Here is a 43768-nt window from a genome sequence, read left to right as displayed (position 1 = left end):
TCTTGAGTCCACACAACCCGAGATCATCAAGCGGTGGCCGCCTCGCGTCCGGGACCGCCACACCGCCAGATCACGAACTACGGCTGTCGTACTAGGGTCATGCGTATGTCCGGAACCAGCCGGAGGCCGACCCTCAAGGACATCGCCGCCGAGACCGGGCTCTCGATGGCCGCCGTGTCGTACGCACTGCGCGGTCTGCACGGCACGCCGGAGACCCGGCAGCGGGTCCAGGACGCCGCCGACCGCCTCGGCTACCAGGCCGACCCGGTCGCCCGCGCGCTCGCCTCCGGCCGCAGCGGCTCCGTCGGCGTGCTCTGCGCCTCGCTCGAGGATCTCTGGCAGCAACGCGTCGCGGCCGCGCTCGGCCGCGAACTCCTCGCCCCGGACCGGAACGCCTGGATCATCGACTCGGCCGGCGACGCCGACCGCCAACTCGAGCTCGCCCAGCACCTGGTCGACCACCGCGCCGACGCGATCGTGGTGATCCCGATCGACCCGGCCGCGAAGGGCTGGGCCAAGATCGCCCAGCAGGCGCCGGTGATCGCGATCGGCGACGCGCTGCCCGGCGCGAAGGCGAAGTCCGAGGTGATCTTCGACAACGAGTCCGGCGTGAGTACGGCGCTGCGCCGCCTGTCGGACGCCGGCCACCGCGACATCGCCGTACTGAGTCCGACCCGCCGCCTCGAAGTCGAGCGCTCCGCCGAGGAGATCGCGCAGCGGGTGGCGGTCGACCTCGGCCTGAAGATCCGCCTGCTGCAATGCCCGCACGACCTGGCCGGCGCGACCGCCGTCGCCCGGACGCTGCTCTCCGGCACCGCCCGCCCGACCGGCATCCTCGCCCTGGCCGACTCGATGGCCTTCGGGGTGTACGCCGCCAGCCGCGAGCTCGGCCTGCGCATCCCGGAAGACCTGTCGCTGCTCGGGTACGACGACCAGCCGATGTCCCAGCTGCTCACGCCGCCGCTCTCGACGTTCCACTGGCCCCTCGACGACCTGGTCGGCCACGTGGTCTCCCGCGTGACGTCCGCCGTCGACACCAACCGCCGGGTCCGCCGGACCACGCTCACCCCGACCCTGATCGAACGCGACTCGGTCGCCGCCCCGCCCAGCAAGTAGGCGAAGCGGCGGCTGATGCGCGACAGGTTCCACACCCTCGAAACTAGACTAATCCACTACACTTACTTCCCGTTGTCCATGATCCGGACATTCGCGAGCTCCTCGGTCGCTGCCCATACCCGCCGCGCGAGCTCCTCGTCGTACGAGATCGGCGACGACCGCACCTGGCTGAACCGGTCGTAGTACCCCGTCGGCGGTTCTTCGCTGGTCGCCAGTTGGATGATCGGCTCGGCGCCCTTTCGCGCAGCCAGCGCGAACGCGGTGATCGCCGCGACCTGCCAGCGCGGGAACTGACGTCCAAGGTTCGTCCGGACGACGCCGGGGTGTACGGCGACCACGTTCCAGGCGGGGCGTCGGCGCTGCAGCTCGTACGTGAACAGGAGGTTGGCGAGCTTGCTCCTGCTGTAGGTGAGGAACGGGTCGAACGACTCCGGCCCGTCCGCCAACCGCTCCGGATCGATCCGCACCGCCCCACCGCGCATCGGCGAACGATGGCCCTCGGAGTTCACGTTCACGACCCGCCCGCCGGCCGGGATGAGCGACGCCAGCAACGCCAGCGTCGACCACGGCGCCAGATGATGTACGGCGAGATTGAGCTCGACCCCGTCCGCACTCTCCTGCCGCGTCGGCGTCATCACGCCCGCGTTGTTGATCAGTACGTCGATCCGCCCGACCCCCGCCAGCCCAGCCAGCCCGGCCGCGACCTGCTCGACCCCGGCCTTCGCCGACACGTCCGCCGCGACCACCGTTGCCTCTGGCAACCGCCTGCGAAGCGCCGCCACCCGCCCCGGATCGCGTCCCACCAAAACCAGCCGATGCCCACGCGACGCAAGCCCTTCAGCCACCCACCGGCCGATCCCCGAAGTCGCCCCCACCACCACAACCGTGCTCACGGGTTGATGCCGTTCAGTCCCACAGCACTGGTCAGCACGCGATCCCTCAACCCTGCTGGGAGTTTCGGGAGGATTCCACCGAGAGTACGAGCCTCGGCAACGGCGTACCGGCGCTTGGGGCGGCGGGCTTCTACCGCTCGGACGATGGTCTCGGCGACCTTCTCCACCGGCCCCGGCTTGAACCGGGCCATCGCCTTCTCGTAGGCGGCCAGGTGCGCTTCGTACAGCTGCACGCGCGACGGGTCGGTGTGCTGCATCGAGGAGTCCGCGGCGGCGCCGGCGCGCGCGAAGATCTCGGTCTCGGTCGTCCCGGGCTCGATCACCACGACCGGGATCTTCCACGCCGCCAGTTCCAGCCGGAGCGCGTTCGACATCGCCTCCAGCCCGGCCTTGCTGGCGGACAACGCCCCGAGCAACGGCATCGCAACCCGCCCGGTCGGCGCACTCACGTTCACAATTCGCCCATGCGCACTGCGAATCAGCGGCAGGAACTCGCGGATGACCGACGCCGGGCCCAGCGTGTTCACCTCCAACTGCCGTCGCCACTCGGCTGCCGGAATCAGTTCGAGCGGGCCCTGCACGATGACACCGGCGTTGTTGATCACCGCCCACAGCCCGTCGACCTCACCCGCGACCCGCTTGGCCGCCGCCGCGACACTCTCCGGATCCGTCACATCCAACGGCAGCACACGCACCTCCGGCCCGAAATCGGCCTGCCCGCGCGCCCCGGCGTACACCGTGAACCCCCGGCGTCGCAGCAGCCCGACCGTCGCCGTACCGATGCCACCGGTCGATCCGGTGACGAGAACCGCCCGTCCCTCTGCCATATCGACTCCCTCTGAGATGTTCTCTAGGACATGTCCCTAGGGACATATGCGAGCATGCACATGTCCGAGGGGACATGTCAAGATGGCGTACGACGTCAGCGAGGAGGCGGAATGTCGTTGCGGCACGGGCTGCTCGGGCTGCTCGCCGAAGGGCCGGCCAGCGGGTACGACCTGGCGGGGCGGTTCACCGAGGTGCTCGGTTCGATCTGGCCGGCGCAGCACCCGAAGATCTACGCCGAGCTGAACAAGCTCGCCGCCGAGGGCCTGGTCGAGGTGGAGAGCGAGGGACCGCGGCGGCGGAAGGCGTACCGGATCACCGACGCCGGCGTGACCGAGGTGAAGCGCTGGTTGACCGAGGTCGACGTCGACCACACCATGCGGCTGCAGCCGCTGCTGCGCTCGCTGTTCTTCTGGATGATGGACACCGACGAACTGCAGCGTCACCTCGAGTCGGAAGCGCAGTACTACCGCCAGTTGGCCGACCAGTACCGCGATTATGCCGAGCGCAAGGACCGCGGTGAATTCGGCTACAGCGAACAGACCCAGTCCATGCGCGTCACGATCGAAGCCGGCGTCCGCCTCTACACAGCCCTGGCCGACTGGGCCGACTGGGCCCAAACGGTCCCGCCGGCCAAACCCACCCCAACCCCCAACCCCTAACCCACCCCCACAACCAGCACACTCCACACGCCTCCACTCCGCTCGACTGCGGTTCCCCACAGACACCCACCACGCGCATCCCCCCGTACGCCACCCGCGCGCCTACGCCGCACCACCCACCCGCGCCCACCCACCACCCGGCCAACACACGAGCTGAAATCCCCTCGCGTGGTGGGTTCTCCCCTCGCACAACAGCAGAGAACCCACCACAACGGTGGATATCCCCTGGCGCGAACCACCCCGTGGTGCGGGTGGATGAGACGCGCGGGTGGAACGGTGGGTAGAACGCGCGGGCGAGTCGAGCGGTGGGGGTGGGGACAGGCGCTGGTGACTGGGGACAGGTAATACCAGGTCCCCACCCACCACTGCCTGTCCCATGACCCCGGATCAGGCTGATCACCACCACGCATCGGACAGGAGAGCCGGGATCCCCGCGCGCGGATCACCTCGCGAGTGGGCCGGTGCCGCGGGTGGGCCGGTGGGTAGGACGCGCAAGTGGGTCGGTGCCGCGGGTGAGTGGGTGGGTCGGTGGCGCGGGTGGTGGATGGCGCGGGTGGTGGGTGGGTGGCGCGGTTGGGGTGGGGTGGGAATGCCGGAAGGCCGGTCGAGCGGGGGCTCGGCCGGCCTTCTCGGGGGGTGCGGTTACTTGGTGCCGAAGACCTGGAGTTCGGTCATGTCGGTGAAGCTGCAGCCGCTGGTGGTGCTGCCGGGGCAGGTGGTGGAGAAGTCCGGGACCTGCGGGCTGAGCATCCAGAAGCGGACGTACTGCACGCCGGTCGCGTTGCCGCTCGGGGTGAGCAGGTTGTACTTGCCCTGGTTGGCGGTGGTGAAGGTGCCCTCCTGAGCGGTCGCCCAGGTGGTGCCGTCGGCCGAGGTCTCGATCTTGTACTGGCCGGTCGACGCCGTGCCCGAGTCACCGCAGGTGGCTGACGGGTCGACGTTGAAGGAGCTGATGTTGACCTTCGCCGGCAGCTTGATGTCGACGTGCTTCGGGACCATCGTGCCCGTCGGCGTGCCGTTGTCGTCGCCGGTGGTGCTGCCCCATCCGGTGCCCTGCGCATTGTCGATCGCACCGCCCGGGCCGCAACCGAAGTCGCTGTAGTCCGGACCGTTGAAGCCGACGACCGACCCGCCGCCGGAGGAGGCGGCCCAGTTGCGGCGCGGCACGAAGTTCGCCTGAGCGCCGGCGCTGACCTTGACGGGCTGGACGAGCAGCTCGTAGCCCGGAGCGGAGACGACGACCTTCGGGTACGTACCCGGCGCAACGCCGGTGATCGTGTACTTGCCGGTCGCGTCGGTCGAGCCCGCGTAGTCACCGGCGTAGCCGGACGAGTGACCGCCGACGTACACGAGCGCGCCGGCCACCGGAGCACCGGTGTCCTTGTCCTTCACGGTGCCGGTCAGCGAGGTGGTCGCGCCTGTCGGCGGCTTGTGGAAGTCCTCGGCCGGGTAGGCGTCGCCGCCGTCGACGACACCGGCGTACCAGCCCATGCCGCGGTTGGCGAACACGGTCCAGATGATGTCGGCGTTCTTGCCGCCGCTGGCGACCAGGTCGGCCTGGACGATCGCGTTGCGCATGTCGAGCATCGTCGGGTCGGCCGGCGACAGCTCCATCGCGCGGGTGATGATGCTCATCGCGTAGGCGCGACCGAACCGCTCACGCAGGTCCCACAGGGTCTGGGCCCAGACCTCGCCGGACGAGTGCACCTCCGGACCGCGGGATCCGATGGTCGGGAAGTCGCCGTACGTGTAGCCGCCCTTGGCACCGTTCGCCTTGACGCAGTTCGGGCTCACAGCCTTCACGCGGCAGTCGATCGCCTGGGTGCGGAACAGCTCGCCGTGCGCGACGTACTTGCCCTCGAGGACCTCCCCCGGAGCGGTGGTGTCCTTCTCGAGGCCGTGCGAGACCAGGTAGTCCATCGCGTAGAAGTCGCTCCAGGCCTCGCCCATCGAGCCGCCCTGGATGCTGTTCAGCGTCGAGTTGCCGGTGGCGTCGACGACCAGACGGTTCGACAGACCGTGCGTGTACTCGTGGTACAGGATGCTGGCGTCGTTGGCGCCGCTGGCCGGGACCCACTGCTCCTGCTCGTCGGACTTGCCCGGCGAGTGCCACAGGTACATCTGCATGGTCGGCGAGGTGCCGTCCGGCGGCGTCGACATGTTCGCGTTGTCGTCGTGGTTGGCGTCGGGTCCGCCGTCCGCACCGGTGGCGGCGCCGTCGAGGGCGTTCAGGTGCACCGGGTCGCCGCCCGCGGCGTCGAACGAACCGGCCGCCGGGGTGAAGCTGATCGGCGCCTTCGCCAGCCAGTCGTGGAAGTTGCTGGCCAGGTAGAACGCGTTGGTGACGTCCTGGTTCAGGTTGGTCTTCCAGGAATCCGGCTTCGCCGGGTCCCAGGTGCAGATGAACGAGGCCGAGCAGAACGACGACGCGTTCTGGAAGGTGGTCAGCTTGTACTCGGCGCCGGTCTTGGTGCCGGGCACCTTGACCGTCTCGCCGGCGTTCGGCTGGTTGTCGTCGTTGACGTCCGCGAAGGCGGCGACCGACGTACCTTCCAGGAGGGTCTTGGCGTTCTTCGGCAGCCACTTGTTGTAGATCAGGTTCTCGACCCGCTGCGTGCCGCCCTTGGGGGCGCCCGGGTAGTTGTCCTGCACCAGCGCGTCGCCGTTGCCCTCGCTGACCAGGTCCTTGCGGTACAGCGTGGCACCCGTCTGGGCGTCGACGACGTGGCTGTAGATCTTGGTGCCACCGGAGTTGGTGTAGGTCAGCCAGCCCTTGCGGAGCCCGTCGGCGGTGTGGAACCACACCTGCTTGGCGGTATCGCCGTTGCTCCACTTGGTGCTCACGCCGGACGTGGTCGCGGTCGCGGACTTCGTCGTACCGCCGGCGTCCTGGATCGCGGCGCTACGGGCGCCCGCCGCGGTGACCTTCGGCGACGCAGCGGCGGACCGGCTCTGCGCGGCGGTGGCGAGGCCGGAGACCGGCGAGCCCATCACCGAGATCAGCTGGCCGTTCTTGGTGACGTTGGCCTTCAGGCCGTTGCCGAACACCTCGACGCCGTCGACGACCTGCGACCAGAAGATGTGGTGCGTACCGAGGTCGTCGACGTAGTCCTTGCGCAGCTTCAGCGTGTCGAGGTCGGCGTCGGACAGCTTGAAGATCTCCGGGTGCACCTTGACATAGCCGAGGGCGACGTCCGTGGCCTTCTTCGCGCTCTTGCCGGTGAGGAAGCCGTTGAGCTTGGTGACCTGGGCCGGCGTGCCGGTGTTCGGGTCGACCTGGACGACGCCCTGGGTGCCGAGCGAGTCGCGGAACTTCTTCGCGGCGGCCGTTTCCTTGCCCTCGACCTTCGCCGCGCGCGCATAGGTGGTGCGGGCGTTCGGCGTCCGGGCGTCGTAGTTGCCCTTGCGGTCCTTGGCTGAACTCTGTTCGGTCTGCGCGGGTTTCTTGCCCTCGGCACCGGAGTTCTGAGCAGCGTTCGCGCCACCGCCGGCCGTCATGGCCAGCACGGTGGCAGCCGCGGAGACGGCTGAGACTGCTAAGAGCCCCCGCCCTCTGCGTGATGTTGTCACAGCGAATCTCCATCAAGTTCGTGTTCGCGGGTCGCCCTCCACGACCCGTCCCCGGGGGCTGACCTTAAGGCTGCCGACGGGTCCGGGGAAGAGAAATCACCGGAATGTCGCGGAGTCGAGGGTTGTCCTTCGTGTTCGGAACAGTACTAGGAGCGATCGGCCGGTTGCACCTAGCTACCGGTCGATCGCTCCTAGTGTCGGATCAGAAGGCTCCGGCGCCGTTCGGCGTACCGAGGCCGGTCGGACCGTCCCAACCGGTGCGGGCGTTGCACCACTGGGTTGTCGGGCAGGTGCCGTTGCTGCCGCTCGTCACGTCGAACAGCGAGCCCGGGTGGGCGTACGGCAACGCGTTGGCGTACCCGGCCGTGTTGCCGGACAGCGCGTAGACCGCCGCGATGATCGGCGCGGCCTCACTCGTACCGCCGAACTGTGCCCAGGTCGACGCCGTCTTGCTCGTCGGGTAGTAGATCGCCATGCCACCCTTCGACGGGTCGGCCGCCGCGGACACGTCGGCCATCGCACGCTTCGAACATCCGGTGTCGAACGAGGACGCGGCGCTCAGAGCCGTGTTGTACGTCGAGCAGCCCGAGCCGGCGCCGTCCCAGACGCTCTCGCTCCAACCGCGAGTGTTGCTAGCAGCAACCAACGACGTACCGCCGACAGCGGTCGTGTACGACGAGGATGCCGGGTAGCTGCCGCCCTGGTAGCCGTTGTCACCGGTGGAGGCGGTGACCGCGATACCCGGGTGGTTGTAGTAGCTGCCGTACGTCGCGTCCGACGCGTCGCCACCGCCGTAGCTGTTGGAGATGGCAACGACTCCTGGCTGCTTGGACGCCGTCACGACCGCGGCGCCGAGGTCGGCGAAGCTCGCCGACTTGGCCTGGACGACGACGATCTTCGCGTCCGGTGCGGCCGCCGACACGGCGTCGACGTCAAGCGCCTGCTCGCCGGCCCAGCCGACGTTGAACCGGGGCAGTGCCGTCCCGCCGTTCTGGTCGATGACCTTCAGGCAGCCGTTGGCCGTCGTACACGCCGACAGGCCGAACTGTGAGCGGTAGACGCCGAGGTCGCGCTCCAGGTTCGGGTAGCCGTAGGCGTCGACGATCGCGACCGTCCGGCCGCCGGCGCTGAGACCGTTCAGCTTGTAGGCGTCGCGCAGGCCGGTCGGGGTCAGACCGGTCGCCGGCGGTGCAGTGGACGCGGGTGCGACACCCTTGTCGTTCACCAGCTTGACCGCCATGCACGTCGCGGTGTGCGCGGCCGTCGTTGCCGAGCAGACCTTGGCGGCATGCTTCCCGGCCGTGTAGGGGGTGGGCGCCGCGACGGCTCCCGATGCGCTCGACACCGCTGCGGTCAGTCCGACGACGGCAAGTGCGCCGGCACCCAGGGCGGAGACGAGAATCCGTTGCCTCAACTGGACTCCTCGAGGTTGGGGCAGGCCTCCGCGGACGGTCCCGTTGGGCCGGTGGGGCGGAGGCCGGCTTGATTTGGGGGTGATCGCATCGTGCGTCCGCCGGAGCACCGGAAGCCAGCGATCGGACCACTGACAAATGTCATGGGTGATCCCGTGACAACCGCCCCGGCTGGACCGGACTTTGCGCGTGATCGCGGCGTCACGAGGGGTGCGCGAGCCGATGAAGGTTTCCCCCTGAGTTTCCGGAGCGCCGACCCTTGACACGGTTTCAGCCTCCGGGACTATGCTGCCGGGATCTCTGAGAAATCGATTTCCCTGCCTGGAGGTTTCGTCATGGACCAAGCCCTGCTCAGCAGACGACGTTTCCTCCAGGCCAGTGCCGGTACGGCGCTCGCCGCATCGCTGGCCGCCTGCGGAGGCGGCGGCAGCGGAGGCGGCGCGTCCACCAAGGAACTGTCGTTCGTCTACATGGGCACGGCCGAGCAGCAGGCGACCTGGAACAAGCTGTTCGCGAAGTTCACCGAGCAGCACCCGGAGATCAAGCTCAAGGCCGAGGGCATCCCGCTGTCGAACTGGGGCGACTTCTTCAACAAGCTCTCCACCCGGATCGCCGGCGGCCAGGTGCCGGATGTCATCCAGATCGCCACCGAGGGCCAGCGGCTGTTTGCGTCCAAGGGCCTGCTCGCGCCGCTCGACGACTACATCAAGAAGGACCAGTCGACGATCGACGAGTACTACGGCGACATGGACCCGAACCTGATCGAGTGGGACAAGAAGTATGCCTCCACCGACGGCAAGACGTACTACCTGCCGGGCGAGTTCAACACGATGTGCATGTGGTACTCGAAGGACCTGTTCGCGAAGGCCGGCGTACCCGAGCCGACCGCGAAATGGACGTGGGACGACTTCCGGCACGCGTGCGAGCAGATCAAGGCCAAGACCGGAGCCTTCGGGTACGCCGCCGACTCGGCATACTTCGCCGCGATCATGCCGTGGCTGCTCACCAACGGGACCAGCAGCTTCTCCGAGGACTGGTCGAAGCCGACATACGACGACCCTCGCGTGATCGAGGCTGCGGAATTCAACCGGAAGCTGGTCGCGGACAAGTTGTCGCCGCCGCCGGGTGGCACGTTCGACGCGTTCACCGCGGCCGCGCAGGGCAAGCTGGCGATGTTCGGCGGCGGCCGCTGGCCGATCATCAGCATCCGGAACCTGAAGGCGACGTCGAAGATGGGCATCGTGCCCTGGCCGGTGAAGGTGCAGCAGGGCTCGCCGGTCGGCTGGAACGGGTACCCGATCCTCAAGGCGTCGAAGAAGAAGGACGACGCCTGGACATTCATCAAGTTCCTGATCTCAAAGGAAGGCTCGTCGACGTTCGCCCAGCTCGGCGGCACCATCGTCCCGGCGCGGAAGTCGATCGCGAACAGCCAGTCGTTCCTCGATGACGCGCCGAAGGGGACGGAGTACCTCTACCAGGCGCTCAGCTACGCGACCCCGATCCCGTCGCCGGACAAGGGCGCCGCCGTACAGAAGGCGATCGAGGACGGCTGGAAGCAGGTGCTGACCGGCAACGCCGCACCGGCCGACGCACTCGGCAAGGCCCAGACCACGCTGGAGGGATTGGTCTGAAACCCCAACGTCGTGACTGGCTGCCGGGCTATCTGTTCATCAGCCCGGCCATCCTGCTCTTCGTCGTCTTCGTCGCCGGGCCTCTGGTCGCCGCCTTCGCGCTCAGCCTGTTCCACTGGGATTTGCTGAGTACGCCGGAATTCGCAGGTCTGGACAACTTCAGGCAACTCGTGACCGACGGCGCCACCGTGCGCGCCGTGATCAACACGTTCGTCTTCGCTCTCGCGTCGGTGGTCACCCATATCGGGATCGGGACGCTGCTCGCGCTCGGCGTCCACCGGACGATGACGCGCGGAACGAAGTACTTCGTCAGAACCGCCTATTTCTTCCCTTTCCTGGTGTCCTGGGCCGCGGTCGCGCTGATCTGGAAGTACGTCCTGGATCCGGCGTTCGGGCTGGCGAACTACTACCTCTCGGCGACGACGAACTGGCTGGCCTCGCCGACGCTCGCGTTGCCGACGCTGATCGTGGTCGACTGGTGGCACACGATCGGATACACGTTCATCATCCTGCTGGCCGGGCTGCAGACCGTGCCGGCGCAGCTGCACGAGGCGGCGCGGGTGGACGGCGCGAACGCGTGGTGGCGGTTCTGGAGCGTGACGCTGCCGGTGATGTCGCCGACGATCTTCTTCGCCACGGTGATCACGTTCATCGGCGCGTTCCAGATCTTCGACCCGATGGTGATCATGACGCAGGGCGGCCCGGACGGCGCGACCCGGAGCATCGTGCAGTACACGTACGAGAAGGGCTTCCAGTCCTTCGAGGTCGGGTACGCCGCCGCGCTGTCACTCGTCCTGTTCGTCGTGATCATGGTCGTCACGGGCCTGCAGTTCCGCCTGAGCCGAAGGTGGGTCCACCAGTGAGGGGCAAGCTGCTCGACCTCGTGCTGGTGCTCGGCGGGGTGGTGATGATCGCGCCGCTGGTGTGGCTGGTCGTGAACGCGCTGTCGGAGCCGATCGACGCGTTCCAGCTGCCGCCGCGGTGGATTCCGCGACCGCCTACGCTGCAGAACTTCCAGCAGGTGCCGGACCTGATCCCGTTCGCGCGGATGGCATGGAACAGTCTGCAGATCGCGGTGATCACGACGGCCGGCGCATTGCTGACGAGCGCGCTGGCGGCGTACGCGTTCAACCGGCTGCGGTTCCCGGGGCGGGACCAGATCTTCTCGGTTCTGCTAGCAGCGCTAGTTGTTCCGGTGCAGCTGACCGTGGTGCCGATCTTCATCATGATGCGCTGGCTGCATCTGGTGGACACGACGGTGGCGATCTGGTTGCCGGCGTTGGTGAACGTGTTCGGGATCTTCTTCCTGCGGCAGTACATCGCGTCGATCCCGCGGGAGCTGGACGAGGCGGCGATCATGGACGGCGCCGGGCATTTCTGGATCCTGTTCCGGGTGATCCTGCCGCTCGCGCGACCGGGGCTCACGGCACTCGGGATCTTCGTCTTCGAGGCGTCCTGGAACAACTTCTTCTGGCCGTACATCTTCCTGTCGTCGCCGGAGAAGATGACGCTGCCCGTCGGGCTGGTGTCGTTGCAGGGAGCGGTCGGCGGCGGTCCGGCCGTCGTACTGTTCGCCGCGATCACCCTGGTGGTGCTACCGATCCTCGTCCTGTTCCTGATCTTCCAGCGCTCCTTCATCGCCTCGATCGCGTCAACGGGCCTCCGCGTATGACCAACCACCCCCGCGCCACGCGCGACCACCTCCCGACCGCGCTCAAGGCGCTCTGGCACGAGCTCCCGCTCCTGGCCACCGCCGGAGCCCTCGTCGGCACAGCCGCCGCCTTTGCTCTTTTCCTCAGCCCAGGGCTATCACCACCTAGCGTCTTGCTCGCAACATTCGCAATCGCCCCGGTCTGGGCAGCTGTCATTGCCACCACGGATGCAGTAGTTCGCGAAGACCGCGGTGGCGTCGTCCTACTGCTGAAGAACCTGCGAAGGCATGCCCTAGCAGGGCTGGAGGTAGGTGCGGTCCCGGCGGTAGTGACCGCACTCGCTCTACTGAACTGGCAGCTGTACGCCGGACCGCTCTTTGCCCTCCCCCTGGCAGTCAGCGGCTGTGCCGGCGTGCTGCTAGTACTCGCCTCCTGCTACGCGTTCAGCCTGCGTGTCACCACAGGACTGCGCGGCAAGACACTCTGGTTCACCGCACTCCACCTGGTCGCCCGAGCTCCGCTGGTCCCACTCGGCGTACTCGCACTCGTTTTCGTAGCGTTGGTACTCGGGACCTCGGTTACCGCGTCACTACTCCTGCTCGCCCCCGGTCCGGTGGCGTTGTTCGCCTCTGCCGGCACCTGGACTTCTTATGGGACGGAGAAACATGCACTACACCGGTGAGAACCTTCGACACTTCGCACTGCCGTTGGGAGGTCTCGGCACCGGCACCGTCGCGCTGGCCGGCAACGGCGCGCTGCGGCAATGGCAGCTGCACAACATCGGCAACCACGAAGGACATGTGCCGGACAGCTTCTTCGCGATCCGCCTCTCCCAGATCGAGCCGCCCCTCGACGAGATCCGCCTCCTCCAAGGTCCACCACTGGACCCGTCAGACACTCCGCTCGTCACCGACGACGTCGTACCCACAGGTGAACGTCGGCTGCACGAGGTCATCCGCCCGATCGGCCCGACCAAGGTGACCGCCACTTATCCCCAGGCACATGTGGACTACGCGACCGACCTGCCGATCGAGATCAGCCTGGACGTGTTCAACCCGTTGGTGCCGTCGGACGCCGCCGCCAGCTCGCAGCCCGTCGTCGGGTTCACCTTCACGCTGCACAACCCAGGTGGCATCGCCATCCACGGCAAGCTCGCAACCGCGCTCCAGAACTCGGTCGGCTGGGACGGCGTCACACCGGTCGACGGCGTGACCTGCAGCCTGTACGGCGGCAACACGAACCGCACCCGTCGCGGCGCCGGCTGGACCTCACTCGTCCTCGAAAACACCACCCTGCCTCTCGATCACCCCGGTTCCGGGCAGCTGGTACTCGCGACCGACTCCGACGCGTTCACTCACCCGCAATGGTCCCGCCCGGACGAATTGGTTGCCTTCCTCAACGGTCCCGTGCACCAGGCGAGTGGTGCCAGCGCTCCGGGCACCACCTGGAACGGCGGCCTCGCGGTGCCGTTCAACCTCCGACCAGGTGAGACCGCCAAGGTCCGGTTCCTGATCGCGTGGCACTTCCCGAACCGATATGTCGACTTCAACCAGTTCGGACCGCACCCGGAGTACGGTCACACCCGCTTCTGGCTCGGCAACGCGTACACCCGTCGTACGCCGGACGCCGTCGCCGCGGCCGACCACTTCATCGAACACTGGTCCGAACTGGAAACACTGACGACCGCCTGGACAGAGGCGTTTGAGGAGAGCAGCCTGCCCGGCGAGGCCGGTGCACGGCTAGCAGCGCTAGCGGCCGACGTACGGAGTCCAACCGTCTTCCAGACCGCGGACGGCGACGTACTCGGGTTCGAAGGCGTTCTCGGCGCGTCCACCGCGATGTGGGGCGGCCGGTACGGCGGCTCGTGTCCACTCAACTGCACGCACGTGTGGAACTACGAGCAGACCCTGTCGCGCCTCTTCCCGGCGCTGGAGCAGAACATGCGTGACACGGAGTACGACGTCATGCAGGCACCGGAGGGGTACATCCCGCACCGGGTCCGCGCACCGCTCTACGTGAAGCAGTTGTGGGACGTGGTGATCGGTGGCCCGGAAGAGCCGGCCCTGGACGGCATGCTGGGCGCGGTACTCAAGACATATAGAGAGGTACTGCAGGGCGCCGGTCTGGACTGGTTGGGTCGACGTTGGCCTCAGGTGGTCCGATTGCTCGACCACATCCACGGCAAGTGGCTGCGGGACGGCGTACTGCGTGGCATCCAGCCCAGTACGCACGACATCGACCTGTGTGGTGTCAACTCGTTCATGGGCACGCTGTGGCTCGCTGCACTGCGTGCGGCGGAGGAGATGGCGCTACTGCTCGGTGAGGACGCCAAGGAGTACCGCAGCCTGTTCGACACGGGCAGCACGGCGTACGACGAACTGCTCTTCACCGGCGAGTACTACCGGCAGGTCCTGGACCCGGACGAGACCCGTGACTTCCAGTGGGGCGACGGCTGCCTGGCCGACCAGCTGATCGGGCAGTGGTGGGCGCACCAGCTGGACCTCGGTTACCTGCTCCCGGAGGACCACGTGCGTACGGCGCTGCGCAACGTCGTACGGCACAACCTGCGGACCGGTTTCCGCGACTTCGACCACCCGTACCGCGTCTTCGCCGACGGCGACGACACCGGACTCCTCATGTGCACCTGGCCACACGGCGGTCGCCCCGACATCCCCACGCGGTACTGCGACGAGGTCTGGACCGGCTCGGAGTACCAGGTCGCCGCCCACTGCCTCTACGAAGGCCTCACCGATGAGGGCTTGTCCATCCTGCAAGGCCTCTGGACCAGGTACGACGGAACCCGCCGCAACCCGTTCAACCCGATCGAATGCGGCGACCACTACATCCGCAACGCCGCGGGCTGGTCCGTCCTCGAAGCCCTCACCGGCTACCGCCACAACGCGATCACCAAGACCATCACCTTCGCGCCCCTCCCCCTGGCCCGATCAGGCAACACCTGGCAGTTCCCTTTCACCACCAACACCGGCTGGGCCACCACCACCCACGACGGCACCACCCTCACCATCACCTGCAAAGCCGGCCACCTCGACCTCCGAACCATCACGATCGACGGCACCACCTACTCGATCGACGCCCCGATCCACCCCGGAAAACCCTTGGTGATCGCAACAACCTGACGCCTACCGTCGAGGCATGTCCCTCGTCGAGCGCGCGCAGGCGTTGCAGGCCGAGGCCCAGGAGCTCTACCACCTCCTGGACCTCGGCACTGCGTTCCCATGGGAGCCGGTCCTGATCGGGAGCGCGCTGTCGGGGTTGATGGTCGATCGGGATCTCGACGTCATGTTCGACGCACCGAACGCGACAACCGCCGCCATCCTCAACGGCCTGATCACCCTGGCCGGCCGGGTGGAGTTGAACAGCCTCGACCTTCGGGATGAGCGGGGGGAACGACGGCCTACGCCGGCGGTGACCGATGAGCGGTTCTACGTCGTGCTGCATACCGACAACTGGAAGATCGACCTGACCTTCTGGCTGCACGTGGTGGAGCGGCCGCATGTGGCTGAGGCGTTGCGCCTGAAGGGAGCGAGCGACGGGCAGCGGCGACGGATTCTGGAGTTGAAGGATGCCGATGCCGACCGGGACAGTTCGGCGATCTACGCCGCCGTACTCGGGAAATAGAAGAGTGCCGGCCGTCCGGCAACGCCACCGGACGGTCGGCACTCGATCAGGGGAGTCCTAGTTCGGCGGACTCTGTGTCGGTGAAGAGGCGGGAGCGGATCAGGAAGCGGACGCCCTCGGGGGCCTCCACCGAGAAGCCGCTGCCTCGGCCTTTCACCACGTCGACGGTGAGTTGGGTGTGCTTCCAGTACTCGTACTGGTTCGCGGACATCCAGAAGCCGATCGGATCGTCTACCCCGTCGACGATGAGATCACCGAGATGCACGTCCGCCGACCCCGTGATGAATTCCCCGTCCGGGTAACACATCGGCGAGCTGCCGTCGCAGCAGCCACCGGACTGGTGGAACATCAGCGGACCGTGCATCCCGGTGAGGCGGCGCAGCCAGTGCGCCGCCTCGTCCGTGAGCGACACCCGTTCGACCATCAGAAGAAGCCGAGCTTCGACGGGCTGTAGCTGACCAGCAGGTTCTTGGTCTGCTGGTAGTGGTCGAGCATCATCTTGTGGTTCTCCCGGCCGATGCCGGAGTTCTTGTACCCGCCGAACGCCGCGTGCGCCGGGTACGCGTGGTAGTTGTTCGTCCAGACCCGCCCGGCCTGGATCTCCCGGCCGGCCCGGTACGCCGTGTTGATGTCCCGCGACCAGACGCCCGCCCCGAGTCCGTACAGCGTGTCGTTGGCGATCTTCATCGCGTCGGCGTAGTCGTCGAACTTGGTCACCGCGACGACCGGGCCGAAGATCTCCTCCTGGAAGATCCGCATCTTGTTGTCGCCCTCGAAGACCGTCGGCTGGATGTAGTACCCGCCGGCGAGGTCGCCTTCCAGTTCCGCGCGCGCTCCGCCGGTCACGACGCGGGCGCCCTCGGCGCGGCCGATCTCGATGTAGGCGAGGATCTTCTCGTACTGGTCGTTGCTGGCCTGCGCGCCCATCATCGTGTCGGTGTCGAGCGGGTTGCCGAGTTTGATGGCCTGCGTCCGGGCCACCGCGTCGTCCAGGAACGAGTCGTAGATGGACGACTGGATCAGCGCCCGCGACGGGCAGGTGCAGACCTCACCCTGGTTCAGCGCGAACATCGTGAAGCCCTCGAGCGCCTTGTCGTAGAAGTCGTCCCGGGACGACGCGACATCGGCGAAGAACACGTTCGGGCTCTTGCCGCCGAGCTCGAGGGTGACCGGGATGATGTTCTCGGACGCGTACTGCATGATCAGCCGGCCGGTCGTGGTCTCACCGGTGAACGCGACCTTGGCGACTCTGTTGCTCGAGGCAAGCGGTTTGCCGGCCTCGACCCCGAACCCGTTGACGACGTTGAGTACGCCGGGCGGCAGCAGGTCGTGGATCAGTTCGAGCAGCACGTGGATCGAGGCCGGGGTCTGCTCGGCCGGCTTGAGTACGACGGCGTTGCCGGCCGCGAGCGCCGGCGCCAGCTTCCAGACCGCCATCAGGATCGGGAAGTTCCACGGGATGATCTGCGCGACCACGCCGAGCGGCTCGTGGAAGTGGTAGGCGATCGTGTTGTCGTCGATCACCGACACAGATCCCTCCTGGGCCCGCAGCGCGCCGGCGAAGTACCGGAAGTGGTCGATGGCCAGCGGCAGGTCGGCGGCCAGCGTCTCGCGGACGGCCTTGCCGTTGTCCCAGGACTCGGCGACCGCGAGCAACTCGAGGTTGACCTCGATCCGGTCGGCGATCTTGTTCAGGACGTTGGCCCGCTCGGCCGGTGACGTCCGTCCCCAGCCCGGCGCGGCACCGTGGGCGGCGTCGAGGGCGCGCTCGACGTCCTCCGCCGTACCGCGAGCGATCTCGGTGAAGGTCTCACCGGTGACGGGAGTGGGGTTCTCGAAGTACCCGCCCTTGACCGGCGGCACCCATTCGCCGCCGATGTAGTGGTCGTAGCGCGACTTGAACGTGACCGGGCTGCCATCCTGCCCAGGAGCTGCGAAGATCGTCATTGGTTCTCCTTCGGATACCCGACGTTGAACCGAAGGTAGGAGAATGAACGTTGCACCGACGTTGCAGCGCGGAGTGAGGCGGCATGGACGCACCGGATCAGGCCCGCCGGTTGAGCGAGTTGTACGACGAGGTTCTCAGCGGCGGCCGGGCCACGGCCGACCCGCGACCGCTCGTCGCCGCCTCCTGGGAGCGCTCTCTGGCGGCCGCGGTGGACCCCGAGCTCGACGCGCCGCCGGTGATCGTCGACCCGGACGTGGTCGCGGCGCTCCGTGAGAACCACCCGCTGCAGGCCGTCCTCCCGGTGCTCCGGCAGACGCTGACCACGATCGCCGACGAAGCGTCGCACATCATGATCATCACCGACGCGCAGGGAACGATTCTGTGGCGCGAGGGATCGTCGGAGGTGAAACGCCAGGCCGACCGGATCGCGCTGTCCGAGGGCGCAGTCTGGTCGGAGGAGAAGATCGGGACGAACGGCATGGGTACGTCGCTCGCCGTCGGCCAACCGGTCCAGATCCACTCGGCCGAGCACCTGGTCCGCCGGATCCACGAATGGACCTGCGCCGCCGCGCCGGTCCACGATCCCGACACCGGCAAGCTGCTCGGGGCGGTCGACGTCTCCGGACCACTGCGCACGGTCCACCCGGCCATGGTCGCCCTGGTGACCGCGGCGGCTCAGCTCGCCGAAGGACAGCTGAAGGTCCGGATGGCCGCTGCCGACGAGATGCTGCGCGCCCGCAACATGCGGCACCTGATGGCGCTCGGCGACGCGCCCGGCGCCTTGCTGACCCCGACCGGCCGCGTGCTCGCCGTCCAGCCGCTCGAATGGTTGCCCGACCGCCTCGTCGTACCGGACGGCGCCGACCGCATCGACCTCGGCGACGGCCGGGAAGGTCTGGTGGAGCGCCTGGACGAGGGCTTCCTGCTCCGCATGCCCGGTACGCCGGTCCGCCGTACGCGACCGTCGTTGCGGTTGAAGCTGCTCGGTTCGGGGCAGCCGATCGCGGTCGTCGGCGGCCGCGAGATCGCGCTGACGTTGCGGCGCGCCGAAGTACTCGCACTGTTACTACTGCAGCCGACCGGCCTCACGGCCGAGCAGCTGATGCTCCAGTTGTACGGCGACGAGGGCAACCCGACGACGGTCCGCGCCGAGATGCACCGCCTCCGGAACCTGCTCGGCGGCGGAGTCCTCGACACCAAGCCGTACCGCATCATCGCCGACGTCACCGGCGACGTGACCGAAGTACAGAAAGCCCTCCGCCACGGCGACCTCACCAAGGCCCTCGACCTGTACGCCGGCCCACTGCTGGCCCGCTCGGACGCACCGGCACTGCGGGCCGAACGTGACGAACTCGACGCCACCCTCCGCCGCGCGGCCCTCGATGCGCGCAACCCCGACCTGCTGTGGCAGTTCGCGCAGACCGCCACCGGCGCCGAGGACCTGGAAATCTTCGAGGCCCTCGCCGCCGGCCTGCCGACGGACGATCCACGCCGCGCCGGCGTCGCCGCCCGCCTCACCCGACTGCTCGACTGAGATCTACTCCCGGCCGACGAGGATCCACAGGTAGTCGCGGTTCTTGGTGGGGAAGGTGGCGGTCTTGTTGCTGACTTCCTTGGTCTTCTTGCAGTCGCTGGTGGTGTACTTCCAGCGCACGACCTGGACCCGCCACGACTGCTTGAGCTGATGCAGGCGGCGTACCTTGTTGGCCGGCACTTCGGCGGTGTACGACCAGCTGTCGGTGACGGCGTGGGACTTGCCGACCGTTTTGGAGTACTTGTTCTGGATCTCGGCGATCACCAGCGGGATGCTCACCCCGAGGTCACCCGACCAGGACGAGTTCGACTCCGAGGTGGCGGTCTTCTGGTAGGTGATCCGGCCCGGGCCCTCCATCCAGTCGCTGTAGAGGTTCGTGCCGACGTACACCTCGTGCCCGCCGCGGGTGTACCAGTAGACGGTGTTCGTGTCGCACTTCTTGGCCACGGCCGGTGCCGCGCTCGCCGCGGCCGGCACCACCAGACCGGTCGCGATCAGTACTCCAGCAGCGATTCCCCGATGAAGACGCATGGTTCTCTCCCACCGAAACCGATTGACAGATACTGCGGTTGCAGTAGTTAGAAACTTACGGATCGGTTCATCTCGAGGGCAACGAATCTTCTGTAACGCTGTGTGTCGGTTCGATGACAGCCGAATTGGCGGCGTGACGAGCCCTACACAGACATGACTGACGGGTAACCGACCAATAACATCGCTGGTATGCAGATCCTCGCCATCGTCGTCTCGCTCGCGGTGACCCTCGTCGCCGTCGCGCTGTTCGGCAAGACGATCGGGCACATCGTGTCCGTGATCAAGCTCGGTCAGCCGGTCTCCCGGACCGATGAGCCGGGCAAGCGGACCGTCACCCTGATCAAGGAAAGCCTCGGCCACACCCGGATGCTGCAGTGGAGCCACATCGGGGTGATGCACTGGTTCGTCGCGTTCGGGTTCATCGGGCTGTTCCTCACGCTGGTGACAGCGTTCGGCCAGCTCTTCGACCCGCACTGGGCACTGCCGATCATCGGGCACTGGTTCGTGTTCGAGTGGGTCAGCGAGGCGCTCAGCTGGACCGGCCTGCTGTCGATCATCGGTCTGATCGCGATCCGGTTGCGCAACCTGCCGCGTCGCTCGGGCGGCGAGGAGGGCCGGTACTCGCGGTTCTACGGGTCGGTGTCCTGGCAGGCCTACTACGTCGAGTACACGATCCTCGGCGTACTGATCTGCATCCTGTTGCTGCGCGGTCTCGAGTACCAGCTCGGAGCGGGCGACAAGTTCCACTTCCCGATGACGTTCTTCCTGGGCAGCGGACTCTTCGGCGGGCTGAGCCAGCACGGTCTGGAGAACGCGGTCTACCTGGTCGCGATGGTCAAGATCCTGATCTCGTTCGCCTGGATGATCACGATCTCGCTGAACGCGACGATGGGCGTGGCGTGGCACCGGTTCACCGCCTGGCCGAACATCTGGTTCAAGCGCAAGGCCGACGGCGGTACGGCGCTCGGCGCGCTGCAGCCGATCTCGGTCAACGGCGCCCCGATCGACTTCGAGAACATCGACGAGCTGGACGAGGACGCGACGCTCGGTGTCGGCAAGGTCGAGGACTTCACCTGGAAGGGCCTGCTCGACTTCACCACCTGCACCGAGTGCGGGCGGTGCCAGTCGCAGTGCCCGGCGTGGAACACCGACAAGCCGTTGTCGCCGAAGCTGATCATGATGAACCTGCGCGAGCACGCGTACGCCAAGGCGCCGTACCTGCTGGCCGCCGATAACGACGCCCGCAAGTCGCTGCCTGAGCTGGTGCTCGCCGAGCAGGACAAGCCCTTGGTCGGGCCCGCGGACGTCGCGGTCATCGACGAGGATGCGCTGTGGGCGTGTACGTCGTGCGGTGCGTGCGTGCAGCAGTGCCCGGTCGACATCGAGCACGTCGACGCGATCATGGACATGCGCCGGTACCAGGTGCTGATCGAGTCGTCGTTCCCGTCCGAGCTCAACGGGCTGTTCAAGGGCCTGGAGAACAAGGGCAACCCGTGGAACATGAACCCGTCCGGCCGGATGGACTGGGCCAAGGACCTGCCGTTCGAGGTCAAGCAGGTCGGTTCGGACGTCGAGTCGCTGGACGAGGTCGAGTACCTGTTCTGGGTCGGCTGCGCCGGTGCGTTCGAGGACCGCGCGAAGAAGACCACGCAGGCGGTGGCCGAGCTGTTGAACATCGCCGGCGTTTCGTTCGCCGTACTGGGTGACGGCGAGACCTGCACCGGTGACCCGGCGCGGCGGTCCGGCAACGAGTTCGTGTTCCAGCAGCTGGCGATGCAGAACGCGGAGGTCTTCAAGGAGACGAATGTCAAGAAGGTCGTCTCGACCTGTGCGCACTGCTTCAACACCTTGAAGAACGAGTACTCCCAGCTGGGCGTCGAGCTCGACGTCATCCACCACACGCAACTGCTGAACCGGCTGGTCCGCGACGGCAAGCTGACCCCGGTCGCGCCGGCCGAGAGCTCGCTCAACGGCCAGAAGATCACCTACCACGACCCGTGCTACCTCGGCCGCCACAACCAGGTGTACGACGCACCGCGCGAGCTGCTCGACATCATCCCGGGCGCGGAGTACGCCGAGATGCCGCGGAACCAGACGAAGTCGTTCTGCTGCGGCGCCGGCGGCGCGCGGATGTGGATGGAGGAGAAGCTCGGCACCCGGATCAACCTGAACCGGACCACCGAGGCGGTCGAGACGGGCGCCGACAAGATCGCCACCGGCTGCCCGTTCTGCCGGGTGATGCTGTCCGACGGCCTCACTGCCAAGCAGGCCGACGGATCGGCCCGGGAGTCCGTCGAGGTCCAGGACGTCGCCCAGCTCCTGCTCGCTTCCGTAAAGCGTGGGGAAAGCTGATCTGCAACTAGCTGCAAAACACTTCCTCCCCGGGTGGTCCAGACCATAAGATCCACCGTCTGCATCATCTGGGAGGAAAACGCATCATGAAGTTCCGTGCCGTCGTGGCCACCGCGGCCGCCGTACCGCTCGCCCTCGGCCTCGCTGCCTGTGGCGGAGAGCCCAAGGCCACCGGCTACAAGCCGACGACTCCGGCCACCACGACGACCGCACCCAAGCCGGCCGCCACCACCACGACCGCACCGGCCAAGCCCGCAACGGTCGCCCGCCTGAACCGCGTGACATTCGTCCCCGCGATGACGACGGCGGTCAGCAAGCAGAAGGCCTGGCACACGGTCGGCACGGTCACCGCCAACGGCTCGCCCCTGATGACGATGGACGGCGTCCAGACCACGAACCCGGTCGCGATGTCCATGGAGATGTCCGGTGCGGCGTTCCAGGGCAAGACCGCGAAGATCGTCGTGATCGGGAAGACCGCCTACCTCTCGATCCCCGGACTCACGCCGGCCGGCAAGTACAAGAAGGTCGCGTCCGGCCTCAACGACCAGCTGACCGAGCTGATCGAAGGCGGTGACCCGACCAAGATCTACAAGTCCTTCGACAAGAGCATGGTCGACGCCAAGTTCGTCCGCACCGAGACGATCGGCGGGGAGCAGCTCGACCGGTACGCCGTGACGGTGAACACCGCGAAGGCGCTGGCCCTCCAGGGCAAGAAGGTCCCGGCCGGGCTGCCGAAGACACTGACCTACTCGATGTGGCTGGACAAGTCCCACCTGGTCCGGCGGATGACCTTCGACCTCAGCGGCGTGTCGATGGTGATGACCATGTCCGACTACAACAAGCCGGTGAACATCACCGCGCCGCCGGCTAGCAAGATCGTGAAGTAGGCCGGAATCGGTCATTTTCCCACCCTGTTGTGTGAACTTCTCGTAATCTCCCGTTACGGATGTGATCACCTCAGGATGATCGGGTGGGTGGGTGCCGATGCCGACTACACGACGCAACTTCCTTACCGTCAGCGGAGCAGCGGCGGCGCTCGCGCTGAGCGGCAGTCTTCCGGAGATCAAGACGGCCGCAGCGGGCTGGACCGGCCGGGTGGACCGGCGCGATCCATTCACGCTCGGCGTCGCGTCCGGCGATCCGTTGCCGGACGCGGTGGTGATCTGGACCCGGCTGGCCCCCGATCCACTCGCGCCGTTCGGCGGGATGGATCGGCGGCCGGTCGAGGTGCAGTGGCAGGTCGCGGAGGACGAGCAGTTCCGCCGGATCGTCCGCTCCGGCACGGCCAGGACCGGGCCCGAGGCGAGTCACTCGGTGCACGTCGACGTACGGGGTCTGCGGCCTTGGCGGCACTACTGGTACCGCTTCCGCGTGAACGGGCAGCTCAGCCCGGTCGGCCGGACCAAGACCGCACCGGCGTACGACGCTGTCGTTCCTGAGCTGTCGCTGGCGTTCGCGTCCTGCCAGGCGTGGTGGGAGGGCTGGTACACGGCGTACGCCGACATGGCGAAGCGCGACCACGACGTGGTGTTCTTCCTCGGCGACTACATCTACGAGTTCGGGATCGACCGCGGCATTCGCCCGCATTCGAACGAGCCGTACATCACCCAGCAGACCGTGACGCTGGACGAGTACCGGCAGCGGTATGCGGCGTACAAGCTGGATCCGGATCTGCAGAGCGCGCATGCGAACGCGCCGTGGATCGTGACGCTCGACGACCACGAGGTGGTCGACAACTGGGCCGACGAGGCGCATCCGAGTGCGCCGCCGGCCCAGTTCCGGGTACGCCGGGCCAACGCGTTCCGCGCGTACTGGGAACACATGCCGCTGCGGCTCGCGCAATTGCCGAAGGGGCCGGACATGCAGCTGTACCGGCGGATCAGGTACGGGCGGCTCGCGGAGTTCAACGTGCTCGACACGCGCCAGTACCGGTCGGACCAGGCGTACGGCGACGGCACGAAAGCCCCAGGACCCGAGACGGCCGACCCGGCGCGCACGATCACCGGTGACGCGCAGGAGAAGTGGCTGCTCGACGGGTGGGCGGCGTCGCAGACGCGCTGGAACGTGCTGGCGCACCAGACCGCGATCGCCCGGCTCGACACGAAGGACGGGCCGGAGGTGCTGGTGCCGATGGACACCTGGGATGGGTACGAGGCGTCCCGGAACCGAATCCTCGGCGGCGCGGTACAGCGCAAGGTTCGCAACCTGGTGTCGATCGCGGGCGACCTGCACCGCAGTGTGGCGTCGGACCTGAAGCTGGACTTCAACGACCCAGCGTCGGCGACGGTCGGTGCCGAGTTCGTCGGTACGTCGATCACGTCCGGGATCGACGGTGAGGACCTCGACGCCGGCGGCGCGACGTTGCTGCGGGAGAACCCGCACATGAAGTTCGGCAACTTCCAGCGCGGGTACGTCAGCTGCTCCATCACACCGCAGCGATGGGTCTCCGACTACCGCGTCGTCGACAAGGTGTCCGTCCAGGGCGGCACCGTGAGCACTCGGGCCAAACTCCTCGTCGAGGACGGCCGCCCCGGCATCGCGGAGGTGCAGAAATGAGGATCCCCCGACAGACCGTCGTCGCGGCCGGCACGCTGCTGGCGGCCGCCGTACTCGGCTCCAGTTCGATGCCTACGGCAACCTCCGACGTGGCAGCAACCTCCGACGTGGCAGCAACCTCCGACGTCGCGGTGAGCGTCGCTCCCGAGCAGCTGAGCGTGGTCGGGCTCCCGTGCCTGCCCAGCACGCTGAATCTGACGATGACCAACACCGGCAGCCAGGACCGGTACGCCGACCTGACGCTCGAGCCGACCGGCCCGCTGCAGCTGTCCCGCACACTCTTCTCCTCGTGGCTGCCCGCGGTCGATCCCGACCAGCCCGTCTCCGCACCGGTCGAGGTCCGGGTCCCGCGCGACACCAAGCCCGGCAGCTATCAGATCGGCGTCGAGGTCGACCGGTCACGGGTCACGGTGCCGGTGACGGTCGAACCGCTGCCCTCGAAGGGCCCCGGCGACAACCTCGCACTCGGCGAGCAGGCGACGGCGTCCTCCACCCACGGCAACTTCACCCTCTGCGGCGCCGTCGACGGCGACAAGGACCCAGAACACTGGGACACCCTGACCGGCTGGAACGACGGCACCCGCGCGGTCTTCCCCGACACGTACGACGTCGCACTGTCGGCGCCGGCCACCGTGAACCGGGTAGAGCTCTACACGCTCGACTCGGCGAAGTACCCGGCACGGCTCAACGGCCTACGCGATTGGGACGTTCAGGCGAAGGTCGGCGGCGTATGGCAGACCGTCACACAGGTCCGCGGCAACACCCTGGGTCACGTCACATCGACCTTCGACCCGGTCCAGGCGGAGGCTGTACGTATCCTCTGCCTCGACGGCAACGACCACACCTACTCCCGCATCGTCGAACTCGAGGTCTACGGAACCTAGGTCAACCATTTGAACCATGCCTAGTTCAGAAGAAATCGCGCTCGCCTTCGATCTGGGCACACCGGACGGCGACCTCATCCACGTCCGGCGCGGCGACGCCGATGCCTGGCGGCTGAACACCGCAACCGGGAGCTATTTCGTCAAGGGATACTTCACTGCCGCGGATGTGCGCCAACTGGAATTCGCGATGGCATTCGAGCGCCAGGCACTCGCGTCCGGCGTAGACATGCCAGAGCCGATCGCGCCAACCGATCCTCTTCTTGGCTGGGTGACCCGCATCGAGGATCGGCTGTTCCGCGTCTACCGCTGGATCGACCACCGAACGCCCGAGCCCGACATCTCGGCCTGGCTCGGCGGGACGATGGCGAAGGTCCATGAACTGCAGCCACTGGGTCGGGCGGGCTTGCCTCAGTGGTGGCGGCAATCGGTGCAGCCACCGGGAACTTGGGAGGGCTGGTTCGCCAAGGCCCGGCAGCGCGACGTTTTATGGGCAGGTCTTGTGGACAGCCTTCCACGCATTCTCGCGGTCACAGCACGCATCGCCGAACTCTGCGACGACGTACCGGATCTCGTGACGACGCATGGCGACTTCAAGACCCACAACATCGTCACGTCTCCATCCGGTCCAGTACTAGTGGACTGGGACAGCGTCCGGACCGACAGCGCAGCCCTTGAGGCAGGTCGGTCGGCGTACATCTTCGGAGGCGGTGAACCCCAGCAGATCAAGAGAATCCTCACCGCGTACGTCGCAGCAGGCGGCGATCTCGGGTGGGCCGACGCGGACCTCTTCCTCAGTGTCGCGAGAAATGTCATCCAGGTGCTCGGCGAGCGAATCCGCGTCTCACTCGCGGAGACCACAGCAGCTCGATGGATGGGCGACCTCCCGACGATCGAAACCGCCATCGGCAGGACTCTGCGGGACCTTCCCGGCAAGCTCGACGAACTGCACCGAGCAACGCAAACGATCGATTTACTCTGAGTTGTCGAGCAGACCGAAGTGGCGCAGCGTGCGCGCAGCCACCTCCTGCGGCTCGAGCGCGCTGGTGTCGATGACCAATTCGTCCAGATCCGCGGCGTCGAGGCGCGCGGCGATCTCGTCGCAGCGCTCCAGGTGCCACTCCAACGCCGACCTCTGACTCGCGGTGTACCGGCCGCGCAGTCGTTTCCTGGTGATGTCGGCATTCGCGGTAAGACGAACCATACGAAGAGGACTCTCGACCGCGGCCTCGTAGCGCTCTCGATCGGCTGCGGCACTGATCACCCCACACATAACCAACTGGCGCGGCCCCACCGACCGATAGGACTTCCAAACCGCAGCGATGTTGTGTGCCTCGATCAGAGCATTGTCCTGCTCAGCAGGCGGCCACGACCGGTGGAACCAGTCAACGTCCATCAGACTGAACGGCCGACCGGCACCCGCAAGCAGATCCCCAACATGCTCCAGCGCAGCCGACTTCCCAACCCCAAACCCCCCATTCAAAAAGATCCCGTAACCAGCCGACGGCATAGCGCATCTAGTCCGCGACAGCGCGCAGGAAATCATCCCGGCTATCGATTGCGTGGTATGCCTCGTAGAGCGAGTCGAACGATGCGGCCAGCGAGCCGTCCAGGGCGAATGCGATGGCCGCCACCGCACGTGCTTTGACGAACGCGCGGCGATACTCGTCCGCGCTGGCATCTCCAGCGTCAACCCGATCCTGGATCCCCCAAGCTATCTCGTCCAATTCACCCGTCAGGGCATCGAGCCGGCTCCGAAGATCCTGGATTCCGAAGCTTCTCGATCGGATCGCGTTCAGCGCCTCGGTGAGCGTCGGATCCGCCACGTCCGCGCACCGAACAGCCAGCACACAGACCCGCTCAACGAGCTGATGCCGCTGGTCGTCAGTGCTCTGCCTGAGCTTGTCGACCAGCGCAGGCGAGACTTGTGTCAGTCCGGGTTGGGTCATCTCGACAACCTTACGACGGACGGCGTCCGGCCTGCCGATCGTCGCTGGACCTTCCACCAGCTCACGACCGGTACGGCGACAAGGAGGCACCCGGGCATCCCGGTGAACATCCACCTGACCTGGACTTTTGCCCTGCTCAGAAATGGAGCGGGTGACGGGAATCGAACCCGCACTGTCAGCTTGGGAACAGAATTGTCACACCCGGACGGCTCACGCCTGGCGTCGCACACACGGTCCTCCGGGCTTGGGTGACCGCTGTTGACCGCAGTTGCGCGGCGTGTGCCGTCCGATCGGGCACGGATCGGGCACGGGTCGGGCACGGGTCGGGACTAGGGTTTGCTCGACGCAGTAGGGGCAGATGCCACAGCTCGATCACGAGCTGCGGACGAAGGGGACAGAGTGAGCCTGCAGCAAATCAGCCCGCAACTCCTGCAAGCAGTGCAGGAGCTGGACGCGGCGCGCAAGGGACTGACCGAGGTCACTCTCAGGGAGGTGGGAGTCAACCCCCCTGGCGCCGTCCGGCTTGGTGAGGCTGTAAGCAGGTTGTTGAAGATATTCACCATCGAGGGTGGCGATCTAGCACACGCTAGGGCGCAAGAGGTGGCGTTGTCGTTTGATGCTGGCGTCGTGTCTTCATTGGCCGCAAATGTGACCCTACTGGTCGCGAATCCTGAGTGGGATCCATTCAGAGCGTTCGACCTGGCTTACACCACCGATCGCTACACTGCCGATCGACTCGCGGAATACTTCGGCAGAGATGCCGCGAATCCTCCCGAATTTCAAAAGTTTGAGCGCATTCAAGTGCAAGCCAAGAACGCGGCGGAAGATGCGCGGCTTGAGATGCAACTCCGTAAGTCGGCGGCGAGCGTCGAGGAGATCGCCGAATCTGTAAAACAAGCTGCGGGCGTCGTCGCAGAAGGAAAACTGTCGGAGGCGTTTAAGGAGTACAGCGAAACGGAGATGTCCGGTGCGACCCGATATCGCGGTCTCGCGCTCGGAGTTCTAGGTGCAGTTGTGGCCTTCTCCATTTATACGGCAGCCTTCCTGCCAACCAGTCTCGGATCATCACTCGCACATCTGGGCATCGGCCTGTCCAGCCTCACCGCGTTCGGGTACCTCGCACGTGAATCTGCGCACCATAGGAAGGCGGCACGATGGGCATCTGTAATGTCAGTGCAATTGCGAACCTTCGACGCATATTCGGCTGACCTCACAACCGAGAAGCGTGAACTCCTGCGTGAGCACTTTGGGCGACGCGTATTCGCAGAGCCGGTTTATGCATTAGACGGCCACGAACCTAAGACCAGCGATCTTGCGCCGCTAATGCAGGCCGCAATCGATCTGGTCAAAGTCGCCCGAGCGAATTGAGGAGCGGGGAATGCCTTACCGGTTCATCCGAACAAATGAGCTGACAGGCCGATTCCAGGAGGATAACCCAGGAAACTCTAGTAGATTGTGGATCGACATTCTCAATGACGCCGTGAATCAGGCCGCCAGCAACGGCGGCAAGGTTGTCAGCGTGGGCTACGACCAGATGGGCGAGCCGATGAGCATCCTGTTTGATGTTGCGGCGGACGCACCGGTCGCATTCTGGAGCAAGCTGTGACCGGGGGCCGCCTACCGCTCCGCTTCGGCGATCAGGGTCAGCAGCTCTGCACCGATCGGAGCCGCGACCGCGACAGTCCCCCGCGAGTTGAACGTGTGCTGCGTTCCATCCACGTCTAAAACCTGGGCGCCAGCCTCCCGCGCAATCAGAACTCCCGCACTCGTGTCCCACGGTTTGTTGTTGAACATGATCGAGGCATCGAGGCTTCCGTCAGCCACCCAAGCGAGATCGGTCGCGGCGGTGCCGAGCATGCGCACCCTCTGCACCTTCGCCGCCAGCAGGGAAGTGAGCGTCAGCCTTGAAATGTTCCGCTCGGGGGCTCCATCACCCACTGCGTAATCTCCGATTGCGACAATGGCATCCTCTAGCCGATCGCATTTGCTGGCGCGAATTTCCTGACCATTGCAGTACGCCCCACTCCCACGGCTCGCGGAGTAGCGCCGCCCAAGGAACGGCATATCAATAACGCCCGCCAGAGACGAATCTCCCGCCACGAGGCCAAGCGATATCGCAACGAGCGGAATCCCGTGAACGAAATTTGCCGTGCCGTCGATCGGGTCAAGGACCCACAGAAGGTCACCGGAATCGTCGCCGGACCGCCCCTCTTCCTCACCTAGAAATTCGATCTCGGGCGTCACGCTCGCTAAATGCGACCTAATGGCCTGCTCGACGGCGAAATCTACCTCCGACGCCATGTCGCGATCACCCTTGGATGTGACCGTACCCAGCTCCTGAGTTACCGCCGCTTTGCGGCCGATATCTACCGCTTCGTTTGCGATGTTGAGGAGTCTCGACAGGTCCGTCATATGGTCTTACCCGACTCCCAGAGTGAGGCGAATATGTGGTGATAGACAGAGTACAGATCCGACGACTCGTTGCCGGTTCGCTCCATGACAAATGTTGGTGAATCTAGCCCCCGGAGCGCTGGCAGGTACGTCTGCATCACGCAGAGCCTCTGATCGATGAACATCAGGTTGAAGCGGATCGTTTCGTCATACATCCGCAGTTCCAGCTTGTCTGCTGCTTCCCCAAGATCATCTCGGAGCCTGCTCATGATGTTGATGTTTCCCCGCGACCAGGCCGAGAGATGCCCCTCCTCGTGGCCTTCCTCGCGGTTTCGGCGCTGGATCGATTCGCCGTCCGGGTCGAGGAACAGCAGGCGAACTGACGCCCGCCGTAGGAGCGCCCGCAACTTGAGGTCCGGGTACTGCTGGCAGATCAGGTTCAGCGACAGCCCGGCCGCCGCCACCTCGGAGGCGCTGTCGAACAACTTCGGGGTTGGGATCTCGTGCGAGAACTCCGTACGGCTGGTGTAGATCGCGGTCACGCCGGCCAATCCCGCCGCCGCTGTCGCACCGGTCAGATTCGCGGGCTGCTGGACAGGTGCGGGCGGTACCGGCGCGGCGGTCGGATCAGTGGGCGGTTCATCCGGCCACGGCAGGAACAGCGCCTCAGCCTTCCAACCGGGGAACATGTGTTCCAGGATTCGGCAGTGTCCGGGGTGGGGTAGGCCAGTCAGCGAACCAGACAGCCACCGGTAGAACGTCGCTTTGCTCGGATAGCCGCCAACCTGCTCCCGATCGACCACGCGTGCGACCTTATCGTACTCCCGGCAGAACGCCCGATGTTCCTGTAGGTGGCGCTCTCGCAGTAGCGCCTTCAGTGCTGTTCCAGCCAGCATCGCTGCTCCCCAGAGCTGGGTTTCGGTCTCGTCAAGCTATCAGTCTCATGAGACAGAGATGAGACTAGATGCGTCACGGACGGTCGAGATGAGATACACGCGGAGTTAGGGCGAGACTCGCGGTCTCCAAGACTTCTGGCATGCCCAAGACCACGCACTACTCCGCAGCCTTGGAGCTCGACGGCTTCCGGCCGCGCTCCGCTGGTGGTACGCCTCGCTCTCGCGCCGTCTTCCGGATGTACGCCGCCGTAAACGGGGACAACCGCTCAACCTCAGTTGGTGGAACACCTGCACGCAGCGCGTCGATTACGGCGTCTAGCAGCTCCTGGCGAGCCTGCTCATGGGTCGCTTCGGTCTGTCGATATCGGGCGGTCGCGGCCTCTAGAGCACTGCGTGGGTCAGTCACGTCACACAGGATATCGCCTCCCTGTTGCGATCAACGGACAGTAGGCGCTACTGTAAATCGCAGCTCGAAAGCGATTTCGAGAAGCGACGCCCCGGCGGGCGCAACCGCCGAGGCGTCCAGGTCGCACTAGTCGTCTTAAGAGGAGCGCAACCCATGAGCATCATCCATCTGTCTGCCGTCCGTGGCGAGGAACCGTCCGCCGCCGAGCTGGCCGCGATCGAGCAGGAATGGCCGCTGATCGAGGCCGAACTGGACCTGTTGAACGCACAGATCGCGTTCATCAACGCGGGTCCGAGCGCGTCGGTTCTGGACAGCCGCCGAGTGCGCCGCGCCGCCCACCGCGTCGTGGACGCTGCCCGCGTTCTGGCCGACCGCGCCCCGGAAGCGGAGGTCGTCGCATGACCGCGCTAATGACGGCCGGTACCGCCTTGCCAGACCTCGTACAGGTCGACCTGGGTTGGTGGAAGGTCGCGGGCTATGACCTCGTCCAGGTGGTCTCGCCGCGTACGGCGCTGGGGACGGCGTGGGTCGTCTGGCGCGGTGACCACGTCTTGCACACCACCGACACGCTGCCTGACGCGGGCGGCTGGGTCGCTCGCCAGCTCACCGGAGGTGAGACGCGATGAGTACTCCACTTCGTACGTCGTACCCGGTCCCGGTCGAGGACCTGATCCCAGCCGCACGCAGCCTCGCGGCCGAGCTGGGCGAGATCCCGTCGCAGAACCGGCTGATGAAGCACCTGCGGGTCGGCAAGGACAAGGCCAAGGCCGTGCACGCCGCCCTGATCGAGGAGCGCACTGCCGACCGCAGCGAGGACCGTACGGGGACCCGGCTGCACTCGGTGCCGGACGCGGACGAGACCGGCACCGAGCCCGACGCCACCGACACGGCCTCCGAGGACGCTGCGGAGGAGTTTGCGCAGGTCACGCAGCCCACAGCCCCGGTTTCGGTCCGCCAGACGGGCTGGCGGAGCTGGTTCCCGCGGCTGACCCGGCGCGGGGGCATCTCCCCGGCTCACGAGCCGACTCGCGACACCGAGGCTGAGACCGGGGACGAGATGCGCCCGGTTCGGTCGTGGCCGGTGCTGCTGCTGGCGCTGCCCGCGTTCGTCGCGGTCTGGTCCGGGTGGGTCGGACTCGGTGAGCTGACCGGATTCGGTGTCGTGCATCCGCTGCCGGGGATCGCGGACGGGTTCACCCTGAACTCTGCGATCACGCTGCCGATCGGTCTGGAGACCTATGCCGCGTTCGCGCTGCGGGTGTGGCTGTCCGGCCGGGTCCCGGCCAAGGCTCGGAGGTTCGCCATGATCTCCGCCCTGACCTCACTGGTTCTCGGTGCGTCGGGGCAGGTCGCCTACCACCTGCTGGAGGCCGCTGGCATCACCCGTGCGCCGTGGCAGATCACCACTGTCGTTGCCTGCCTGCCCGTCGCCGTGCTCGGCATGGGCGCCGCGCTGGCCCACCTGATCCACACCCGCGAGAACGGGGAGAAGTGACATGACAGAGCCGATGAGCAGCCAGAACAACGAGCTGCCTGACCCGATCGACCTGGACGCGCACCGCGCCCGCCGCGACGACGCACAGAACCCGGAGGATTTGGCCGGCGCGCTGGTGCCGGTGTCGCCTGCCGAGGTTGAGCGGATGGACACCGCCTACGAGATCGCGCTGGACGGCGACTCCGACGACGACCCGTCGACGGGCAACGTGCTGGTGCCGGTCGACAAGCCGTCGCTGCCGGTGCCGGTGCAGTCGGGGGAGCGGATGCCGATCGTGCCGGTGCATCTGCGGCCGAAGGCGCTCCCCGCGACGATGCGCCGCGCTGGCGGCCGGGCCGGGCACGTGACGGCGTTCCATACGGTCCGATCCCCCTGGTACGCAACGAAGTTCGCGTGGTTCGCGAGCCGTGGCCTGTCGCGGCTGATCGGCAAGCAGTTCCGGTGGTGGTGGGTCCCGAACTCGGTGCAGTTGGAGCAGAAGGCGGCCGACGCGGGCGAGTTGAAGGAGTGGGAGAAGATCCACCGCCAGCTCAAGGCAACCCGGCTGTGGCGCGGGGTGGTGCTGGCGTTGCAGAACCTGGGCCTGCTGATCGGGCTGCCGATCGCGTGGAACGCGGCCCCGGCTGCTGGGCTGGTGGCGGTGGGTGCGGCTGCGGTGGTGGGTCTGGCGCACTACGGCCGCCCGGCCGGTCAGACCCTGGTCGGTACGGCGGTGGTCGCGCCGAGGTTCCGCAAGCTGAACTCCGACATCATCCTGCGCGCCTACTACGCGGCCGGTCTGGGCAACCCGGACAAGACCGACAAGCAGGTCAACTTCGGCTCGACCATGTCCCGCGATGCCAGCAACACCGGCACCGAGGTCATCATCGATCTGCCGTGGGGTCTGGGCTGGACACAGGTCGTCGGGGCGAAAGAGAAGATCGCTTCCGGCCTGGACGTGCACATGCGGCAGGTGTTCCTGACCCCGGACGACTCGTCCAGCCGTCGCCACAAGCTGTTCGTGGCCGACACGGACCCGCTGGCCGAACCGGCCGGGCGTACCGACATGCTCGACGGCAAGCGCCGCTCGATCTGGCAGCCGGTCCGGTTCGGCCTGGACGAGCGTGGCCGACTCGTCGGGCTGTCGCTGCCGTGGTTCTCCCTGCTGGTCGGCGCTCAGCCCCGTAAGGGCAAGACGTTCTCCGCCCGCATGGTCGCACTGCATGCCGCGCTCGACCCGTTCGTGAAGCTGGTCATTGTCGATGGGAAGAACTCGCCGGACTGGCTCGGCTTCAAGAAGGTTGCCCACCGCATCGTTTTCGGTGACGTGCCCAACGTCAACGACCCCGACCCGATCGAGCACCTGCTCGCCGCGCTTGACGAGATCTTGACCCACATCGACAACGTCAACAGCCTGCTCACCACGCTGCCGGTCGAGGTGTGCGAGGAAGGGAAGCTGACCGAGGAACTGGCCCGTGATCCCCGCTACCCCGAGCTGCGGGTGTGGGTGCTGGTGATGGAGGAGTTCCAGAAGTACTTCGAGACCGAGGATCAGGAGATCAACAAGCAGATCGCCCGCAAGCTGTCGATGATTCAGGCGGTCGGCCCGAGCGCCGGTGTGTGGCTGGTGTCGGCGTCGCAGAAGCCGTCAGGTGTCGGCGCGGGTGACGTGGCGCGGCTGTTCAACCGGTTCCGTGACAACCACACGCTGCGGTTCGCGCTGCGCTGCGGCAACCGCGACGTGTCCATGGCCGTGCTCGGTGGCGACGCGTACCAGGAAGGCTTCGACGCGTCCACGCTGCCGGTCGGGGACAAGTTCCGGGGCGTGGGTTACCTGTACGGCGCGAGCGATGACACCCCGACCGTGCGGACCTTCCTGGCCGACGCCAAGGACGCCGACCACATCCTGACCGCCGCCCGCAAGCTGCGAGAGACGCTGAACCTGCTGACCGGCGACGCGGCCGGGGAACAGATCGAGCGGACCAGCCGCGACGTGCTGGCCGACATCCTCACCGTGCTCGGAGCCGACACCGCCGCGCACTGGGAGGCGATCGCCGGACGGCTCGCAGAGCAGATGCCCGAGCAGTACGACGGCACCACGCCAGACGCGATCTCGGCACAGGCCCGCGCCTTGAAGGTCCCCAGCCGCGACGTGAAACGCGACGGCGTGAACCGCAAGGGTGCCCGCGCCGACGACATCCGCGCCGCGATCGACCGCCGCAACAACACCAACGGCTGAGGAGGGTTGCGCTGATGGATCTCAACGCCCGCCGCCAGGCCCTCGCCGACCGGCACCAACGCAACCTCGCGGAGTACGGCTCGGCTGTGCAGGAGTTCGTCGAGCTGTCGCAGCCCGACCCGCTCACCGGCCGGGTGTGGCGAACGTCGAAGTGGCGAGCTGCCCGTTTCCGGGTGCGGCGCGCTGCCCGAGCGCTGCATCGCTCTCAACCCAAACGTTACACACGGTAACTGATCGCACTGGGGGTGCGGGACGGCTGAAGTAGCGGCCTCGACGCTACCGGTAGCGGCAACGCTACCCGTCCCGCTACCCCGCAATCCAGATCTGACCAGGCCGTATATCCGCAGGTAGCGGGTCGCGGCTCAGGCTCCGCACGCCCAAAAACAGCCCTCTGGAGGCTTCCCATGCTGTCCGCCGCCGCTACCTCTACCCTCAGCGCCGCTACCCACGGTAGCGGGCAGGGTAGCGCCTGGCTCACCCTCTCAACCGACCTCGCCGCGACCCTCCACACCGCTGGACAGGTCGCCACGGTCCTACTGATCGTGAGCATCGCCGTCGCGTTCTACCTGTTCACCTGTCTCGTGTGGCCGTTCGGCAAGTGCCGCCGCTGCAAGGGCGTCGGCAAGTTCAAATCCCCGTTCGGCAAGGCGTACCGCCACTGCGGGAAGTGCGACGGCTCCGGGCTGCGGGTCCGGCTCGGACGCCACGTCATCAACCACATGCGCGCCGTCCGAGGCGCGGGCGAGAACTCCACCACTGGCAAGGGGAAGCGCTGATGTGCAAGGCGCTGGACGGTGTCAGCCTGCACCCGGCGAAGTCGTGCTGGGTCGAGTTGTGGAACGGCAAACAGGCGCTCGGCTGGGACTACTACGGGACGCCGGTGTTCCGGTTCCGGTGGGCACCCGCAGGGCTCGCCACGCGCCGCCAACTCCGGGCGATGCGCATGGCTCCGGGCCGTCAGGAACCGTACGCGCTGCTGGTCTGGCGAGGCGGCAAGCGGTGGGCATGGCTGTACCGGCTCGACCTCGCCAAGCCCTCCCGCGTCCCGTCCCCGGCTCAGCTCAACGCGCTCGACAAGGCGATGCAGGCACGGCGTACCTGCCAGCTCTGCAAGGCCGTCACCGACTACTGCATCCCGACCTCAGACGGCCGGTGCAACGACTGCATCGACACCGCCAGCTACCCAACCGCCGCCTAGCCCACCTCGAGGAGGAATCACCGATGAACGACGTGCTGACCGCAGCGCTAGACGCCGCCGAGTGTGGCTGGCCGGTGTTCATGCTCGGTCGCTCCAAGCGGCCCATTGCCAACTGCGACGACTGCCCCCGCGACGCACACGACCCGGCGACCTGCGGTCACCTGACCTGCCACGGGTTCTACGCGGCCACCACCGACCCCGAATGCATCGCGCAGATCGTGGCCGCCGTCCCGGCCGGACAGCTCGCCGTCCGGACCGGTGCCGTGTCCGGATTGGTCGTGGTCGACGTGGACCCCGCGCACGGAGGCAACGACAGCCTTGCAGAGCTGGTGGCGCGTCAGCTGGTGCCGCGCACGCGCTGGGTTCGCACCGGCTCCGGGGGAGTGCACCTGTACTACCGCCACCCCGGCCGCGAGATCGGCTCACGGCCGATGCCGAACCGGGCCGGGATCGATGTGAAGGCTGACGGCGGGTACGTCGTGCTCCCGCCGTCGATCCACCACCGCACCGGCCAGCCGTACACGTGGGGCGAGGGACCCGGCGAACCGATCGAGATGCCCCCCGCGCTGATCGACGCCTGCCTGCCCAGTGCGCCGGCCATTTCCACCACCCACCCGACCGGGCCGATCCGGACCACCCGAGCGGGGGGCATCTCGAACCCTCAGAGCCTGCTCACGTCAACGCTCAACGCCGTACGCAACGCACCCGAGGGCAAGCGACGAACCACGCTCTACGGCGCTGCGCGAGGCGTGGCCCGGATGGTCGCGGCCGGTGCGATCACCCACGCCGACGCAATCGCCGCACTCACCGACGTGGGGCTGCAAGTCGAGCAGACCGCCCGCGACATTCGAGCCGCTATCACCGGTGGCTTCCATGACGAAGGGATCGCCGCATGACCACCCCTGCCGACACCAACAGCGCCGACCCGACGCAGCCGATCGACGGTGCCCGGCTGCTGGACGACGTGGCCGCCACCATCGGCCGGTACGTCATCCTGCCCAGCACGTCAGCCGCGGTTGCCGTGGTGTTGTGGATCGCCGCCAGCCACGCGGTTAAGGCGTGGAACTGTGCGCCCCGGTTGGTGATTCGGGCGCCGGAGCGGCGGTGCGGAAAGTCGCGGTTGCTGGACATGGTGGAAGGGATGTGCCACCGGCCGTTGATGACGGTCAACGCGTCGCCGTCTGCGGTGTACCGGTCGATCGGCATGGCACCGTCCGATCCGCCGACGCTGCTGATCGATGAAGCGGACACGATCTTTGGCCCCAAGGCCGGAGAGAACGAAGACCTGCGCGGGCTGCTGAACGCCGGGCATCAGCGCGGCCGTCCGGCGCTGCGCTACGACGCCGGGACGAAGAACGTGGAGAAGATCCAGACGTTCGCCATGGCAGCACTCGCGGGCATCGGTGCCATGCCCGACACGATCGAGGACCGCGCCGCCGTCATCCGCATGCGCCGCCGCGCACCCGGTGAGCAGGTCGCACCGTACCGGGTCCGGCGCGACGGCCCGGAGCTGGACGAGCTGCGCCAACTGCTCACCCAGTGGCTCGCCCCGCAGGTGATCGAGCTGACCAAGGCCGCGCCAGACATGCCGCTCGAAGACCGCGCCGCCGACACGTGGGAGCCGATGATTGCCGTTGCCGACCTGGCAGGCGGGGACTGGCCACGCGCCGCACGAAAGGCCGCTGTCGCGCTCACCAGCGACCGCGACGCGGGCGACGAAGGATCGACGCCGACCCGTTTGCTGGCCGACTGCCGCACCGCGTTCCAAGACGCCGACGCGCTCCCGACCGCCGAACTGCTCAAGCGGCTGCACAGCGACCCCGAAGCACCGTGGGCGACGATCGGGAAAGCCGGACTCACGGCGATGCGGATGGGCAACCTGCTGCGGGACTTCGAGGTCCACAGCGACACCATCCGGTTCCCGACCGGACAGGCCAAGGGCTACTACCGCAGCGAATTCACCGACGCATGGAACCGCTACTGCCCCGAGCCAAAACCTGCCAGTGGGGAAGCCGTACCAGCCGTACCAGCCGTAACTTCCCAGGTCAGCCCCGAGGAGGCTTCCACCACTGGTACGGCTCAAGCCGTACCAACCACCCAAGCCTCCTCGACCCTGACCAGCGAAAACGAGGCTGGTACGGCTGGTACGGCTTGGGTCCCCAGAGCTGTCCCGGCTCTTGCCGAGGTCAACGATCGGGCTGACTGCGCATGAGCAGACGCCACCAACTGACAACTCCAACGAACCCCAGGAGAACGACGTTGACGACCCCGACGAGTGACGGTGATCGGCTGCTCGACGTGCAGGAGGCAGCGGTCATGCTCGGCACCTTCAACACCAGTGGCGTCCGGTTTCCGCGACGCCTGATCTCTGAGCGTCGGATCCGGTTCGTGCGCATCGGCCGGATGGTGCGCATCCCTGAGTCCGCGATCCGCGAACTGATCGAACAGAACACCGTCGAACCCATGCGCCCAGCTCTGGAAAGGATCGCCGCCTGATGACGAAGCGACGCTTTGGACGGATCCGCAAGTTGCCGTCCGGCCGATTCCAGGCGCGGTACCCCGGACCGGATGGGGTTGACCGGCCAGCACCGAACACGTTCCCCACAAAGACCGACGCGAGCCGCTGGCTGATCAACAAAGAAGCCGAACTGTTGAGCAAGCGTTGGATTGATCCCGCCCTTGCCGCAACTCCGCTCGAAACGTACGCACGAAAGTGGATCGACGAGCGTCCCGGACTCAGGCCGAAGACGTTGGTTCTCTACAACGGGCTGCTGCGGAATCACATCGCGCCGACGCTCGGTGAGGAGCCACTAAACACACTCACCCCGCCGATGCTCCGGACCTGGAGGAAGTCGCTGCTTGACGGCGGACTCGGACCAGTCACCACCGCAAAGGCCTACCGACTACTGCGATCGATTCTGACCACCGCTGTGGAGGACCGAATGATCGAGTTCAACCCCTGCTATATAAAAGGTGCAGCGACGGAGAAGAGTCCCGAGCGGCCGACGCTGACGCTTGCTGAGGTCTACCGAATCGCGAGCGGGATTGCGCCGCGCTATCGAGCGCTTGTTTTGCTCGCCGCGATGGGCAGTCTGCGGTGGGGCGAGTTGGCCGGCCTTCAAAGACGGGACGTGAGTTTGTCCCGTGGCGTGGTCAAGGTACGCCGGGCTGCGGTCGAACTTCCGACCGGTGAACTCAGGATCGGGCCGCCTAAGTCGGACGCGGGAGTGCGGGACATTCATCTCCCGGAGCTGGTGATCGAGGACCTTCGGTTGCACTTCGAGATCTACGTCAAGCCCGGTGCAGAGTCGCACGTCTTTACTGGGCCGAAGGGAGCACTGCTGCGCCGCTCGAACTTCCAGCGAGCATGGAGCAAGGCTGTGACGGCCGCCGAGCTGCCCGGCACGATCCACTTCCACGACCTACGGCACACCGGTAACAACTGGGCCGCCGAAGCGGGCGCAACTCTGGCCGATCTGATGCAGCGGATGGGGCACGCCAGCACCCGAGCTGCAGTCCGGTACATCCACACTCGCGACAGTCGGCAGCGGTTCCTAGCGCAAGCCATGTCAGAGCATCTCGATGGACTGCGGGACGACGACGGCACCGACCAGGACGAAGACGACGAAGGCGACGCGTTGCCGGTCGCATCGGGCACGTAACGGGCACGCGGCCGGTTTCAGGTCCTTGAAATAACTCAGCCCCAGGTCGGAAACATGCCTCTGACCTGGGGCTGAGCTGTGGAGCGGGTGACGGGAATCGAACCCGCACTGTCAGCTTGGGAAGCTGATGTTCTGCCATTGAACTACACCCGCGCGGCCGGTCTCCCGGCAGCGGTGAAGAGCATAGCCGATGCGCCGAGGTGCCTGCATCGCGGGCCCGGCGCGCCGCGCGACTGCGGCGCCGTACCGGGACTGGGAACACCCGGCGGGGACTCGGCACAGGCCATGGCCTGTCTCCTGTCCCCAGCGCATGTTCCCGGTCCCGCCCGAGGCACCTGTCCCCCGGTCTTGTCCGAGGTACGCCGGGTGGCGGGGTGGTTGTTGTCGGGTCAGGGGGATGGGTGTGTAGAAGGTGCCCGATGCATCGAAAAGCGGGGGTGGGCGGTTTGCATCGGGGGTTCTTGGGCAGTTTTTCACAAAGGGCACGTTCAGGACTGGGCAGGTTCGTCATCTTCTGGCAGATTAGAACGCGTTGCCGGGGGCAACATTCGACGCAACGTGAGGATGCGGTCCTCGCCGGGACCGGACAAGATGGTTGCGGGGCAACTGGATGAAGGGGTGAACGGTGGCAACAGACACAACTGACGCGGTGGACAACCTGGAGAAGGAGCTCGTCACGTTGGCACGGCGGCTGCGCGGTCTGCAGCGGACGCTGTCCGACGAGGCGCATCCGGACCTGGAGCCGGCGCAGTACGCGTTGCTGAACCACGTGGAGGAGCTGGCGCCGGTGCGGATGGCCGACCTGGTGGCAGCGCTCGAGGTGGACAAGGGACCGGTCAGCCGGGCCTGCGCGCGACTCGAGGAGGAGGGCCTGCTGAAGCGGGCCGCCGACAAGTCGGACGCGCGCGCGACCCTGCTGACGCTGACCGCGGCCGGCAAGCGCAAGCTGACGGCGGCCCGGAAGAAGCGGCACAAGGTGATCGAGGACCTGCTCAAGGACTGGTCGCCGGCGCAGGTGAAGACCTTCGCCAGCCAGGTGTCGAAGTTCAACAAGCTGGCCAACTGAAAATAGTTGCCTCAGGCCCACGGTCTGGTGGTGTGCTCCCGCCGGGGAGCTGAGGGCTCCGGACGACTCACCACCAGGCACGGGAAACCGGCCCGACCGGCAACTCGAGCTGTGCGGACGAGCGGCACGCTGCTAACGTGCGACCGTGCTGCTCTCCGACCGCGACATCTTGGCCGAGCTCGACGCGAAGCGGGTCCAGCTGGATCCGTTCGAAGCTGCGATGGTGCAGCCGTCGAGTGTCGACGTACGGCTGGACCGGTTCTTCCGGGTCTTCGAGAACCACAGGTATCCGCATATCGACCCGGCCGAGGAACAGCCAGATCTGACCCGGCTGGTCGAGCCCGAAGGCGGCGAGCCGTTCATCCTGCATCCCGGTGAGTTCGTCCTGGGATCGACGTACGAGCTCGTCACGCTGCCCGACGACGTCGCCGCCCGGCTCGAGGGCAAGTCGTCTCTGGGCCGTCTGGGGCTGCTGACCCACTCCACCGCAGGCTTCATCGACCCGGGCTTCTCCGGCCACGTGACGCTCGAGCTGTCGAACGTCGCGACACTGCCGATCAAGCTCTGGCCCGGCATGAAGATCGGCCAGCTCTGCTTCTTCCGGCTGTCCTCCCCCGCCGAGTTCCCGTACGGCTCGTCGAAGTACGGCTCCCGCTACCAGGGCCAGCGCGGCCCGACCCCGTCGCGCTCCTACAAGAACTTCCACCGCACCGACATCTGACAAACGAAAGGGCCCCGGCAAACCGGGGCCCTTCTCGCTGACGTCAGGCGGTCGGCTTCAGGTAGACCAGGACTGACTGGATGTCGTCGCTGCCGTACCCACTTCCCTGCGGCTGCTGCCGGTAGACGCCGCCGTACGGCGAGACTGCGGCCGGCGACGACTGCGTGCCGTTGTAGAGGCTCATGTCACTCCCGCCGGCGGACTTGCTGTCCGACGGAGTGTCACCGGACGACGGAGTGTCACCGGAGGACGGAGTGTCACCGGAGGACGGGCTGTCGCTCGAACTCGCGCTCGGGCTGTCGCTCGAACCAGCGCTCGGGCTGCTCGACGACCCCGCGCTCGGCAGGTCCTGCCCGGTCTTCGCGTCCAGCAGCACCGCTTGCTTCTCGGTCTGCACGTAGACGACGCCGTGGAACGCCGCAGTCACGTCAGGCACGATGCGCCCTCCGGACTCGCTGGTGAAGCCCCACGCCTTCTTGCCGGTCGCGTCGTCGAAGCCGAAGATCTCCTGAGGACCGGTGGGCGACGCCTCCCTGCAGACGATCGAGCTCGCTTCGTCCCAGGTGCACTTGTAGCCACCGGACTCCCGCGCCTCCAGGCCGGGCGCCGACTTCACGAGGGCGCCGGTGGAGAGATCCACCGAGAAGAGCGAGCCGACCTCGGTCAGGCTGTCCTTCGGGTACACGGTGCCGTAGAAGAAGGCGTGCTTGGTGCCGCCACCGAGCGGGGTCACCTCACCCTGCTTCAGCGGGATCTGCTTCGTGACCTTGCCGCTCGCACCGTCGATGAGCACGGCCGCGGCGTCGTCGGCGTTCTGCTGGCTCTCGTCCTTCGAGCCCCCGACCACACCGTCATGCACGGCGGCCGGGAGAACGCCCGGCACCACCGTGGCCTTCTTCGTGCTGGGGTCCGCGTACACGGTCGCGGTCCGCACGTCCCCGGTCAGACTGCCCATGATCGGGGTCACACCGATGGCGACCTGGCCGGTCTCCGGGTCGTACTGCGTGTTGTAGAGACTCGGAGTACCGGATGCGACGGTCCCGGCACTCTCCACCGTGCTCACCGGTGCGGAGACCTCGGCGAGCTTCTGCCCGGACGCCACGTCGATCCACTGGATGAGCACCAGGCCCTGCGGTTTCTGCGTGCCGCTGCCCTTGTCTGACTCCGCATAGGCGACGACCGCCACGTCCTTGCCGTCGACCTTGACTGCTACCGGGTTGGACGCGTCACTGACGGTGGTTGTCTCGGCGTCAGTCGACTTGAGCTCCCAGGCCTTGCTCGGGTCGGCGACATCGCGGCCGCTGATTCCCCGGTAGTTGGCGACCACCGCTACCTGACCGACCATGCCGACCTTGGGGTCGTCGTACGTGTCCCGGCCCTTGTAGTCGGGCACGGGGTAGGCGGCGGTGGCGGTGAACGCCTTGGGCGGGTCGAAGGACTGGACACTCGGGGCGGACGGTGTCGGCGAACTGGTGGCACCACCGCCGTTGCTCTCGGAGCTCGAGTCGGCCTTCTTGTCGTTGCCGCCGCAACCGGCTACCAGGATCAGGGCTGCGGTGACAGCTGTGGTTGCCACCATCGGACGCAACATCGTTGGTTCTCTCCCATGTCGACCGAGAATGATCGACTGAACGCTAGCAGTGTCCGCGGGTCCGCCCGATGGTTATCCACAGGCATTGCACGAACCTGCAGCGCTACCGGCGGACCGTCGATCCCGCGCCGAGGAGTCCGAGCCTTTCGAGTACGGCGCAGATCCCGGCGGCCGCGCCGTTGAGCGGTAGGCCGTTGAGCGGTAGGCCGTTCAGCGGTACGCCGTTCATCGGACGATCGAGAGCCCGGTCCCGCGAGGACGGGGCTGCGGCTCGGTCAGGCGGCGGGACGCGGGCTCAAGCCGGTCGGCGATCCTGTGCAACAAGCCCGCCACCCGCGTGCGCAACTTGGTCCGGGGCCTGCTGTTGCGCCCCATTGCCCGTGCTTCGATGCGCCGCAACTGGTCCTCGACACGGTAGCGGGCAACTTCCTGCTGTTCGGTCATCATGATGGTGCTCCCCTCGCGTAATCCCCGTGCTGTGGTGGTTTCAGAGTGGTTTCAGGCAGCGCTTCGCCCAGGTCGGGCGTGAGAGCACCAGACCCGACCTACGTCCCGCCCCCAGTGGCGGGACCTTGTGCGGTGGTGGGGTGGGTCAGACCTTGACGACGGTGATGTCGCCGGAGACGGTGCGGGCGCGCAGCATCAGGGCGCGGTCGCCCTCGGCCGGCTTCTGGCCGGGCTCGAGATCGCACCGGATCCGTCCGGTGACCGTCTTCAGGTCCAGGTACGTCGGAAGTCCGTCCGGGACCCCGATCTGTACGTCGCCGCGGGCCGTCTCGGCCTGGACGCTCGGCCCGTCGGCGATCTCGACCTTGACGTCGCCGGAGCCGGAGGTGGCGACCGAGTGGTCGCGGATCCGCTCGATGGTGATGTCACCCGAGCCGACCTTGACGGAAGTGGGACCGGCCGCGTCGCCGATCGTGACGTCGCCGGAGCCGGTGCTCAGGCCGAGCGCGTCGCCGGCCTCCTCGAT

Annotated in this window: 44 protein-coding genes and 1 tRNA gene (1 of these 45 cut by a window edge); 29 read left to right on the top strand and 16 right to left on the bottom strand. The window is 66.8% G+C overall.

What is annotated here, in order from left to right:
- The first annotated feature begins 105 nt into the window (after positions 1–105).
- Positions 106–1116, top strand: coding sequence for a LacI family DNA-binding transcriptional regulator (locus EV651_RS10340; RefSeq protein ID WP_133784453.1), 1011 nt, complete (start codon positions 106–108; stop codon positions 1114–1116).
- A gap of 62 nt (positions 1117–1178) precedes the next feature.
- Here the strand turns inward: EV651_RS10340 and EV651_RS10335 are convergent, their stop codons facing one another.
- Both EV651_RS10335 and EV651_RS10330 read right to left on the bottom strand, forming a co-directional pair.
- On the bottom strand, positions 1179–1991 hold the full coding sequence (locus EV651_RS10335) for an SDR family NAD(P)-dependent oxidoreductase (protein WP_166658558.1): 813 nt from the start codon (positions 1989–1991) through the stop codon (positions 1179–1181).
- A gap of 14 nt (positions 1992–2005) precedes the next feature.
- A complete protein-coding gene (locus EV651_RS10330; RefSeq protein WP_133784449.1) occupies positions 2006–2836 on the bottom strand; it encodes an SDR family NAD(P)-dependent oxidoreductase in 831 nt (276 codons plus the stop codon).
- Positions 2837–2947: 111 nt separating this feature from the next.
- Between EV651_RS10330 and EV651_RS10325 the strand changes: the two genes are divergently transcribed.
- Entirely contained in the window at positions 2948–3496 is a 549-nt protein-coding gene (locus EV651_RS10325) for a PadR family transcriptional regulator (RefSeq protein WP_133784447.1), read from the top strand.
- A 642-nt stretch (positions 3497–4138) separates the two neighbouring features.
- Here EV651_RS10325 and EV651_RS10320 read toward each other — a convergent pair.
- Positions 4139–6994, bottom strand: a complete 2856-nt coding sequence (locus EV651_RS10320; protein WP_238156785.1) for a M36 family metallopeptidase — start codon at positions 6992–6994, stop codon at positions 4139–4141.
- 274 nt (positions 6995–7268) lie between these two features.
- Positions 7269–8480 (bottom strand): peptidase S8, encoded by a 1212-nt coding sequence (locus EV651_RS10315; RefSeq protein WP_133784443.1) that lies wholly within the window; start codon positions 8478–8480, stop codon positions 7269–7271.
- A gap of 333 nt (positions 8481–8813) precedes the next feature.
- Between EV651_RS10315 and EV651_RS10310 the strand changes: the two genes are divergently transcribed.
- The 6 genes from EV651_RS10310 to EV651_RS10285 all read left to right on the top strand — a co-directional run bounded on the left by EV651_RS10310 (position 8814) and on the right by EV651_RS10285 (position 15400).
- Positions 8814–10109: an extracellular solute-binding protein gene (locus EV651_RS10310; protein WP_133784442.1), complete on the top strand. Its 1296-nt coding sequence runs from the start codon at positions 8814–8816 to the stop codon at positions 10107–10109.
- A 197-nt stretch (positions 10110–10306) separates the two neighbouring features.
- A complete protein-coding gene (locus EV651_RS10305) occupies positions 10307–10972 on the top strand; it encodes a carbohydrate ABC transporter permease (RefSeq protein ID WP_238156784.1) in 666 nt (221 codons plus the stop codon).
- Positions 10969–11781 (top strand): carbohydrate ABC transporter permease, encoded by an 813-nt coding sequence (locus EV651_RS10300; RefSeq protein ID WP_238156783.1) that lies wholly within the window; start codon positions 10969–10971, stop codon positions 11779–11781. The genes EV651_RS10305 and EV651_RS10300 overlap by 4 nt, the downstream gene beginning before the upstream one ends.
- Positions 11778–12443, top strand: a complete 666-nt coding sequence (locus EV651_RS10295) for a hypothetical protein (protein ID WP_133784438.1) — start codon at positions 11778–11780, stop codon at positions 12441–12443. Before EV651_RS10300 ends, EV651_RS10295 begins: the two co-directional genes overlap by 4 nt.
- Positions 12427–14898: a GH116 family glycosyl-hydrolase gene (locus EV651_RS10290; protein ID WP_133784436.1), complete on the top strand. Its 2472-nt coding sequence runs from the start codon at positions 12427–12429 to the stop codon at positions 14896–14898. The genes EV651_RS10295 and EV651_RS10290 overlap by 17 nt, the downstream gene beginning before the upstream one ends.
- A gap of 16 nt (positions 14899–14914) precedes the next feature.
- Positions 14915–15400, top strand: coding sequence for a hypothetical protein (locus EV651_RS10285; protein ID WP_133784434.1), 486 nt, complete (start codon positions 14915–14917; stop codon positions 15398–15400).
- A gap of 46 nt (positions 15401–15446) precedes the next feature.
- On the opposite strand, the gene EV651_RS10280 is transcribed toward EV651_RS10285, so the two are convergent.
- Together EV651_RS10280 and adh are read right to left on the bottom strand one after the other, a co-directional pair.
- Complete coding sequence (locus EV651_RS10280; RefSeq protein ID WP_133784432.1) at positions 15447–15824, bottom strand: DUF779 domain-containing protein; 378 nt, start codon at positions 15822–15824, stop codon at positions 15447–15449.
- Positions 15824–17347, bottom strand: a complete 1524-nt coding sequence (gene adh / locus EV651_RS10275) for an aldehyde dehydrogenase (protein ID WP_133784429.1) — start codon at positions 17345–17347, stop codon at positions 15824–15826. Before adh ends, EV651_RS10280 begins: the two co-directional genes overlap by 1 nt.
- 83 nt (positions 17348–17430) lie before the next feature.
- Here adh and EV651_RS10270 point away from each other — a divergent pair, with 83 nt between their 5' ends.
- A complete protein-coding gene (locus tag EV651_RS10270; RefSeq protein ID WP_133784427.1) occupies positions 17431–18882 on the top strand; it encodes a GAF domain-containing protein in 1452 nt (483 codons plus the stop codon).
- 3 nt (positions 18883–18885) lie between these two features.
- On the opposite strand, the gene EV651_RS10265 is transcribed toward EV651_RS10270, so the two are convergent.
- Positions 18886–19413 (bottom strand): hypothetical protein, encoded by a 528-nt coding sequence (locus tag EV651_RS10265; protein ID WP_133784425.1) that lies wholly within the window; start codon positions 19411–19413, stop codon positions 18886–18888.
- Positions 19414–19602: 189 nt separating this feature from the next.
- Here EV651_RS10265 and EV651_RS10260 point away from each other — a divergent pair, with 189 nt between their 5' ends.
- From EV651_RS10260 to EV651_RS10240, 5 genes are all read left to right on the top strand, one after another.
- Positions 19603–21765, top strand: a complete 2163-nt coding sequence (locus tag EV651_RS10260; protein WP_133784423.1) for a (Fe-S)-binding protein — start codon at positions 19603–19605, stop codon at positions 21763–21765.
- An 86-nt stretch (positions 21766–21851) separates the two neighbouring features.
- On the top strand, positions 21852–22652 hold the full coding sequence (locus tag EV651_RS10255) for a hypothetical protein (protein ID WP_133784421.1): 801 nt from the start codon (positions 21852–21854) through the stop codon (positions 22650–22652).
- Positions 22653–22749: 97 nt separating this feature from the next.
- Entirely contained in the window at positions 22750–24321 is a 1572-nt protein-coding gene (locus tag EV651_RS10250; RefSeq protein WP_133784419.1) for an alkaline phosphatase, read from the top strand.
- Positions 24318–25205, top strand: coding sequence for a discoidin domain-containing protein (locus tag EV651_RS10245; protein ID WP_202870251.1), 888 nt, complete (start codon positions 24318–24320; stop codon positions 25203–25205). Before EV651_RS10250 ends, EV651_RS10245 begins: the two co-directional genes overlap by 4 nt.
- A 16-nt stretch (positions 25206–25221) precedes the next feature.
- Entirely contained in the window at positions 25222–26184 is a 963-nt protein-coding gene (locus EV651_RS10240; RefSeq protein ID WP_133784417.1) for an aminoglycoside phosphotransferase family protein, read from the top strand.
- On the opposite strand, the gene EV651_RS10235 is transcribed toward EV651_RS10240, so the two are convergent.
- Together EV651_RS10235 and EV651_RS10230 are read right to left on the bottom strand one after the other, a co-directional pair.
- Positions 26176–26598, bottom strand: a complete 423-nt coding sequence (locus EV651_RS10235) for a hypothetical protein (RefSeq protein ID WP_133784414.1) — start codon at positions 26596–26598, stop codon at positions 26176–26178. The two genes, EV651_RS10240 and EV651_RS10235, sit on opposite strands and share 9 nt — an antisense overlap.
- Positions 26599–26719: 121 nt before the next feature.
- Complete coding sequence (locus EV651_RS10230) at positions 26720–27151, bottom strand: hypothetical protein (RefSeq protein WP_133784412.1); 432 nt, start codon at positions 27149–27151, stop codon at positions 26720–26722.
- Between the two features lie 399 nt (positions 27152–27550).
- Between EV651_RS10230 and EV651_RS10225 the strand changes: the two genes are divergently transcribed.
- Both EV651_RS10225 and EV651_RS41295 read left to right on the top strand, forming a co-directional pair.
- Positions 27551–28519 (top strand): hypothetical protein, encoded by a 969-nt coding sequence (locus EV651_RS10225; RefSeq protein ID WP_133784410.1) that lies wholly within the window; start codon positions 27551–27553, stop codon positions 28517–28519.
- A gap of 85 nt (positions 28520–28604) precedes the next feature.
- Positions 28605–28757: a hypothetical protein gene (locus EV651_RS41295; protein WP_166658557.1), complete on the top strand. Its 153-nt coding sequence runs from the start codon at positions 28605–28607 to the stop codon at positions 28755–28757.
- An 11-nt stretch (positions 28758–28768) separates the two neighbouring features.
- Here the strand turns inward: EV651_RS41295 and EV651_RS10220 are convergent, their stop codons facing one another.
- Together EV651_RS10220 and EV651_RS10215 are read right to left on the bottom strand one after the other, a co-directional pair.
- Positions 28769–29563: an inositol monophosphatase family protein gene (locus tag EV651_RS10220; RefSeq protein WP_133784408.1), complete on the bottom strand. Its 795-nt coding sequence runs from the start codon at positions 29561–29563 to the stop codon at positions 28769–28771.
- Positions 29560–30438: a DUF5919 domain-containing protein gene (locus EV651_RS10215; RefSeq protein WP_133784406.1), complete on the bottom strand. Its 879-nt coding sequence runs from the start codon at positions 30436–30438 to the stop codon at positions 29560–29562. Before EV651_RS10215 ends, EV651_RS10220 begins: the two co-directional genes overlap by 4 nt.
- A gap of 559 nt (positions 30439–30997) precedes the next feature.
- Between EV651_RS10215 and EV651_RS10210 the strand changes: the two genes are divergently transcribed.
- The 11 genes from EV651_RS10210 to EV651_RS10160 all read left to right on the top strand — a co-directional run bounded on the left by EV651_RS10210 (position 30998) and on the right by EV651_RS10160 (position 39417).
- Entirely contained in the window at positions 30998–31246 is a 249-nt protein-coding gene (locus EV651_RS10210; RefSeq protein ID WP_133784404.1) for a DUF6284 family protein, read from the top strand.
- Positions 31243–31470 carry a hypothetical protein gene (locus EV651_RS10205; RefSeq protein ID WP_133784402.1) on the top strand — a complete coding sequence of 76 codons (228 nt, stop codon included), beginning with the start codon at positions 31243–31245 and terminating at the stop codon, positions 31468–31470. Before EV651_RS10210 ends, EV651_RS10205 begins: the two co-directional genes overlap by 4 nt.
- Entirely contained in the window at positions 31467–32339 is an 873-nt protein-coding gene (locus EV651_RS10200) for an ABC transporter permease (RefSeq protein ID WP_133784400.1), read from the top strand. Before EV651_RS10205 ends, EV651_RS10200 begins: the two co-directional genes overlap by 4 nt.
- Position 32340: 1 nt before the next feature.
- On the top strand, positions 32341–34557 hold the full coding sequence (locus tag EV651_RS10195; RefSeq protein ID WP_238156782.1) for a cell division protein FtsK: 2217 nt from the start codon (positions 32341–32343) through the stop codon (positions 34555–34557).
- Between the two features lie 14 nt (positions 34558–34571).
- Positions 34572–34787 carry a hypothetical protein gene (locus EV651_RS10190; RefSeq protein ID WP_133784398.1) on the top strand — a complete coding sequence of 72 codons (216 nt, stop codon included), beginning with the start codon at positions 34572–34574 and terminating at the stop codon, positions 34785–34787.
- 312 nt (positions 34788–35099) lie between these two features.
- On the top strand, positions 35100–35333 hold the full coding sequence (locus EV651_RS42295; RefSeq protein WP_238156781.1) for a hypothetical protein: 234 nt from the start codon (positions 35100–35102) through the stop codon (positions 35331–35333).
- Entirely contained in the window at positions 35333–35755 is a 423-nt protein-coding gene (locus EV651_RS10180; RefSeq protein ID WP_133784394.1) for an RRQRL motif-containing zinc-binding protein, read from the top strand. Before EV651_RS42295 ends, EV651_RS10180 begins: the two co-directional genes overlap by 1 nt.
- A gap of 23 nt (positions 35756–35778) precedes the next feature.
- Positions 35779–36651 (top strand): bifunctional DNA primase/polymerase, encoded by an 873-nt coding sequence (locus tag EV651_RS10175; RefSeq protein ID WP_133784392.1) that lies wholly within the window; start codon positions 35779–35781, stop codon positions 36649–36651.
- Positions 36648–37967, top strand: coding sequence for a DUF3631 domain-containing protein (locus tag EV651_RS10170; protein ID WP_133784390.1), 1320 nt, complete (start codon positions 36648–36650; stop codon positions 37965–37967). The genes EV651_RS10175 and EV651_RS10170 overlap by 4 nt, the downstream gene beginning before the upstream one ends.
- Positions 37968–38014: 47 nt before the next feature.
- Positions 38015–38251, top strand: coding sequence for a helix-turn-helix domain-containing protein (locus EV651_RS10165; protein WP_238156780.1), 237 nt, complete (start codon positions 38015–38017; stop codon positions 38249–38251).
- A complete protein-coding gene (locus EV651_RS10160) occupies positions 38251–39417 on the top strand; it encodes a site-specific integrase (RefSeq protein WP_202870250.1) in 1167 nt (388 codons plus the stop codon). The genes EV651_RS10165 and EV651_RS10160 overlap by 1 nt, the downstream gene beginning before the upstream one ends.
- 79 nt (positions 39418–39496) lie before the next feature.
- On the opposite strand, the gene EV651_RS10155 is transcribed toward EV651_RS10160, so the two are convergent.
- A tRNA-Gly gene (locus EV651_RS10155) sits at positions 39497–39570 on the bottom strand.
- Positions 39571–40042: 472 nt separating this feature from the next.
- On the opposite strand from EV651_RS10155, the gene EV651_RS10150 reads away from it, so the two are divergent.
- Together EV651_RS10150 and dcd are read left to right on the top strand one after the other, a co-directional pair.
- Complete coding sequence (locus EV651_RS10150) at positions 40043–40483, top strand: MarR family winged helix-turn-helix transcriptional regulator (RefSeq protein WP_133784386.1); 441 nt, start codon at positions 40043–40045, stop codon at positions 40481–40483.
- A gap of 145 nt (positions 40484–40628) precedes the next feature.
- Positions 40629–41204, top strand: coding sequence for a dCTP deaminase (gene dcd, locus EV651_RS10145; RefSeq protein ID WP_133784384.1), 576 nt, complete (start codon positions 40629–40631; stop codon positions 41202–41204).
- A gap of 43 nt (positions 41205–41247) precedes the next feature.
- Here dcd and EV651_RS10140 read toward each other — a convergent pair whose 3' ends face one another.
- The 4 genes from EV651_RS10140 to EV651_RS10130 all read right to left on the bottom strand — a co-directional run.
- Positions 41248–42795: a PQQ-binding-like beta-propeller repeat protein gene (locus EV651_RS10140; protein ID WP_133784382.1), complete on the bottom strand. Its 1548-nt coding sequence runs from the start codon at positions 42793–42795 to the stop codon at positions 41248–41250.
- Between the two features lie 103 nt (positions 42796–42898).
- Positions 42899–43024 (bottom strand): hypothetical protein, encoded by a 126-nt coding sequence (locus tag EV651_RS42925; protein ID WP_255512155.1) that lies wholly within the window; start codon positions 43022–43024, stop codon positions 42899–42901.
- The gene (locus tag EV651_RS10135; RefSeq protein ID WP_133784380.1) at positions 43021–43242 is read right to left on the bottom strand and encodes a hypothetical protein; all 222 of its coding nucleotides are present in this window, start codon (positions 43240–43242) and stop codon (positions 43021–43023) included. The genes EV651_RS42925 and EV651_RS10135 overlap by 4 nt, the downstream gene beginning before the upstream one ends.
- A gap of 145 nt (positions 43243–43387) precedes the next feature.
- Positions 43388–43768, bottom strand: the 3' portion of a protein-coding gene (locus tag EV651_RS10130; protein ID WP_133784378.1) for a DUF4097 family beta strand repeat-containing protein. Its footprint extends 468 nt past the window's final position; only the last 381 of its 849 coding nucleotides appear in the window; the start codon falls outside the window, past its right edge; the stop codon is at positions 43388–43390.

This window comes from Kribbella sp. VKM Ac-2571, assembly GCF_004362255.1.
In the GTDB taxonomy this organism is placed as follows: Bacteria; Actinomycetota; Actinomycetes; order Propionibacteriales; family Kribbellaceae; genus Kribbella; species Kribbella pratensis.
Note: the sequence above shows the minus strand (reverse complement) of the source record. Positions and strands in the feature narration are given on the sequence as shown.

What these genes read in the sequence shown, in the direction of transcription:
- EV651_RS10340 (WP_133784453.1), top strand. Translation starts at nt 106, where the DNA reads ATGTCCGGAACCAGCCGGAGGCCGACCCTCAAGGACATCGCCGCCGAG.
- EV651_RS10330 (WP_133784449.1), bottom strand. Translation starts at nt 2,836, where the DNA reads ATGGCAGAGGGACGGGCGGTTCTCGTCACCGGATCGACCGGTGGCATC.
- EV651_RS10325 (WP_133784447.1), top strand. Translation starts at nt 2,948, where the DNA reads ATGTCGTTGCGGCACGGGCTGCTCGGGCTGCTCGCCGAAGGGCCGGCC.
- EV651_RS10320 (WP_238156785.1), bottom strand. Translation starts at nt 6,994, where the DNA reads ATGACGGCCGGCGGTGGCGCGAACGCTGCTCAGAACTCCGGTGCCGAG.
- EV651_RS10310 (WP_133784442.1), top strand. Translation starts at nt 8,814, where the DNA reads ATGGACCAAGCCCTGCTCAGCAGACGACGTTTCCTCCAGGCCAGTGCC.
- EV651_RS10295 (WP_133784438.1), top strand. Translation starts at nt 11,778, where the DNA reads ATGACCAACCACCCCCGCGCCACGCGCGACCACCTCCCGACCGCGCTC.
- EV651_RS10290 (WP_133784436.1), top strand. Translation starts at nt 12,427, where the DNA reads ATGCACTACACCGGTGAGAACCTTCGACACTTCGCACTGCCGTTGGGA.
- EV651_RS10285 (WP_133784434.1), top strand. Translation starts at nt 14,915, where the DNA reads ATGTCCCTCGTCGAGCGCGCGCAGGCGTTGCAGGCCGAGGCCCAGGAG.
- EV651_RS10280 (WP_133784432.1), bottom strand. Translation starts at nt 15,824, where the DNA reads ATGGTCGAACGGGTGTCGCTCACGGACGAGGCGGCGCACTGGCTGCGC.
- adh (WP_133784429.1), bottom strand. Translation starts at nt 17,347, where the DNA reads ATGACGATCTTCGCAGCTCCTGGGCAGGATGGCAGCCCGGTCACGTTC.
- EV651_RS10270 (WP_133784427.1), top strand. Translation starts at nt 17,431, where the DNA reads ATGGACGCACCGGATCAGGCCCGCCGGTTGAGCGAGTTGTACGACGAG.
- EV651_RS10265 (WP_133784425.1), bottom strand. Translation starts at nt 19,413, where the DNA reads ATGCGTCTTCATCGGGGAATCGCTGCTGGAGTACTGATCGCGACCGGT.
- EV651_RS10260 (WP_133784423.1), top strand. Translation starts at nt 19,603, where the DNA reads ATGCAGATCCTCGCCATCGTCGTCTCGCTCGCGGTGACCCTCGTCGCC.
- EV651_RS10255 (WP_133784421.1), top strand. Translation starts at nt 21,852, where the DNA reads ATGAAGTTCCGTGCCGTCGTGGCCACCGCGGCCGCCGTACCGCTCGCC.
- EV651_RS10250 (WP_133784419.1), top strand. Translation starts at nt 22,750, where the DNA reads ATGCCGACTACACGACGCAACTTCCTTACCGTCAGCGGAGCAGCGGCG.
- EV651_RS10245 (WP_202870251.1), top strand. Translation starts at nt 24,318, where the DNA reads ATGAGGATCCCCCGACAGACCGTCGTCGCGGCCGGCACGCTGCTGGCG.
- EV651_RS10240 (WP_133784417.1), top strand. Translation starts at nt 25,222, where the DNA reads ATGCCTAGTTCAGAAGAAATCGCGCTCGCCTTCGATCTGGGCACACCG.
- EV651_RS10235 (WP_133784414.1), bottom strand. Translation starts at nt 26,598, where the DNA reads ATGGACGTTGACTGGTTCCACCGGTCGTGGCCGCCTGCTGAGCAGGAC.
- EV651_RS10230 (WP_133784412.1), bottom strand. Translation starts at nt 27,151, where the DNA reads ATGACCCAACCCGGACTGACACAAGTCTCGCCTGCGCTGGTCGACAAG.
- EV651_RS10220 (WP_133784408.1), bottom strand. Translation starts at nt 29,563, where the DNA reads ATGACGGACCTGTCGAGACTCCTCAACATCGCAAACGAAGCGGTAGAT.
- EV651_RS10215 (WP_133784406.1), bottom strand. Translation starts at nt 30,438, where the DNA reads ATGCTGGCTGGAACAGCACTGAAGGCGCTACTGCGAGAGCGCCACCTA.
- EV651_RS10210 (WP_133784404.1), top strand. Translation starts at nt 30,998, where the DNA reads ATGAGCATCATCCATCTGTCTGCCGTCCGTGGCGAGGAACCGTCCGCC.
- EV651_RS10205 (WP_133784402.1), top strand. Translation starts at nt 31,243, where the DNA reads ATGACCGCGCTAATGACGGCCGGTACCGCCTTGCCAGACCTCGTACAG.
- EV651_RS10200 (WP_133784400.1), top strand. Translation starts at nt 31,467, where the DNA reads ATGAGTACTCCACTTCGTACGTCGTACCCGGTCCCGGTCGAGGACCTG.
- EV651_RS10195 (WP_238156782.1), top strand. Translation starts at nt 32,341, where the DNA reads ATGACAGAGCCGATGAGCAGCCAGAACAACGAGCTGCCTGACCCGATC.
- EV651_RS10190 (WP_133784398.1), top strand. Translation starts at nt 34,572, where the DNA reads ATGGATCTCAACGCCCGCCGCCAGGCCCTCGCCGACCGGCACCAACGC.
- EV651_RS10180 (WP_133784394.1), top strand. Translation starts at nt 35,333, where the DNA reads ATGTGCAAGGCGCTGGACGGTGTCAGCCTGCACCCGGCGAAGTCGTGC.
- EV651_RS10175 (WP_133784392.1), top strand. Translation starts at nt 35,779, where the DNA reads ATGAACGACGTGCTGACCGCAGCGCTAGACGCCGCCGAGTGTGGCTGG.
- EV651_RS10170 (WP_133784390.1), top strand. Translation starts at nt 36,648, where the DNA reads ATGACCACCCCTGCCGACACCAACAGCGCCGACCCGACGCAGCCGATC.
- EV651_RS10160 (WP_202870250.1), top strand. Translation starts at nt 38,251, where the DNA reads ATGACGAAGCGACGCTTTGGACGGATCCGCAAGTTGCCGTCCGGCCGA.
- EV651_RS10140 (WP_133784382.1), bottom strand. Translation starts at nt 42,795, where the DNA reads ATGTTGCGTCCGATGGTGGCAACCACAGCTGTCACCGCAGCCCTGATC.
- EV651_RS42925 (WP_255512155.1), bottom strand. Translation starts at nt 43,024, where the DNA reads ATGAACGGCGTACCGCTGAACGGCCTACCGCTCAACGGCCTACCGCTC.
- EV651_RS10135 (WP_133784380.1), bottom strand. Translation starts at nt 43,242, where the DNA reads ATGATGACCGAACAGCAGGAAGTTGCCCGCTACCGTGTCGAGGACCAG.